Annotated in this window: 62 protein-coding genes (1 of these 62 cut by a window edge); 36 read left to right on the top strand and 26 right to left on the bottom strand. The window is 68.0% G+C overall.

What is annotated here, in order from left to right:
* A protein-coding gene (gene mutS, locus ACE3N9_RS13185) for a DNA mismatch repair protein MutS (RefSeq protein ID WP_374284294.1) crosses the window boundary here: on the bottom strand, nucleotides 1–1,863 show its 5' portion. 738 nt of this gene lie to the left of the window's left edge; only the first 1,863 of its 2,601 coding nucleotides appear in the window; it begins with the start codon at nucleotides 1,861–1,863; its stop codon lies off the left edge, out of view.
* A gap of 111 nt (nucleotides 1,864–1,974) precedes the next feature.
* Between mutS and ACE3N9_RS13180 the strand changes: the two genes are divergently transcribed.
* Both ACE3N9_RS13180 and ACE3N9_RS13175 read left to right on the top strand, forming a co-directional pair.
* Entirely contained in the window at nucleotides 1,975–4,254 is a 2,280-nt protein-coding gene (locus ACE3N9_RS13180) for an NADP-dependent malic enzyme (RefSeq protein ID WP_374284292.1), read from the top strand.
* Between the two features lie 5 nt (nucleotides 4,255–4,259).
* Nucleotides 4,260–5,129 (top strand): CoA ester lyase, encoded by an 870-nt coding sequence (locus ACE3N9_RS13175; protein ID WP_374284289.1) that lies wholly within the window; start codon nucleotides 4,260–4,262, stop codon nucleotides 5,127–5,129.
* Nucleotides 5,130–5,132: 3 nt separating this feature from the next.
* Here the strand turns inward: ACE3N9_RS13175 and ACE3N9_RS13170 are convergent, their stop codons facing one another.
* Both ACE3N9_RS13170 and ACE3N9_RS13165 read right to left on the bottom strand, forming a co-directional pair.
* Nucleotides 5,133–5,897, bottom strand: a complete 765-nt coding sequence (locus tag ACE3N9_RS13170; RefSeq protein WP_374284287.1) for a sulfite exporter TauE/SafE family protein — start codon at nucleotides 5,895–5,897, stop codon at nucleotides 5,133–5,135.
* A 114-nt stretch (nucleotides 5,898–6,011) separates the two neighbouring features.
* Complete coding sequence (locus ACE3N9_RS13165) at nucleotides 6,012–6,728, bottom strand: tRNA (guanosine(46)-N(7))-methyltransferase TrmB (RefSeq protein WP_374284286.1); 717 nt, start codon at nucleotides 6,726–6,728, stop codon at nucleotides 6,012–6,014.
* Between the two features lie 133 nt (nucleotides 6,729–6,861).
* Between ACE3N9_RS13165 and ACE3N9_RS13160 the strand changes: the two genes are divergently transcribed.
* Nucleotides 6,862–7,686: a helix-turn-helix transcriptional regulator gene (locus ACE3N9_RS13160; RefSeq protein ID WP_374284284.1), complete on the top strand. Its 825-nt coding sequence runs from the start codon at nucleotides 6,862–6,864 to the stop codon at nucleotides 7,684–7,686.
* 72 nt (nucleotides 7,687–7,758) lie between these two features.
* Here ACE3N9_RS13160 and ctrA read toward each other — a convergent pair whose 3' ends face one another.
* From ctrA to dksA, 5 genes are all read right to left on the bottom strand, one after another.
* A complete protein-coding gene (gene ctrA, locus ACE3N9_RS13155) occupies nucleotides 7,759–8,454 on the bottom strand; it encodes a response regulator transcription factor CtrA (protein ID WP_374284282.1) in 696 nt (231 codons plus the stop codon).
* Between the two features lie 191 nt (nucleotides 8,455–8,645).
* Nucleotides 8,646–9,035, bottom strand: a complete 390-nt coding sequence (locus tag ACE3N9_RS13150) for a DUF4112 domain-containing protein (protein ID WP_374284280.1) — start codon at nucleotides 9,033–9,035, stop codon at nucleotides 8,646–8,648.
* 71 nt (nucleotides 9,036–9,106) lie between these two features.
* A complete protein-coding gene (locus ACE3N9_RS13145; protein WP_374284278.1) occupies nucleotides 9,107–10,588 on the bottom strand; it encodes an ABC transporter substrate-binding protein in 1,482 nt (493 codons plus the stop codon).
* A gap of 43 nt (nucleotides 10,589–10,631) precedes the next feature.
* Nucleotides 10,632–10,991, bottom strand: a complete 360-nt coding sequence (locus ACE3N9_RS13140) for a PilZ domain-containing protein (protein WP_374284275.1) — start codon at nucleotides 10,989–10,991, stop codon at nucleotides 10,632–10,634.
* A gap of 127 nt (nucleotides 10,992–11,118) precedes the next feature.
* The gene (gene dksA / locus ACE3N9_RS13135) at nucleotides 11,119–11,577 is read right to left on the bottom strand and encodes an RNA polymerase-binding protein DksA (RefSeq protein WP_374284273.1); all 459 of its coding nucleotides are present in this window, start codon (nucleotides 11,575–11,577) and stop codon (nucleotides 11,119–11,121) included.
* 329 nt (nucleotides 11,578–11,906) lie between these two features.
* Here dksA and ACE3N9_RS13130 point away from each other — a divergent pair, with 329 nt between their 5' ends.
* Nucleotides 11,907–12,260 (top strand): hypothetical protein, encoded by a 354-nt coding sequence (locus ACE3N9_RS13130; RefSeq protein WP_374284271.1) that lies wholly within the window; start codon nucleotides 11,907–11,909, stop codon nucleotides 12,258–12,260.
* An 8-nt stretch (nucleotides 12,261–12,268) separates the two neighbouring features.
* Here ACE3N9_RS13130 and ACE3N9_RS13125 read toward each other — a convergent pair whose 3' ends face one another.
* Genes ACE3N9_RS13125 through ACE3N9_RS13105 form a run of 5 tightly spaced genes read right to left on the bottom strand, consistent with a single transcriptional unit; the run spans nucleotide 12,269 to nucleotide 15,516 of the window.
* Nucleotides 12,269–13,408: a GNAT family N-acetyltransferase gene (locus ACE3N9_RS13125; protein ID WP_374284270.1), complete on the bottom strand. Its 1,140-nt coding sequence runs from the start codon at nucleotides 13,406–13,408 to the stop codon at nucleotides 12,269–12,271.
* Nucleotides 13,405–14,169, bottom strand: a complete 765-nt coding sequence (locus ACE3N9_RS13120) for a glycerophosphodiester phosphodiesterase family protein (RefSeq protein WP_374284268.1) — start codon at nucleotides 14,167–14,169, stop codon at nucleotides 13,405–13,407. The genes ACE3N9_RS13125 and ACE3N9_RS13120 overlap by 4 nt, the downstream gene beginning before the upstream one ends.
* Nucleotides 14,150–14,611, bottom strand: a complete 462-nt coding sequence (locus ACE3N9_RS13115; protein WP_374284266.1) for a RidA family protein — start codon at nucleotides 14,609–14,611, stop codon at nucleotides 14,150–14,152. The genes ACE3N9_RS13120 and ACE3N9_RS13115 overlap by 20 nt, the downstream gene beginning before the upstream one ends.
* Nucleotides 14,612–14,620: 9 nt before the next feature.
* Entirely contained in the window at nucleotides 14,621–15,235 is a 615-nt protein-coding gene (locus ACE3N9_RS13110) for an HAD family hydrolase (RefSeq protein WP_374284264.1), read from the bottom strand.
* A gap of 5 nt (nucleotides 15,236–15,240) precedes the next feature.
* A complete protein-coding gene (locus tag ACE3N9_RS13105; protein WP_374284262.1) occupies nucleotides 15,241–15,516 on the bottom strand; it encodes a DUF3572 family protein in 276 nt (91 codons plus the stop codon).
* A gap of 29 nt (nucleotides 15,517–15,545) precedes the next feature.
* On the opposite strand from ACE3N9_RS13105, the gene ACE3N9_RS13100 reads away from it, so the two are divergent.
* From ACE3N9_RS13100 to ACE3N9_RS13080, 5 genes are all read left to right on the top strand, one after another.
* The gene (locus tag ACE3N9_RS13100) at nucleotides 15,546–15,923 is read left to right on the top strand and encodes a response regulator (protein WP_374284260.1); all 378 of its coding nucleotides are present in this window, start codon (nucleotides 15,546–15,548) and stop codon (nucleotides 15,921–15,923) included.
* Between the two features lie 78 nt (nucleotides 15,924–16,001).
* Nucleotides 16,002–16,241, top strand: coding sequence for an acyl carrier protein (locus ACE3N9_RS13095; RefSeq protein ID WP_374284258.1), 240 nt, complete (start codon nucleotides 16,002–16,004; stop codon nucleotides 16,239–16,241).
* 8 nt (nucleotides 16,242–16,249) lie between these two features.
* Complete coding sequence (locus ACE3N9_RS13090) at nucleotides 16,250–17,449, top strand: aminotransferase class I/II-fold pyridoxal phosphate-dependent enzyme (RefSeq protein WP_374284256.1); 1,200 nt, start codon at nucleotides 16,250–16,252, stop codon at nucleotides 17,447–17,449.
* 6 nt (nucleotides 17,450–17,455) lie between these two features.
* The gene (locus tag ACE3N9_RS13085; protein WP_374284254.1) at nucleotides 17,456–18,214 is read left to right on the top strand and encodes a GDSL-type esterase/lipase family protein; all 759 of its coding nucleotides are present in this window, start codon (nucleotides 17,456–17,458) and stop codon (nucleotides 18,212–18,214) included.
* Nucleotides 18,215–18,216: 2 nt separating this feature from the next.
* Entirely contained in the window at nucleotides 18,217–19,005 is a 789-nt protein-coding gene (locus tag ACE3N9_RS13080; protein ID WP_374284252.1) for a GDSL-type esterase/lipase family protein, read from the top strand.
* Here ACE3N9_RS13080 and ACE3N9_RS13075 read toward each other — a convergent pair.
* Nucleotides 18,956–19,789, bottom strand: coding sequence for a sterol desaturase family protein (locus ACE3N9_RS13075; RefSeq protein ID WP_374284250.1), 834 nt, complete (start codon nucleotides 19,787–19,789; stop codon nucleotides 18,956–18,958). The genes ACE3N9_RS13080 and ACE3N9_RS13075 overlap by 50 nt on opposite strands.
* Before the next feature lie 75 nt (nucleotides 19,790–19,864).
* On the opposite strand from ACE3N9_RS13075, the gene ACE3N9_RS13070 reads away from it, so the two are divergent.
* Nucleotides 19,865–20,545 carry a Crp/Fnr family transcriptional regulator gene (locus ACE3N9_RS13070; RefSeq protein ID WP_374284248.1) on the top strand — a complete coding sequence of 227 codons (681 nt, stop codon included), beginning with the start codon at nucleotides 19,865–19,867 and terminating at the stop codon, nucleotides 20,543–20,545.
* On the opposite strand, the gene ACE3N9_RS13065 is transcribed toward ACE3N9_RS13070, so the two are convergent.
* Together ACE3N9_RS13065 and ACE3N9_RS13060 are read right to left on the bottom strand one after the other, a co-directional pair.
* The gene (locus ACE3N9_RS13065; RefSeq protein WP_374284246.1) at nucleotides 20,542–21,174 is read right to left on the bottom strand and encodes a glutathione S-transferase family protein; all 633 of its coding nucleotides are present in this window, start codon (nucleotides 21,172–21,174) and stop codon (nucleotides 20,542–20,544) included. The genes ACE3N9_RS13070 and ACE3N9_RS13065 overlap by 4 nt on opposite strands.
* A 5-nt stretch (nucleotides 21,175–21,179) precedes the next feature.
* Entirely contained in the window at nucleotides 21,180–21,824 is a 645-nt protein-coding gene (locus ACE3N9_RS13060) for a YqaA family protein (protein WP_374284243.1), read from the bottom strand.
* A gap of 243 nt (nucleotides 21,825–22,067) precedes the next feature.
* On the opposite strand from ACE3N9_RS13060, the gene ACE3N9_RS13055 reads away from it, so the two are divergent.
* The 20 genes from ACE3N9_RS13055 to ACE3N9_RS12960 all read left to right on the top strand — a co-directional run bounded on the left by ACE3N9_RS13055 (nucleotide 22,068) and on the right by ACE3N9_RS12960 (nucleotide 37,892).
* Nucleotides 22,068–22,598 (top strand): hypothetical protein, encoded by a 531-nt coding sequence (locus ACE3N9_RS13055; RefSeq protein ID WP_374284241.1) that lies wholly within the window; start codon nucleotides 22,068–22,070, stop codon nucleotides 22,596–22,598.
* Entirely contained in the window at nucleotides 22,585–23,907 is a 1,323-nt protein-coding gene (locus tag ACE3N9_RS13050; RefSeq protein ID WP_374284239.1) for a DNA-packaging protein, read from the top strand. Before ACE3N9_RS13055 ends, ACE3N9_RS13050 begins: the two co-directional genes overlap by 14 nt.
* A gap of 43 nt (nucleotides 23,908–23,950) precedes the next feature.
* Complete coding sequence (locus ACE3N9_RS13045) at nucleotides 23,951–25,099, top strand: phage portal protein (RefSeq protein WP_374284237.1); 1,149 nt, start codon at nucleotides 23,951–23,953, stop codon at nucleotides 25,097–25,099.
* Nucleotides 25,096–25,404, top strand: a complete 309-nt coding sequence (locus tag ACE3N9_RS13040) for a DUF6127 family protein (protein WP_374284235.1) — start codon at nucleotides 25,096–25,098, stop codon at nucleotides 25,402–25,404. The genes ACE3N9_RS13045 and ACE3N9_RS13040 overlap by 4 nt, the downstream gene beginning before the upstream one ends.
* A complete protein-coding gene (locus ACE3N9_RS13035; protein WP_374284233.1) occupies nucleotides 25,401–25,811 on the top strand; it encodes an HK97 family phage prohead protease in 411 nt (136 codons plus the stop codon). Before ACE3N9_RS13040 ends, ACE3N9_RS13035 begins: the two co-directional genes overlap by 4 nt.
* Before the next feature lie 54 nt (nucleotides 25,812–25,865).
* Nucleotides 25,866–27,002, top strand: a complete 1,137-nt coding sequence (locus ACE3N9_RS13030; RefSeq protein WP_374284231.1) for a phage major capsid protein — start codon at nucleotides 25,866–25,868, stop codon at nucleotides 27,000–27,002.
* Nucleotides 27,003–27,109: 107 nt separating this feature from the next.
* Complete coding sequence (locus ACE3N9_RS13025; RefSeq protein ID WP_374284229.1) at nucleotides 27,110–27,661, top strand: hypothetical protein; 552 nt, start codon at nucleotides 27,110–27,112, stop codon at nucleotides 27,659–27,661.
* Nucleotides 27,658–27,804, top strand: coding sequence for a hypothetical protein (locus tag ACE3N9_RS13020; protein WP_374284226.1), 147 nt, complete (start codon nucleotides 27,658–27,660; stop codon nucleotides 27,802–27,804). The genes ACE3N9_RS13025 and ACE3N9_RS13020 overlap by 4 nt, the downstream gene beginning before the upstream one ends.
* 4 nt (nucleotides 27,805–27,808) lie before the next feature.
* Nucleotides 27,809–28,198: a DUF3168 domain-containing protein gene (locus tag ACE3N9_RS13015; RefSeq protein WP_374284223.1), complete on the top strand. Its 390-nt coding sequence runs from the start codon at nucleotides 27,809–27,811 to the stop codon at nucleotides 28,196–28,198.
* Nucleotides 28,199–28,221: 23 nt separating this feature from the next.
* Nucleotides 28,222–28,629 carry a phage major tail protein, TP901-1 family gene (locus ACE3N9_RS13010; RefSeq protein ID WP_374284221.1) on the top strand — a complete coding sequence of 136 codons (408 nt, stop codon included), beginning with the start codon at nucleotides 28,222–28,224 and terminating at the stop codon, nucleotides 28,627–28,629.
* Nucleotides 28,626–28,958, top strand: coding sequence for a gene transfer agent family protein (locus ACE3N9_RS13005; RefSeq protein ID WP_374284219.1), 333 nt, complete (start codon nucleotides 28,626–28,628; stop codon nucleotides 28,956–28,958). Before ACE3N9_RS13010 ends, ACE3N9_RS13005 begins: the two co-directional genes overlap by 4 nt.
* Nucleotides 28,955–29,158 (top strand): phage tail assembly chaperone, encoded by a 204-nt coding sequence (locus ACE3N9_RS13000; RefSeq protein WP_374284217.1) that lies wholly within the window; start codon nucleotides 28,955–28,957, stop codon nucleotides 29,156–29,158. Before ACE3N9_RS13005 ends, ACE3N9_RS13000 begins: the two co-directional genes overlap by 4 nt.
* Nucleotides 29,142–29,714, top strand: coding sequence for a tail tape measure protein (locus tag ACE3N9_RS12995; protein ID WP_374284215.1), 573 nt, complete (start codon nucleotides 29,142–29,144; stop codon nucleotides 29,712–29,714). Before ACE3N9_RS13000 ends, ACE3N9_RS12995 begins: the two co-directional genes overlap by 17 nt.
* 15 nt (nucleotides 29,715–29,729) lie before the next feature.
* Nucleotides 29,730–32,063: a TIGR02217 family protein gene (locus ACE3N9_RS12990; protein ID WP_374284213.1), complete on the top strand. Its 2,334-nt coding sequence runs from the start codon at nucleotides 29,730–29,732 to the stop codon at nucleotides 32,061–32,063.
* Nucleotides 32,060–32,881, top strand: coding sequence for a DUF2163 domain-containing protein (locus ACE3N9_RS12985; protein WP_374284211.1), 822 nt, complete (start codon nucleotides 32,060–32,062; stop codon nucleotides 32,879–32,881). The genes ACE3N9_RS12990 and ACE3N9_RS12985 overlap by 4 nt, the downstream gene beginning before the upstream one ends.
* The gene (locus ACE3N9_RS12980) at nucleotides 32,878–33,285 is read left to right on the top strand and encodes a hypothetical protein (protein ID WP_374284209.1); all 408 of its coding nucleotides are present in this window, start codon (nucleotides 32,878–32,880) and stop codon (nucleotides 33,283–33,285) included. Before ACE3N9_RS12985 ends, ACE3N9_RS12980 begins: the two co-directional genes overlap by 4 nt.
* 9 nt (nucleotides 33,286–33,294) lie before the next feature.
* Nucleotides 33,295–35,478 carry a phage tail protein gene (locus ACE3N9_RS12975; protein WP_374284207.1) on the top strand — a complete coding sequence of 728 codons (2,184 nt, stop codon included), beginning with the start codon at nucleotides 33,295–33,297 and terminating at the stop codon, nucleotides 35,476–35,478.
* Nucleotides 35,479–35,517: 39 nt separating this feature from the next.
* Nucleotides 35,518–35,973, top strand: a complete 456-nt coding sequence (locus tag ACE3N9_RS12970) for a DUF2793 domain-containing protein (RefSeq protein WP_374284205.1) — start codon at nucleotides 35,518–35,520, stop codon at nucleotides 35,971–35,973.
* Nucleotides 35,974–36,174: 201 nt separating this feature from the next.
* Nucleotides 36,175–37,263: an OmpA family protein gene (locus tag ACE3N9_RS12965; RefSeq protein WP_374284203.1), complete on the top strand. Its 1,089-nt coding sequence runs from the start codon at nucleotides 36,175–36,177 to the stop codon at nucleotides 37,261–37,263.
* Nucleotides 37,264–37,364: 101 nt separating this feature from the next.
* Nucleotides 37,365–37,892: a superoxide dismutase family protein gene (locus ACE3N9_RS12960; protein ID WP_374284201.1), complete on the top strand. Its 528-nt coding sequence runs from the start codon at nucleotides 37,365–37,367 to the stop codon at nucleotides 37,890–37,892.
* Between the two features lie 9 nt (nucleotides 37,893–37,901).
* Here ACE3N9_RS12960 and ACE3N9_RS12955 read toward each other — a convergent pair whose 3' ends face one another.
* The 7 genes from ACE3N9_RS12955 to ACE3N9_RS12925 form a co-directional block, all read right to left on the bottom strand.
* Nucleotides 37,902–39,482, bottom strand: coding sequence for an MFS transporter (locus tag ACE3N9_RS12955; protein WP_374284199.1), 1,581 nt, complete (start codon nucleotides 39,480–39,482; stop codon nucleotides 37,902–37,904).
* 24 nt (nucleotides 39,483–39,506) lie between these two features.
* Nucleotides 39,507–40,202: a 7-cyano-7-deazaguanine synthase QueC gene (queC, locus tag ACE3N9_RS12950; RefSeq protein ID WP_374284361.1), complete on the bottom strand. Its 696-nt coding sequence runs from the start codon at nucleotides 40,200–40,202 to the stop codon at nucleotides 39,507–39,509.
* 40 nt (nucleotides 40,203–40,242) lie between these two features.
* On the bottom strand, nucleotides 40,243–40,653 hold the full coding sequence (locus tag ACE3N9_RS12945; RefSeq protein WP_374284197.1) for a DUF3617 domain-containing protein: 411 nt from the start codon (nucleotides 40,651–40,653) through the stop codon (nucleotides 40,243–40,245).
* 118 nt (nucleotides 40,654–40,771) lie between these two features.
* Nucleotides 40,772–41,680: an Hsp33 family molecular chaperone HslO gene (locus tag ACE3N9_RS12940; RefSeq protein ID WP_374284195.1), complete on the bottom strand. Its 909-nt coding sequence runs from the start codon at nucleotides 41,678–41,680 to the stop codon at nucleotides 40,772–40,774.
* Complete coding sequence (gene argF, locus ACE3N9_RS12935) at nucleotides 41,677–42,603, bottom strand: ornithine carbamoyltransferase (protein ID WP_374284193.1); 927 nt, start codon at nucleotides 42,601–42,603, stop codon at nucleotides 41,677–41,679. The genes ACE3N9_RS12940 and argF overlap by 4 nt, the downstream gene beginning before the upstream one ends.
* Nucleotides 42,603–43,793, bottom strand: coding sequence for an aspartate aminotransferase family protein (locus tag ACE3N9_RS12930; RefSeq protein ID WP_374284191.1), 1,191 nt, complete (start codon nucleotides 43,791–43,793; stop codon nucleotides 42,603–42,605). Before ACE3N9_RS12930 ends, argF begins: the two co-directional genes overlap by 1 nt.
* Before the next feature lie 128 nt (nucleotides 43,794–43,921).
* Nucleotides 43,922–44,686 (bottom strand): cold-shock protein, encoded by a 765-nt coding sequence (locus ACE3N9_RS12925; RefSeq protein WP_374284189.1) that lies wholly within the window; start codon nucleotides 44,684–44,686, stop codon nucleotides 43,922–43,924.
* A 305-nt stretch (nucleotides 44,687–44,991) separates the two neighbouring features.
* Between ACE3N9_RS12925 and ACE3N9_RS12920 the strand changes: the two genes are divergently transcribed.
* From ACE3N9_RS12920 to ACE3N9_RS12900, 5 genes are read left to right on the top strand one after another with little or no spacing between them, the layout of a single operon-like run.
* Nucleotides 44,992–45,783 (top strand): TerC family protein, encoded by a 792-nt coding sequence (locus ACE3N9_RS12920; RefSeq protein WP_374284187.1) that lies wholly within the window; start codon nucleotides 44,992–44,994, stop codon nucleotides 45,781–45,783.
* A gap of 6 nt (nucleotides 45,784–45,789) precedes the next feature.
* A complete protein-coding gene (locus ACE3N9_RS12915; RefSeq protein WP_374284185.1) occupies nucleotides 45,790–46,218 on the top strand; it encodes a TIGR01244 family sulfur transferase in 429 nt (142 codons plus the stop codon).
* A gap of 10 nt (nucleotides 46,219–46,228) precedes the next feature.
* A complete protein-coding gene (locus ACE3N9_RS12910) occupies nucleotides 46,229–46,645 on the top strand; it encodes a hypothetical protein (protein WP_374284183.1) in 417 nt (138 codons plus the stop codon).
* 4 nt (nucleotides 46,646–46,649) lie between these two features.
* A complete protein-coding gene (locus ACE3N9_RS12905) occupies nucleotides 46,650–47,534 on the top strand; it encodes a sterol desaturase family protein (RefSeq protein WP_374284181.1) in 885 nt (294 codons plus the stop codon).
* A gap of 59 nt (nucleotides 47,535–47,593) precedes the next feature.
* Nucleotides 47,594–49,183 carry a GMC family oxidoreductase gene (locus ACE3N9_RS12900; protein WP_374284179.1) on the top strand — a complete coding sequence of 530 codons (1,590 nt, stop codon included), beginning with the start codon at nucleotides 47,594–47,596 and terminating at the stop codon, nucleotides 49,181–49,183.
* 270 nt (nucleotides 49,184–49,453) lie between these two features.
* Here the strand turns inward: ACE3N9_RS12900 and hisN are convergent, their stop codons facing one another.
* The 3 genes from hisN to glpX all read right to left on the bottom strand — a co-directional run bounded on the left by hisN (nucleotide 49,454) and on the right by glpX (nucleotide 52,251).
* Nucleotides 49,454–50,236 (bottom strand): histidinol-phosphatase, encoded by a 783-nt coding sequence (gene hisN / locus ACE3N9_RS12895; protein ID WP_374284177.1) that lies wholly within the window; start codon nucleotides 50,234–50,236, stop codon nucleotides 49,454–49,456.
* Nucleotides 50,236–51,171, bottom strand: a complete 936-nt coding sequence (locus tag ACE3N9_RS12890; protein WP_374284174.1) for a ribose-phosphate pyrophosphokinase — start codon at nucleotides 51,169–51,171, stop codon at nucleotides 50,236–50,238. The genes hisN and ACE3N9_RS12890 overlap by 1 nt, the downstream gene beginning before the upstream one ends.
* Before the next feature lie 90 nt (nucleotides 51,172–51,261).
* Nucleotides 51,262–52,251 carry a class II fructose-bisphosphatase gene (glpX, locus tag ACE3N9_RS12885; RefSeq protein WP_374284172.1) on the bottom strand — a complete coding sequence of 330 codons (990 nt, stop codon included), beginning with the start codon at nucleotides 52,249–52,251 and terminating at the stop codon, nucleotides 51,262–51,264.
* A 171-nt stretch (nucleotides 52,252–52,422) separates the two neighbouring features.
* Between glpX and ACE3N9_RS12880 the strand changes: the two genes are divergently transcribed.
* The gene (locus ACE3N9_RS12880; protein WP_374284169.1) at nucleotides 52,423–52,878 is read left to right on the top strand and encodes a hypothetical protein; all 456 of its coding nucleotides are present in this window, start codon (nucleotides 52,423–52,425) and stop codon (nucleotides 52,876–52,878) included.
* Nucleotides 52,879–52,999 lie beyond the last annotated feature (121 nt).

The following is a 52,999-nucleotide window of genomic DNA, read 5'->3' as shown; positions in this document are numbered from 1 at the left end:
CGGCCCGCCGACCAGCCACAGCCGGTCATGGCTGGCGAGACGGCAGTCGTTGGCGACAAAGCGCTCGCCCTTCGCCGCCAGCGCCGCTTCAACCACGGGATGGCGGCCCTGTTCGATCTCCAGCGCCAGCCCCGCGCTGATCGCGGGCCGGGACCAGCCGCTCTCCGCCGCGCGTTCGGCCTGCCCGGCGGCCACGTCGATCCGGGCGAGCGCCTGGGCCGTGGCGGCGATGGCGTGGCGGGCGGCAATCGCCTCGGCCACCAGCTGCTCAAAATGGGCTTCTTCCGCTGCCAGGGCATGCCCACCGGCCTGGGCGATGCGGCTCGCTTCCTCGTGCAGGGCAACGGCATTGAACCGCACTGCCCCGGCCATGGTCTGGCGGTGGGTGAAGCCGCTATCGGGCGCCATCAGCGCATCCGCACGGCCAGCCGGCACCTCGATGAAATAGCCCAGCACGCCGTTGTGGCGGATCTTCAGCGCAACGATCCCGGTCTGGTCGCGGTATTTCGTCTCCAGCGCGGCAATGGCGCGTCGGGCATCGCCCGAAATGCGGCGCAGCTCATCCAGCGCGGCGTCATAGTCTTCGGCAATGTAGCCGCCCTGCCCACGCTCGGTCGGCGGACTGGGCACCAGCGCGCGGGCAAAATGGTCGCACAGCGCGCCGTGCCCCGCCAGACTGGGCAGCAGCGTGCGCAGCAGTTCCGGCAGATCGGTGCGCGGCAGCAGGAAATCGTGGATTCGGCGCGCCTCGGTCAATCCGTCGCGCAGCTGTCCCAGGTCGCGCGGGCTGCCGCGCCCAGCGACCACCCGGCCCAGCGCCCGGCCCAGGTCTGGCAACGCGCGCAGCACAGTGCGCAGGTCCGCGCGCAGCAGCGGATCATCGTGCAACCACTGCACCAATTCCAGCCGCGCCTCGATCAGCGTCAGATCGGTCAACGGAGCGGACAGGTCTTCGGCCAGCAGCCGCGCCCCCGCGCCGGTGACGCAGCGATCGAGCGCATCGACCAGGCTGCCCTTGCGGCTGCCCTGGCTGGTGACGAGGATTTCGAGACTGGCGCGAGTCGCTTCATCCATGGCGAGGTGCGCATCGCCGCTGCGCGCCACCGGGGGCAGCAGCAGCGGCAGCTTGCCGCGCCCGACATGATCGAGATAGGCGATCAGCCCGCCCGCCGCCGCCAGCATCGCCCGGCTGAACATGCCGAACCCATCGAGCGTGGCCACGCCGTGCACCGCCTTGAGCCGCGCTTCCCCCTGGTCAGAGCCGAATTCGCGCGCCGGGCGGGGCATCGCGGCCGCCGGGGCCAGATCCCACTGTTCGGGCGCGACGAGTTCGCTTGCTCCCAGCCGCGCCAGGGCCGCACTCAGCCGATCGGGCGCGCATTCCTCCAGCTCCATCCGCCCGGTCGAAATGTCGCAGGCGGCAATCCCGCACTGCCCGCGCACTTCGCACACGGCGGCCAGCACGTTGGCCCGGCGCGGTTCGAGCAGGGCTTCCTCCGTCAGGGTGCCGGCGGTGACGAAGCGGACGATGTCGCGCGCGACCAGCGCCTTGGAACCGCCGCGCCGCTTGGCCTCTTCGGGCGTTTCGATCTGTTCGGCAATCGCCACGCGGCAGCCGGCCTTGATCAGGCGGGCCAGATAGCCTTCCGCCGAATGGACTGGCACGCCGCACATCGGGATCGGCAGGCCCATGTGTTCGCCCCGGCTGGTCAGCGCGATGTCCAGCACCTGCGCGGCCAGCCGGGCATCGTCGAAGAACAGTTCGAAGAAATCGCCCATGCGGTAGAACAGCAGGCAATCCTCCGCCTGCTCCTTGAGCGCGAGGTACTGGACCATCATGGGGCTGGCGCTGCTGCCTGACATGTCGTCCGGCCTAGCGGTTGTAGCGGCGATTCGGAACGCTTGGACCCCACGCTTTCCCCTATCGCGTGGCCCAAGCATCCGTTAGGGCAAGGCCGAAACCGGAGATCGCACGTGTCAGAAGAACTTTCCCAGCAGAACGAAAGCAACGTCCGCTTCACCGAGCGCGAGGCGCTGTTCTATCACAGCACCATCCGCCCAGGTAAGATCGAGATCATCGCGTCGAAGCCGATGGCGACCCAGCGCGACCTGAGCCTGGCCTATTCGCCGGGCGTGGCCGTGCCGGTGCAGGCCATCGCCGACGATCCCACCGCCGCCTATGAATATACCGCGCGCGGCAACCTGGTGGCGGTGATTTCGAACGGCACCGCGATCCTGGGCATGGGCAACCTGGGTGCGCTGGCATCCAAGCCGGTAATGGAAGGCAAGGCAGTGCTGTTCAAGCGCTTTGCCGACGTCGATTCGATCGACATCGAACTGGCGACCGAGGATCCCGAAAAGTTCATCGAGGCCGTGGCGCTGATGGAGCCCAGCTTCGGCGGGATCAACCTGGAAGACATCAAGGCCCCGGAATGCTTCGTGATCGAGCAGGCACTGCGCGAACGCATGAAGATCCCGGTGATGCACGATGACCAGCACGGCACCGCGATCATCGCCGCCGCCGGCCTGGTCAACGCCTGCTACCTGACCGGGCGCGATTTCAAGGACGTGAAGATGGTGGTCAACGGCGCTGGCGCATCGGCGCTGGCCTGCACCGCGCTGATCAAGTCGATGGGCGTGCGCCACGAAAACGTCACCGTCTGCGATACCAAGGGCGTGATCTATGTCGGGCGCGAAGGCGTGGATCAGTTCAAGAGCGCGCATGCGATCCACACCGATAAGCGCACGCTGAAGGAAGCGCTGGTCGGCGCGGACATCTTCCTGGGCTTGTCGGCTGCCGGCGCGGTGACGCAGGACATGGTCAAGGACATGGCCGCGCAGCCGATCATCTTCGCCATGGCCAACCCGGACCCGGAAATCACCCCGCCCGATGTCAAGGCCGTGCGCCCCGACGCGATCGTCGCAACCGGCCGGTCGGACTATCCCAACCAGGTCAACAACGTGCTGGGCTTCCCCTTCATCTTCCGCGGCGCGCTGGACGTCCAGGCGACCGCGATCAACGAGGAGATGAAGATCGCCGCCGCCCGCGCCATTGCCGAACTGGCGCGCGAAACCGTGCCCGAGGAAGTGGCGGCGGCCTATGGCCAGAAATACCAGTTCGGGCCGGAATACATCATCCCCGCCCCGTTCGATCCGCGGCTGATGGAAGTGGTGTCTTCCGCCGTCGCCAAGGCGGCGATGGATACCGGGGTGGCGCAGAAGCCCATTGAGGATTTCGACGCTTATCGCCACAGCTTGAAGGCCCGGCTCAACCCGACCACTTCGGTGCTGACCCAGGTCTATGAAACGGTCAAGGCCAACCCCAAGCGGATGATCTTTGCCGAGGCCGAGAACGAGATCGTGCTGCGCGCGGCGATCCAGTACCGTGATTTCGGCTATGGCGAGCCGGTGCTGGTCGGGCGGACAGAGGCGGTCAAGGCAAAGCTGGCCGAGCTCGGTGTTGGCAATCCCGACAGCTACCAGATCGAGAACTCGGCAGTCAGCGAGCATATCCCGGCGATGGTCGACATGCTGTATTCCCGCCTGCAACGCCGCGGTTTCCTGGAACGCGACGTGCGCCGCATGGTCAACCAGGATCGCAACGTCTTCGCTTCGTGCCTGCTCAAGCTGGGGGTGGGCGATGCGATGGTCACCGGGATCACCCGCACTTTTGGCCAGACAATGCGCGAAGTGCGCCATGTGCTCGATCCGCAGGAGGGCCGCCTGCCCTTTGGCATCCACCTGATGATCGGCAAGAACTATACCGTGTTCCTGGCCGACACGACGGTCAACGAACGGCCGAGCAGCGCCGATCTGGCGGTGATCGCCAAGGAAACCGCCGCTGTTGCCCGCCGCCTGGGCCACGAACCGCGCGTCGCCTTCCTGTCCTATTCGACCTTTGGCAACCCGCCGGGCCGCTGGCTTGAGCCGATCCGCGAGGCGGTGGCGATCCTCGATGCCGAAAACCCCGGCTTCGAATACGAGGGCGAAATGGCCCCCGACGCCGCGCTGAACCCGACGGTGATGCAGAACTATCCGTTCAGCCGGCTGTCGGCTCCGGCCAACGTGCTGGTCATGCCCGGGCTGCAATCGGCCAACATCTCGGCCAAGCTGCTGCGCGAGCTGGCAGGCAACGCCACGATCGGGCCGATGCTGATCGGCATGGAAAAGCCGGTCCAGATCATCCCGATGACCGCGATCGCGCCCGATGTGCTGACCCTGGCCGTGCTGGCCGCGGCCGGCATCGCGGGGTAAGCGTGATGACCGCCGCCTCTGCCCGCCCGCGCCGCAGCGCGCTCTACCTGCCGGCTTCGAACGCCAAGGCCCTGGCCAAGGCGAGGACCCTGCCGGTCGATACCGTCATCCTCGATCTTGAGGATTCGGTCGCGCCTGATGGCAAGGTAGAGGCCCGCGCCATGGCCGTGGCGGCGGTGGGCGAAGGCGGGTTCGGCCGGCGCGAGGTAGTAGTGCGGGCAAATGGCCTGAATACCCCCTGGGGCGCTCACGACCTGGCCGCGATTGCCGCGAGTGGGCCGGATGCGGTGCTGGTGCCCAAGATCGAGGGCGTGGAGGACATTCGCGCCTACAATGCCGCGCTGGCGGCAGCCCCGGCACAGACCCGGCTGTGGGTGATGATCGAAACCTGCGCCGTGCTGCCTCGCCTGCACGATGTGGCGGCCTGCGCGGCAGACAGCCGGCTCGCGGGCTTCGTGCTGGGCACCAATGACCTGGCCAAGGAAATGCGCGCCCAGTTGCTACCTGGCCGAGTGCCATTCCAGCCGGTGCTGACCATGGCGGTTGCCGCCGCGCGGGCGCACGGGCTGGTGGTGCTGGACGGGGTGTGCAACGAATTTCGCGATCTGGCCGCATTCACGGCAGAGGCGCAGCAGGGCCTGCTGTTCGGCTTCGATGGCAAGACACTGATCCATCCCGACCAGATCGAACCGTGCAACGCGGTGTTTTCGCCCAGCGCGGCGGAACTGGACTGGGCCGAGCGGGTGGTCGCCGCCTTTGCCGCGCCGGAACATGCCGGCAAGGGCGTGATCAAGCTGGACGGAAAGATGGTGGAGCTGCTCCACCTTGACCAGGCCCGCCGCCTACTGGCAATTGCCGAGCAGATCGCAGCCTGAAGCTCAGCCCCAGGCTTTCCACACCCCGAAGCCGCTGGTCAGGATCAGCACGGTCCCGACCAGGATCAGCATCTGCTTGGGCGGGAAATGCTTGGCCGCCCAGGCCCCGATCGGCGCGGCCAGCAAGCCGCCGATCAGCAAGCCCAGCGTCGCTCCGGCCAGATCGGCAAAGCCCAGGTGCCAGATGAAGGTGGCCGAGACAGTCAGCGTCAGGAAGAATTCGACTGCGTTGACCGTGCCCACCACCTTGCGCGGATCGGCCCCCTGGATCAGCAGGTTGCTGGTGACCACCGGCCCCCAGCCGCCGCCGCCCGCCGCATCGAGGAACCCGCCAACCAGCCCGAGCGGAGCAATCAGCCGCGCTTCCTTGAGCTTGGGCGGATAGAACAGCCCGCGCGCCAGGATATAGAGGCCGATGCCGGTCAGGTAGAGCAGCACGAACGGCTTGACCACGCTGGCGTCCAGGCTGGTCAAAAGATAGGCACCCAGCACCCCGCCAGCCACGCCCGGCAGCAGCAGCCGCAGGAACAGCTGCTTGTCGATATTGCCGTGCAGCAGATGGCTGATACCCGAGGTGGCGGTGGTGAAACATTCGACCACGTGGACCCGCTGCGAGGCGAGCGCGGGCGGGACCCCCATTACCGCGACCAGCAGGGTATTGGAAATCACGCCAAAGGCCATGCCCAGCGCGCCATCCACCAACTGCGCGGCAAACCCCACCAAAATGAAGGGCAGCAACGCCTCGATGCTCAGCAGCGACAGGTCCATGGCAGGCGACTCCCCAGGTGGCTTTGTCAACCGAACTGGTGGAGTTTATATGGGGACTGCGCCACAAAGAAAAAGTTCGTTAGCGCCGAGCCGTCCTATCCGCGCGCCAAAGCGCTATTTGCGGCGATAGCGGAAGTACCAGACCTCGTGCCCATAGACGGTGCGGGCCTTGTGTTCATAGCGGGTTTCCGGCCAGCCGCCGGGGCGCCTCTGGAAATCGCCCGGCTTGTCGATCAACCATTCGAACTGGTCGGTGTGGCGGCGCATCACCATCAGCGCGTGGCGGACATAGACCGCGTGATCGGTGCCGAAGCGGAATTCGCCGCCGGGGCGCAGCTTGGCCGCGAACAGGTTGACCGGGCCGTCGTTCATCATCCGCCGCTTGGCGTGGCGGGCCTTGGGCCAGGGATCGGGATGGAGCAGGTAAAGGAAGCTGAGCGACCCGTCCGGGATGCGCCGCAGCACTTCCAGCGCATCGCCGTGATGGATCCGAACGTTGCCGAGCGGCGGGTGCGCGCCATTATCGCCGCTGACATGGGTCAGCGCCTGGGCCACGCCGTTGAGGAACGGTTCCGCGCCGATGAAGCCATGGTCAGGCAGCATGTCGGCACGCGCCGCCATATGCTCGCCCCCGCCAAAGCCGATCTCGAAATGCAGTGGGCAGGGCTGGCCGAACAGCCGCTCCGCCGTAACTTCGCCTTCGTCGGGCACGGCAATCTGCGGCAGCAGGTGATCGACCAGCGCCTGCTGGCCCTTGCGCAGCGGCTTGCCCATCGAGCGGCCATAGAGGCGGTTGAGCGTGGTCGGGTCACCGGATTTGTGGGCGGTCATGGTCGGGGCGTTTGGCAGCCGGTCCGGCGGGGGTCAAGCTCAGCCGCAGTCGCCCCATGCCTGGCGGCAGCGGCTGACCGGGGCCAAAATATTTGGGATGGACGCTGCCAGGCGCTTGTGGTCAGCACGGCGCATGTCGGCCATGGATCATCCCACCAGCGCGCTTGCAGCCCTGAATGACAAGGAACTGGAGGTGCTGCGCCTGCTGGCTGCCGGACACACGGTCAAGTCGATCGCCGCCAGTCTCGATCGGTCCGAAGGCTCGATCAACGAACGGCTGCGCGATGCGCGCCGCAAGACCGGGATCGGCAGTAGCCGGGAACTGGCGCGGCTGCTGGATGCCCAGAAATTCTGGGACAGGAATATCGATCTTCCCGCGCCCGGTTCCTCGACCGAGGAAGCGCTGCGCCCCGCACCTGCCGGGCGCATCAGGTCGAAAGGAACGATTGCCATGCTTGTCACACTCTCCCTGGCCAGTGCCGGCCTTGCCATGATGGCCGCCGATCCGGCCCCGGAACCCGCGCCCGCGCATGCGGTTCATGCCGCCGCGACGGGGCCTGCGCCGCTGGCCGGACGCTGGGCGCTGGATGTCCAGCGCATTCCGGCCGAGGAGCGGCCGCAGCGGGTCACCATCTCGTTCCGCGTCTCGCCCGACCGGAAATGGACCAGCGTGGTGGATATGGTCGCACCGGATGGCACTGCCAGCCGCGCCGAATCGACCGCCGCGCTCGACGGCGTGCCCGTGCCGATCACCGGCAACATGGGCTTCATCGACACGGTCGCGCTGCGCCAGCCCGCCCCCGGCACCCTGGTGATGACCCTGGGTAAAGCGGGCGTCCCGGTATCGACGCGGGTCTACACCGCAGCCAGGGATGGCAAGGCGATGACGGAAACCATCGTCTGGGCCGGGACTTCGCTGCCGAAGCTGGAAACGACCTACTTCAACCGGATCGACTGAACCGGCGGCCGTACCAACGCAAACGGCCCGCCTTGGGGGCGGGCCGTTCTCGCAACAAACGGGAAATGGGGGTCAGGCGGCCTGTGCCTCTTCGCCCGGATCGCGCAGCACATAGCCGCGGCCCCAGACGGTTTCGATGTAGTTTTCACCGCCGCAGGCATGGGCCAGCTTCTTGCGCAGCTTGCAGATGAACACGTCGATGATCTTGAGTTCGGGTTCGTCCATCCCGCCGTACAGGTGGTTGAGGAACATTTCCTTGGTCAAGGTGGTGCCCTTGCGCAGCGAGAGCAGTTCCAGCATCGCGTATTCCTTGCCGGTCAGGTGAACGCGGGCGCCATCAACCTCGACGGTCTTGGCATCCAGGTTGACCGCCAGCTTGCCGGTGCGGATGACCGACTGCGAATGCCCCTTGGAACGGCGCACAACGGCGTGGATGCGGGCGACCAGTTCCTCGCGGTGGAACGGCTTGGTCACGTAATCGTCGGCCCCGAAGCCGAACGAGCGCACCTTGGAATCCATTTCGCTGATGCCCGAAAGGATCAGCACCGGGGTCTGCACCTTGGCGACGCGGAGCTTCTTGAGCACGTCGTAGCCGTGCATGTCCGGCAGGTTCAGGTCGAGCAGGATGATGTCGTAATCATACAGCTTGCCGAGATCCAAGCCTTCCTCGCCGAGGTCGGTCGAGTAGACGTTGAAGCCCTCACTGGTCAGCATCAGTTCGATGGCCCGGGCCGTGGTCGGCTCGTCCTCGATCAGCAGTACGCGCATGGGATATCCCCCTTTGCCCCGAAAGTCCTGGCAGCAACCGCTTGGTAACGGTCATTGCCCTTCATTAACCATATGACCAATGAAGATGAAAGGTTAATTTCTCGTAAACAGCGGAACTGCGCGAGTCGAGGCGTGTGGCGTCGGCGCGGCCCTGGTCCGGGCGCGGGTTCATGCGCCTGGCGGGAAGCCGGCTAGCCTTCGATCACCACCGATCCGGGATGGTGCCGGTCAAGGTGCTTGCGGATGATCCTGAGGTTGCGGCTGTTCGAACGATAGAGCAGGTCCACCAGGTCGCCCGCCAGCGGCACCACGCCCAGCAATGCGTCCAGCCCGACGTTGCCGGCCATGCGCCACAGCTGCCAGCGCGGCATGCCAAGGTTGCGGGCCTCCCATACGAGATAGAGCCCCATCATGCCGGTGATCACGTCGCCGACGCCCGGAACCAGGCCAAGCACGGCATCCAGGCCAACCTTGCGTCCGACTAGTGGCACGGTGATCAGGCCATCCAGCAGCCGCTCCAGCCCCTCGACCCGGCAGCGTACCGACTGGGCGTCGGTGCCCAGCGGCAAATCCGCGGTCATCCGCCGCAAGCCTTGATCCTGCATTACGCGCAACCCCTTGGACAATGCGGGCCGGACCTGACCCGCCCCTGTTACTTGGGGCGCAGCGCCATCGGCATCAAGGGGTGCAGTCCCCGCCGGTTGGCGACGAAGCCCGTGGCATTGCCCGCCACGATCGACCAGCGGATCGGCGCGCCGAACGGGATATAGCCGTTGGCCATGGTCAATTGCGCTTCAGCCTGAGCGTAAAGATCGGCGCGTTTGACCGCATCCGGTTCGGCCAGCGCCGCATCCACCAGGCGGTCGGCGGCAGGACTGCACGCGGCCGACTGGCTGGCGCAACTCAACTGGTTCAGGAACCAGCCGATCCGGGCATAGCGGGCGACCTTGTCGATCAGCACCAGGTCGGCCGGGTCACCCGGCCGGGTGCGCACCACCGCCAGGCCGATCGCCGTATAGTCAGCCGCAAGCTGCCGGAACAGCAGGTCGGCCCCCTGCCCGGCGGGCAGCGCGATGCGCAGCGGGGCCAGCTTGCGCGCGGCCTTCCACCGGGCAACGCGGGTGGAAGCCTCGCTGCGCCGCTCGGCCAGCGAACGGGTCGACCAGCGCTCCCCAACGCTGCTGTTGTCGTCGGCGCTCCCGGGATTGACGATCCGCGTCGTGGTCAGCCAGCCGCCGACGCCCAGGGCATTGGCCAGGCTGTCGCGATCGATGGCCATGGCCAGCACTTCGCGGTTCTCGGGCTCCCCTAGGAAGCCGTCGTTATGGGTCACCGCCAGTCCGAACAGGCCCAGCACCGGATCCAGCCGGATCGCGCCGCGCGCCACCCCGCTGGCATCGAGCCGGGGAAAGTCCTGGAACTGCCCGCCCAGCACGAAATCAGCCTCGCCGGCGTTGAACCGGGCAATCGCCTGGTCGGCCGGCAGAGCCACCAGCCGCAGCTTGCGGCGGCGCTCCTGCCAGTCTTCCTGCTGGGGCAAGCCGCGATCCTCGGGCGGGATCGGGGTCAGCACCGCCACCCGCTTCTGCCGGTCAAGCTTCATCGGCCCGGCGCCGCGGCCGCGCCACACCAGCCCCAGTTCGGGCTGGGCCAGCAATTGCAGCAGATCGGGCGCCTGCTCTTTCAGGCGCAGCTCGATCACTCGCCCGGCCATCGCCCGCACCTCGTCGATCGAGGCCAGGTCTTCGCCCAGCGGCCGCCCGCGCAAAGCGGCGATCGCCTGGACGAGCGCCGTCCGGGCGGTCTCGCCGCTGATCGGCGTGCCATCGGCCCAGGTGCCATCGCGCAGGCGGAAGATGTAGGACAGGCCATCGTCGGTCACGATCCAGCGATCCGCAACGGCGGGAATTACTCGCCCCTGCTCGTCCAGCCCGACCAGCCCTTCGGCGGTGGCGGCCCGCACCAGTTCGGCGGCATAGGGCAGCCGCCCCGAGGTAACGAACGGCGCGCCCGGATCACCGACCACGGCGACATCGACCGCATTGTCATCGTCGCTGCCGCAGGCGGCAAGCGGAAGCAGGGCCAGGCTGGCCAGCAGTGCGGAAATGGCACGCAAGGGCGGGAGGATCGACACGCCCTCGGGTTCTTAAGGGATTTGCCCCCGCAGTGACAACCGGTCAGATCTTGCGCAGCGCGCCGTATTCGACCTGCGCCATCGGCGGACGCACGAAGCGCGGGGTGCCTTCGCCGGCATTGACCGGGGTGCGCACCACCTGCGGGTCGATCTCTTCGCGGAACGCGACGCCGAAGCGGGTATCCTGCACCCAGGCCACCGAGCCTTCGACCCAGCCGACATTGCGGATGTTGATCCAGACCATCTGGCCGCGCTGGACGCGAAAGGTCCCTTCGGCCATCAGCCCGCCCGATGAAAGGTTGCGCACGCGCACGCGGCGCTCGCCCTCGACCCCGTCGAGGCGCAGTTCAGCCATCACGAACAGGCTGTCGCGCGCAATCTGCCGATGCTCGTTCTCGCCCATGGCCGGTCTCAAAGCTCCCACATTCAGGCCCATGTGTGCCCAACTGATGGCGCGACCTTTAGGAAGGCCACCATCGCCGAATGCTAAAGCAAGGTGGCAAAGAACCGGTTAACGCGGCCTATGCGCTTCAATCGTCGCGAGAAATTTTCTCACGCCGTTCGTGCGCTTCCTGCGCTTCGACCGTCATGGTCGCGATCGGGCGGGCGGACAGGCGGCCCAGACCGATCGGTTCGCCGGTAACCTCGCAATAGCCGTATTCGCCTTCCTCGATCCGGCGCAGCGCCGAATCGATCTTGGCGATCAGCTTGCGCTGCCGGTCGCGGGTGCGCAGTTCGATGCCCCAGTCCGTCTCGCTCGAGGCGCGATCGTTAAGATCGGGCTCGCGGATCGGACCGTCCTGCAGCTGCTGCAGGGTGTCCTGCGCCGCCGAAAGGATCAGCTTCTTCCATTCCAGCAGCAGGCGCCGGTAATAGTCGAGCTGCGCTTCGCACATGTAGGGTTCGCTCTCGCCCGGGGCATATTCGCCCGCGATCGCGCGTTTCGCCTTGGCAAGGACGTCAATTTCATCGCCCAGAACCGTCGCCATAAACTCTCCACACCAGACCAGCCGGGCCCGCGGGTCCCTGCGGTTTCGGGCTTTCCCGTAAACCACCCTGCGCCGGATCGAGCGCGCCTATAGAACTGCGCAGAATCCCGCACAAGCTGCAAAGCTGGTGGAGACCAGATTCATCGACATTCTGCACAGCCCGAGCAGGCATGATGCGCCATTCCCTCCCCACCGGAGTCAGGCATCCAGACCCGGGTTGTCACAGGGTGGGACAATTTGTCGTGGGCGTTAATCATTTGTTGACCATGTTCGGGAAATCTTGGCTCATCGGCGGTTCCCAGCGGACCGCGCAAAGGGGGTATCGGGACATGAGCACTACCTGGGTCCATGACGGAAATTTCGCCGGCCGCTTTTCGGGTCCGGTGTCGATCGCGGATGAAACGAGCGAGGAACTGCTGATCGCCAGCTGCCTGGCCGCCGCCGCAGGGGGCGACATCAGCGCCTATTTCGACCTGGGGGTGGCCTATTCCACCGGCAGCCACGGGGTCGAATGCGATCTGATCGAGGCGCACAAGTGGTTCAACCTGGCGGCCGTGGCCGGCCACGGCGAAGCCCAGCTGTGCCGCGCCGACATTTCCGACGAGATGACCGCCCGCGAGATTGCCGAAGCCCAGCGCCGCGCGCGCGAATGGCTGTCGGCCTCGGCCCGCCGCGCGGCGTAAACGGGGTTTCAGTCCGCGCCGCGCCGGAACGGCATGCGTTCTTCAAGATACAGGCGGTCCGCCGCCACGCCTGCCCGCTCGCGTTCAAGGAAATCCGCGACCGCGCTGCGGAAACCGGGATGGGCGATGTAATGCGCCGACCAGGTCTGGACCGGTTCATAGCCCCGCGCCAGCTTGTGGCCGCCCTGGGCGCCCGCTTCCACGCGTGACAGGCCCAGCGCAATCGCCGCATCGATCGCCTGGTAATAGCACAGCTCGAAATGCAGGAAGGGCTTGTCGATGACAGCCCCCCAATAGCGGCCGTAGAGCGCATCCGGCCCGATGAAGTTGAGCGCCCCGGCAATCGCCCGCCCTTCGGCAAAGGCCATGACCAGCAGGATCCGGTCGCCCATCCGCTGACCCAGCAGATCGAACGCAGACCGGGTCAGATAGGGCCGGCCCCATTTGCGAGCGCCGGTATCCTGGTAGAACTGCCAGAAGGCATCCCAGTGCTCGCCCCGGATTTCCGCGCCGCGCAACTGGCGAATCGTCACCCCTTGCTGGGCGGCGGCGCGCTCCTTGCGCAGGTCCTTGCGCTTGCGCGAGGACAGCTGGGCCAGAAAATCATCGAAACTGGCATAGCCGCGATTGGTCCAGTGGAACTGGATGTCGCTGCGCAGCAACCAGCCGGCGGCCTCGAACCAAGGCAACTGCGCGGGCTCGATGAAAGTCGCATGGGCGGATGACAGGCCGTTGTCGGCGCAGACGTGCTCGGCCCCGCGCAGCAGCAACGCGGCTTTCAGCGGATCGTCCGTCAACAGGCGCGGGCCGGTCGCGGGCGTGAACGGCACCGCGATCTGCAACTTGGGGTAATAGCTGCCCCCGGCGCGGTGCCAGGCATCGGCCCAGCTATGGTCGAACACATATTCGCCCTGACTGTGGTCCTTGAGATAGGCCGGCAGGGCTGCTTCCAGCCGTTCGCCTTCTCCCTCGATCACCATCGGCGCGGGGCTCCACCCCGTGCCCGGTCCGACCGAGGCCGAATCCTCCAGCGCGGTCAGGAACGCGTGGCTGAGAAAGGGATTGCCACCGGCCAGCGCGTCCCATTCGGCGGCGGGCAGCTGGCCCACCCCGGCGGCGATCCGCACACTGACGCTCTGCCCGCTCACGCGATCCCGGCGCCCTCCGCGATGGGCGCGTCGGCGTGACGGGCGGCGCGTTCGACGTGATCCGCTTCGCGCACGGTCCAGGTCAGCACCGGGAAACCGCGCTTGCGCTGGGCTGCGGGAAAGCGGCTCGGCAGGTCGCGGATGTCATAGGCCAGGAATTGCGGCCGCGCATGCCAGAAGGCCAGACGGCGGCGCAGCCGGCCGGGCAGGGCCTTGGCCCGCTCCTCGGTCACCACCAGGCCGCGCAGGGTCAGCGGCGAAAAGTCGGCAAACCAGCGCACCACCTGGGGATCGAAGCTCATCACCGCATGTGGGCCTAGATACCCTTCCAGTGCACGCCGCACCGGCGTGCACAGCGCCACGGTGCGGGTGTCGATCCGCGACTTGATCTCGATCAGCAGCGGCACTTTGCCCTGCACCTGGTCCAACACCTGGCGCAGGGTGGGGATGCAATCCTCGCCCCCGGTCAGGGTGATCCGCCCGAGCTGCGCCGCGCTGCACCGCGCCACAGGGCCGGTTTCGCCGGTCAGCCGGTCCAGCGTGGCATCATGAAACACCATCGCCACGTCATCCTGCGAGCGCTGGATATCGCATTCGATCCCCAGCCCTCGCGCCAAGGCACCTGCGAATGCGGCCGGAGAGTTTTCCGGCACGCCCGGGCCGTGCAGCCCGCGGTGGGCATAGCGCCAGTCGCCCAGCCAGCCGACCCGCTCCGCATCCGGAGCGGGCGCCAGCCAGCGATCAAGCAGGCCGAACAGCAACGACCGCGTCCACTTCCACCGCCACGCCCAGCGGCAGCGAAGGCACGCCGACGGCGCTGCGGGCATGCTTGCCAGCCTCACCGAACACCGCGACCATCAGTTCCGAGGCGCCATTGGCAACCTTGGGCTGGTCTGTGAAATCAGGCGTCGAATTGACGAAGGCGCCGAGCTTGACCACCTGCTCCACCCGATCGAGCGAGCCGAGCGCGGCCTTGAGCTGGGCCAGGATCATCAACCCGCAGGCGCGCGCACCCGCCACGCCCTGTTCCAGCGTCAGGTCTTCGCCCAGGCGGCCATTGAGGCGCTTGCCATCGATGATCGAGACCTGGCCCGAGACGTAGGCCAGGCCGCCAGCGATGACCACCGGGACATAAGCCGCAACCGGGGCGGCGGGTTCGGGAAGGGTGATGCCGAGTTCGGCCAGCTTTGCTTCAATGCTCATGTTTCTATCCTACAGCCGCGACAGCAGCCACGGCAAGGCATGTTCCCAGGTGTCGATGCGGGCATGGGCGTGCCCGGCCTCGAACCCGCAGGTGATGTGCGGGGCCAGCGTCGGCTCACCACATAGGTGAAGTCGATCGATATGAGGAACCATTTCAGCTGCCGAGCCATGGTGCTGGGCCAGATCGTCGATGAATACCGCCTTCGACGGCTTGTATTCATCCAGGATCGCCTGCAGCGCCGGGCCCTTCGGCCCCTGGTTGGTGAAGACGCGGAAATTGATGCCGTGTTCGGCCAGCTGCCGGCGCCGCGCCTCGTTGTGCTTGTCGTGCAGGTTGGTCAGGATCACCACGTCGGCATGTTCGGCCAGGGTGTTGATCGCGCCCACCGCACCCACGATCGGGCTTTGCCGGTGCATCTCGCCATCGAAGAACAGGTTGAGCAGGCGCCAGATCTCGGCCGGCTCGACCGGCTGGTCGGTATCCTTGCGGCGGATCGCCTTGCCGAAATCGTTGCCGATCAGCTTGAACGAGACGTCCTGCGTCTCGTTCAGCCATTCGCCGAAGGGCACGATCATGTGCAGCAGCACTTCATCGCAATCGCTGATGATCAGCGGCTTGGCCATATGTCTCACAACCTCTTGCGGGCAGAGACCAGCTCTGCCGGTTCAACATCCAGCGCCGCAGCCGCGGCCAGCAGGTCAGGCTCGTGGCTGGCCAGGAAATCCAGCACCGCGCCCAGTGTGGCCGGGCTACCCAGCCCGGCGCGCAGTGCATCGGGGGTAAGTCCCGTCAGCGCCAGCAGGCGCTCCGCCCGATCATGATCCGCCAGCACCCAGCCCAGCGCGCCCAGCGCCAGGGTGGCGGCATCGTGGCCAGTGGATTGCGGCTCGCGGATAATTGTCACTCTCCCCGATCGGGCGTAGGGGCCTTGCCATGGCAAAGCGTATCCTTGTTGTCGAGGACAACGACCTCAACCGCAAGCTGTTCTGCGATGTCCTGCGCAGCCAGGGCTATGCGGTGGAACCCTGCGCCGACGGGCTGGAAGCGCTGGACAAGGCGCGCCAGTTCGTCCCCAACCTGATCATCATGGATATTCAGCTGCCCAACGTTTCGGGACTGGACCTGATTGAGGCGACCAAGGCCGACGCAACGCTGCGCGCCATTCCGGTGCTGGCCGTCACCGCCTATGCCGGCAAGGGCGACGAGGAGCGGATCCGCGACGCAGGTGCAGAGGGATACCTCGCCAAGCCGGTGTCGATCGGCCCGTTCATGGCGGCGGTGAAGGCCCTGGTGGAAAAGGCCGCAACTTGACATTTGGCCAACTTGGCCGCTTTTCCGCCCCATTCATCGGCCAGAGGGCCGGCTAACACCTTCGGGAGCAATGACACAATGGATCGCGCCGCTACCGCCGAAAAGATCGCCGCCCTGATCGAGCCGTTCAACAAGAAGGGTGTCGCAATCAGCGATGCCACGACCTTTGCCGGCGACCTGGAATTCGACAGCCTGACCGTGATGGACTTCGTCGCCGCGATCGAGGACGATTTCGACATCATCATCAGCATGAACCAGCAGGCCGAGATCGAGAATTACGGCCAACTGGTCGACGCGGTGGTCAAGCTGCAGGGGTGAATAGCGCCATGACCGACCTGTTTTCCAAGTTCGACCCGCTGATCGAACAGCGCCGTGCGCTGCTGGCCACCGGGGTGACCGATCCGTTCAACCTGGTGATGGAAAAGGTGATCTCACCCACTGTCGCGCTGTGCAACGGGCGCGAGACGATCCTGCTGGGCACCTACAATTACATGGGGATGACCTTCGATCCCGACGTGATTGCCGCCGGAAAGCAGGCGCTGGACGATTTCGGCGCCGGCACCACCGGCAGCCGCGTGCTCAACGGCACTTATGCCGGGCACCGCGCGGTGGAAGAGGCGCTGAAAGAATTCTACGCCATGGATCACGCCATGGTGTTCTCCACCGGCTACCAGGCCAACCTCGGAATCATCTCCACCATCGCCGGCAAGGGCGATTACATCGTCCTCGACATCGATAGCCACGCCTCGATCTGGGACGGCTGCAAGATGGGCGATGCCGAGGTCGTGCCGTTCAAGCACAACGACATCGTCGCGATGGAAAAGCGGCTCAAGCGCATTCCCGAGGGCGCGGGCAAGCTGGTGGTGCTGGAAGGCGTCTATTCGATGCTGGGCGACATTGCCCCGCTGAAGGAGATGATCAAGGTCGCCAAGGACAACGGCGCGATGGTGCTGGTCGACGAGGCGCACTCGATGGGCTTCATCGGCCCCAACGGGCGCGGCGTGGCCGAGGAACAGGGCGTGCTCGACCAGGTCGACTTCGTGATCGGCACGTTTTCCAAGTCGGTCGGCACGGTCGGCGGGTTCTGCGTGTCGAACCACCCCAAGTTCGAAATCATGCGGCTGGTCTGCCGGCCCTACGTGTTCACTGCCAGCCTGCCGCCCAGCGTGGTGGCGACCGCCTGCACCTCGATCCGCAAACTGATGCATGCGGGCGACAAGCGCGCCCACTTGTGGGAAAATTCGCGCACCCTGCACAAGGGACTGCGCGACGCGGGCTTCCAGCTCGGCACCGCCGAACCGCAAAGCGCGATCATTTCGGTGATCATGCCCGATCTGGAGCGCGGCGCGATGATGTGGGAAGCGCTGCTGCACGAAGGGCTGTACGTCAACCTCGCCCGCCCGCCGGCAACCCCGGCCGGGATGACGCTGCTGCGCTGCTCGCTGTGCGCGGAACACAGCGCCGAACAGGTCCAGACGATCATCGGCATGTTCGAGCGGGCCGGAAAGACGGCCGGGATCATCTGACCCGCCATGGCGCGGACATGGCGCGCGGCCTTGCTGGCGGCAGCATTGCTGGCGCTGCTCGCCGCGCACCACTGGCGCGGCTGGTGGGCGCCGGCGCTGCAACGCCAGATGCAGGACCAGCCCTGCCCCGCCGACCCCGCGGCTGACCCCCGGCTGGTTCCGGGCGACGAGGGCGGCCTGTGCGCCCACCGCGCCGACAATGCCCGCCGCCTGACTGCCGACACGCGGACCGAACTGGTCCTGCTGGGCGATTCGATCGTCGCCGGCTGGCAGCAGGTCGAACCCGCCCGCTTCACCGGCGCCTGGGCCAATCGCGGGGTCGACGGCCAGGCCAGCGCCCACCTGCTCGCCCGGATGCGCCAGGACGTGATCGCGCTGCGCCCCCGCGCGGTGCTGATCGCGGCGGGGCTGAACGACATCATCGCCCGGCGCGGCGTGATCAGCCCGGCGGACTATGTGGCCAACATCGAATCGCTGGTCGATCTGGCACAGGCGCACGGCATAACGGTAATCCTGGCCACCCTGCCCCCAGCCGAACGCTTTCCCACCCGCCCGCGCATCGCCCCGCAGCCGCGCATCGACCAGCTGAACGCCCAGCTGCGCGCACTGGCCCGGCGGCGCGGCCTGGTGCTGGCCGATTTCCACGCCGCCCTGGCCGCGCCGGGCCTGCGCATCGATGGCCTGCACCCCAATGCCGAAGGCTATCGCCGCCTCGCCCCGGTCGTCGAACAGGCGCTCGCCCAGACCCGCAAGGAACCAGACTGACCATGCCCCGCCTGCTCCTCCCCGCCGCCCTGCTCGCCCTTATTGCCGCCCCCGCGCTCGCCCAGACCCCCGCTCCCGCCCCGGAGACCAACATGCTCGACGAAAGTTGCACCCCGCAGGCTGCCACCAGCTATGATCCGCAGCGCGACTGGGCCTGGCTGTGCCGCTACCGCATGGCCAACCAGGCCCTGCCCGGCCAGCGCGCCGACATCGTGTTCATCGGCGATTCGATCACCGAGGGGTGGAGCCGCTTTGCCCCGGCGCTGTTCACCGGCGGGATCGTCAATCGCGGCATTTCCGGGCAGACCAGCCCGCAGCTGCTGCTGCGCTTCATGGCCGATGTGGTCGCGCTGCAGCCGCGCGTGGTCCACCTGATGATCGGCACCAACGACGTGGCCGGCAACACCGGGCCGACCACACCGCAGGCCTACCATGACAATGTCCGCGCCATGGTGACGCTGGCCAAGGCCAACGGCATCAAGGTGGTGCTGGGCTCGATCCCGCCCGCCGACCACATGAGCTGGCGGCCTGAGCTGCGCCCCGCCGCGCGCATTGCCGAGCTGAACCGCTGGCTGAAGGACTTTGCCGCCCGGCAGCAGCTGACCTTTGCCGATTACCACGCCGTCCTGTCCGGCCCGAGCGGCGAACTGCGCCCCGAATTCGGCCGCGACGGGGTCCACCCCGAAGCCGCCGGCTATGCCGTGATGGAACCGGTTACCCGCGCCGCGCTCGCCGCCGCGCTCAGTCAGCCGGCGCCAGCCCCCGTTCCGGCTGCGCCTGCGCCGCGCTGACCAGCGGCCAGGCCAGCTGTTCCCCGAACGAGGCGGGCGGCAGCCCTTCCACGCCGTAGCTGCGCGGATAGGTGCGGGTGATCCGCGCCGTACCGAACAGCACGTCCCAGAAGAACAGCAGGTTGCCGTAATTGCCCTTGTACAGCACCGCCGGATCATCGGCATGGCGGCCGTGGTGCGCGTGATGGGTGGCCGGAGTGGAAATGGTCCGTTCGACCAGCCACATCAGGGGCGCCAGCGCCTTGATCCGGTAGAGCGGCCGGTCCCAGGCGACGTCGCTGTGCGCGGCGATGATCACGGTCAACTTGACCACGACATAGCCGGCATAGACCCAGCCGAGCCCGAGGTAGATCAGCACGCCCGACAGCCAGATCCCCGGCATCATCGCGTAATAGAACAGGTTGTTGCGGTAGACGAGCCGGATGCTCATGTACCGGCCGTCATGGTGGGCGCGGTGCAGGTGGTAAAGCCACGGCACCGAATGCGAGGTACGGTGCCACCAGTACTGGGTCATGTCATCGAAGACCAGGAACAGCGCGATCGCGGCGAGGACGTTGAGCCCTGACAGCGCACCGCGCAGGTCCGGCAGGAAATGGCCCAGCAGCAGGTCCGTGGCCAGGATGATCCCCGGCTGGGTCAGGCCCAGCAGGATCAGGGTGCTGACCACTTCGACAATGGCATCGTCGCGCGTTTGCTCGGGCTTGGCGAACAGGCGGGTGCGCAGCAGTTCGGCAAAAGCGAACGCAAGGTAGATGCCGATCACGGCAAGGGTGGAGGCGGGCACCGGCAATTCTCCCACAGGCTTGTTATGGCTCCGTTGTAGCCCTATCCACGGCCAAGAATGTCAAATGATTTACATTTGAGCGCGAGCGGCGAGGCCCGCTCGGTGCCGGGGCCGACCCTGTTCAGCGGACTCGACCCGGTCCAGCAACAGACCCTGCGCGCGGCCGGGCGGCGGCGGCGCTTTGCCGACGGGCAGATGATCCAGCTGCGCGGCGACGAAGCGCGCGGCTTCTGGCTGATCGAGGTGGGCGAAGTGCGGATCGGGCAGTTCGACGCCCACGGCCACTTCAACGCGATTGCCCAGCTGCGCAGCGGCGACAGCCACGGCGAGCTGGCCATGCTGGCGGACCGCCCGCGGGTGGTCGATGCGCTGGCGGCCGGGCCGGTCGAGGCGCTGTGGATCCCGGCCACCGCGCTGGAAGCGCTGCTGGCGGCCGATCCCGGCGCCGCGCGGCGGCTGATCGCGGGCCTGGCCCGTCAGGTCCAGGACATGATCGACGTGGTCGCCCTGATCCGCCGTTCGCGCGGGGCTGACCGGATCGCCCAGGTGCTTGCCATACTCGCCGCCGATCAGCCCGAACACCGCCGCATCGCGATCACCCAGCAGGCGCTGGCCGACCTGACAGGAACTTCGCGGATGACGGTGAACCAGGTGCTGGGCACGCTGGAAGGCCAGGGAATGATACGGCGCGGCTATGGCGCGATCGCAGTGCTCGACCTGCCAGGTCTGCGCGATCTGGGCGGCGCGGAGGCCTAACCCAGCACGCCGCCGGGGCCCTGCGCGGTCTTGGCGCGCTGGAAGGCTGCGCGCTGGCTCAGGCGGTCGAGATAGGCGGCCATGCCGGGGGTGACCTGGTCTTCCAGGCCGATCGACAGCGCCAGCATCACCGCATAGCCCACGGAAATGTCGGCCATGGTAAAGCGCCCGGCGGCGACGTGTTCGCCCTGCATCAGCGCTTCGGCATTGCGCAGGCGCGAGCCGAACCACTGGGCATAGTCTTCCGCCGCCTGGGCCAGGCGGCGTTCGGGCGGCTCCAGCCGGGTATAGCGCAGATGGATCGTCTGCGGGAAAGTCAGCGTCGCCTCGCCCATGAACAGGAAGTTGAGGTAGGCGCCGTAGCCCGGCTCGTCCGGGGCCACGGCCAGGTCCGAGGGGCCGAACCGGGTGGCGAGGTAATGCGGGATCGCGCTGCTTTCGGTCAGCAGTTCGCCATCGACCACCATCGCCGGAACCGTGCCGAGCGGGTTGATGTCGCGGTAGCCTTCGACCCGCGCGCGCGGCGGGAACGGCATCAGTTCCAGCCTATAGGGCAGGCCCAGCTCCTCCAGCGCCCACAGCGCCCGGAACGAGCGCGCATCGCGGCAGTGGTAGAGCGTGATCTCCATCGCGCTCAGGCCGCGGTCTGGACCTGCGCGGCGGCGGCAGCGCACTTGGCGTCGGTCTGCTTCGAGCCGCCACCCAGGAAGGCGATCGCCAGGAAGCCCGCCACCACCAGCAGGGCAAAGCCCGCCGTGGCCAGGCCCAGGTACTTGTCGATGAAGGCCTTGATCGGCGCGCCGAACAGGCGGAACAGCACGCCCACGATCATGAAGCTGATCGCGCGGCTGACCAGGCTGGCGCCGATGAACACCAGCAGCGACATGCCGATGAACCCGGCGGTGATCGTCAGCAGCTTGAACGGGATCGGGGTGGCGCCCTTGATCATGATGATTTCGGCGCCGTATTCACGCAGGTAGCAGGCGGCGCGCGGGAAGCTTTCGGTCAGCCCCAGCACGGCCAGCAGCTGGGTGCCGATGGTATCGTACAGGAAGTGCCCGATGGCATAGCCGAGCATCCCCCCCGCGACCGAGGCGAGCGTGGCGATCAGGGCAAAGCGGATCGCCTTTTTCGGTTCGGCCAGGCACATCAGCCCCAGCAGGGGGTGCGGCGGGATCGGGAAGAAGCTGGCTTCGACGAAGGAGAAGGCGGCCAGCCACCATTCGGCGTGCGGGTGGGCGGCCTTGGCCATGGTCCAATCGTACAGGCGGCGCAGCATGCAAACTCCCCGAGGGTAAATTAGTTCGCGCCTGCTTAAGCGGCGGCGTGCGGGGCGGCAAGCCGAACCTGCGGCGTTCGGCGCGGTTGCCCGCCTTTGCATTTATAACCACATTGGTTCAAAATGCTTGACAACGTCACGCTGTTTGGGTACATATCAGGAACATCGCGATAGTCCGATTCGCCGCCACGGGGCGGGTTCGCTGCTTCGCCATGGCCCCTTTGCCAAATTCAGGAGAACCGGATGAGCACGGCCCACAAGGCGCCGGATGCGGCGCAGCGCGCCCGCCGGGCCCCGCGCAAGAAGCGCAGCATCACGATCCCGCCGCGCCTGCGCGAAGCGGAAGCGGGCAAGAAGCTCGACAAGCATTGGCGGACCTATTTCCTCGCCGCGCTGATCGAAACGTCCAACGTCACCCGCGCGGCCGAAGCGGCGGGGATTTCCGCCAGCCGCGCCTACCGCGTGCGGATGGAGGACGCCGATTTTCACCGCCAGTGGCTGGTTGCCCTGGCCGAAGGCTATCGCAACCTGGAAATGGAAGTGCTGGGCTACCTGCGCGATCCGGCCCCCGGCCACAAGATGGACGTCGCCAACGCGATCCGCGTGCTGACCCTGCACCGCCAGACCGTGGCCCACCAGCGCGCCCAGGATGACGACATGAGCGAACAGGACGTGCTCGAATCGATCAACGCCATGATCGACGAGATGCGCGACCGCGCCAGCGCCAATGCGGCGCTGCTGGCCGCGCCCGAGAGCGGCGATGCGCGCGACTGAGCGGGGGCGCAGCTTTGACGCCCTGTCGCGCCAGGCCAGCCGCGCGCTGCTCGCCCGGATGAGCCAGCGCCAGCGCCATGCCCTGCGCACCCATTGGGAACTGTGGGCGCACGATGGGCAGATCGCGCCGGATGGCGATTGGCAGACCTGGCTGATCCTGGCCGGGCGCGGGTTTGGCAAGACCCGCGCCGGGGCCGAATGGGTGCGCCAGGTGGCCGAAAGTGACCCCGCCGCGCGGATCGCGCTGGTCGGCGCCTCGCTGGGCGAGGTGCGGGCGGTGATGGTCCAGGGCGACAGCGGTCTGCAGGCGATTGCCCCGCGCGGCCTACGCCCGCGCTTTGCCCCGTCGACGCGGACGCTGACCTGGCCCAACGGAGCGCAGGCCATGCTCTATTCCGCAGGCGAACCGGAAAGCCTGCGCGGCCCCCAGCACAGCCACGCCTGGTGCGACGAGCTGGCCAAGTGGGACATGGTCGGCAGCCGCGCCGCGATGGCCTGGGACAACCTGCAGCTGGGCCTGCGGCTGGGCCGCGACCCGCGCGTGGTGGTGACCACCACCCCGCGCGCGGTGCCGCTGCTCCAGCGCCTGCTGGCTAGCGAAGGCGTGCGCGTGACGCGCGGATCGACTTACGAGAACAAGGCCAACCTGCCCCCGGCCTTCCTGCGCAGCGTGCGCCGCGAATACGGCCAGTCGCTGCTGGGGCGGCAGGAACTGGACGGCGAAATGATTGCAGACCTGCCCGGCGCGCTGTGGACCCGCGCCCTGCTGGAGGCCTGCCGCGAGCCGTCCGCCGCCAGCGCGCCGGTGCGCACCGTGGTCGGGGTAGATCCCCCGGCCTCGGCCCACGGCGATGCCTGCGGGATCGTGGTCTGCGCCCTTGGCGAGGACGGCATCGGCCGGGTCCTGGCCGATTGCAGCGTCGAGCGCGCCAGCCCCGAACAGTGGGCCCGCGCCGTCGCCCGCGCCGCCCGCGCCTGGCAGGCCGACCGGGTGGTGGCCGAAGCCAACCAGGGCGGGGCGATGGTCGCCAGCGTGCTGCGCGCCGCTGATGTCGCTTTGCCGCTGCGGCTGGTCCACGCCAGCCGGGGCAAAGTGGCCCGCGCCGAACCGGTCGCCGCGCTCTATGAAGCCGGGCGGATCCGCCACGCGGGGCCGTTTGCCCGGCTGGAAGATGAACTGTGCGGCCTGCTGCCCGGCGGCGAATACCACGGCCCCGGGCGCTCGCCCGACCGCGCCGACGCCCTGGTCTGGGCGATGACCGAACTAATGCTGGACCGACCAATCACGCCGCGCGTGTCGCTGGCCTGAACCGCCCTGCCCGATCCGAATTTCCGCTGCGAAAGGCCCCCTCATGTCCTTTTTCCAGACGCTTGCCGCCGCCTTCAAGGGCGGGGGTTCCCGCGTGCCGCTGGCGCGCAATTTCACTTCGCCCTGGTTCTTTGCCGAGGGCAGCGCGCGCGCGCCGTTCGAATACAATGGCGCGGTCAGGCGGGCCTATCTTGATAACCCGGTGGCGCAGCGCGCGGTGCGGCTGGTGGCCGAAGGGATCGGCGGCGCGCCGCTGAAAGTGGCAGAGCCGCGCCTGCTGGCCCTGGTCAAGGCGACCAGCGGCGGGCAGGGCCTGCTTGAAACGCTGGCCAGCCACCTGCTGCTGCACGGCAACGCCTATGTTCAGGTGATCAAGGACGCCGCCGGCGCGCCGGTGGAACTCTACGCGCTGCGCCCCGAACGGATCAGCGTGATCGCCGGGGGCGATGGCTGGCCCGCCGCCTATGCCTACAAGGTGGGGGACAATACGCTGACCATCCCGGTGCTGGACGAGGATGCATCGCCGAACCTGATCCATGTGAAGCACTTCCACCCGGCGGACGACCACTATGGCGCGGGCTGCCTGTCCGCCGCCGACCAGGCGGTGGCCACCCACAACGCCGCCGCCGACTGGAACCGCCGCCTGCTGGAAAACGCCGCACGGCCCAGCGGCGCGCTGGTCTATGATCCCGGCGACAGCGCGGGGCTGAGCACCGACCAGTTCGACCGGCTGAAGGACGAGCTGGCCCGCGCCTATTCCGGCATGGCCAATGCCGGGCGGCCGCTGCTGCTGGAAGGCGGGCTGAAGTGGCAGGCGCTCAGCCTGTCGCCCGCCGAAATGGACTTTGCCGAGCTCAAGGCCGCCGCCGCGCGCGACATCGCGCTGGCCTTTGGCGTGCCGCCGATGCTGCTGGGGCTGCCGGGCGATGCGACCTATGCCAACTACCGCGAGGCCAACCGCGCGCTGTGGCGGCTGACCCTGCTGCCCATGGCGGCCAAGCTGCTGGGCGCGATCACCGAAGGGCTGGACACCTGGTTTCCGGGCGCGGAACTGGCGGTCGATCCCGACCGGGTGCCTGCCCTCGCCGAAGACCGTGAACGGCTGTGGAGCCAGGTCAACGCCGCCGAGTTCCTGTCCGATGCCGAAAAGCGCGCCCTGCTGGGGCTGGCTCCTGCGGAGAACAAAGCATGAACCGTGACGAGATGCTGGCCCGCCTGCTGGTCCAGGCGGAAGACCAGGGCGCGGCAGTCGTGACGCTGCGCGCCGTGGTGGAGGAAGCGAGCGAACTGGGCGCCGAACGCGCCCTGTCGCGCATGGGGCTGGACGATCCGCACGCCCATATCGATCTGTCGGAGCTGCGCCAGCTGCTGCAGGCCTGGCGCGATGCCAAGACCAGCGCGTGGAAAGCCGCGATCGGCTGGGTGGTGCGCGGCGCGCTCGCCCTCCTGCTGATGGGCATGGCCTGGCGGCTGGGCCTGCCGGAGCTGCTGAAGTGAGCGGCGCCGAGCCCGCGCTGCGCTTTGCCGGCTATGCCGCCCTGTTCGGCCAGCGCGATGCCGGCCACGACACGATCCGCCCCGGCGCTTTCGCCCGGACCCTGGCCGAACGCCGCGATCCGATCCCGCTGTTCTGGCAGCACCGCCCGGACCTGCGCATCGGCTGGGTCGAGCAGCTTGGCGAGGATGCGCGCGGGCTGCGCGTGATCGCCACCATCGACAACCCGCAGGGCGGGGCCGCCGCGGCGCTGAAACGCGGCGCGGTGACCGGCCTGTCGTTCGGCTACCGCGCGCGGCAGTTCGTGCGCGATGCCCAGGGGCGCGAGCTGCGCGACATCGAGCTGTTCGAGGTCAGCCTCGTCACCCACCCGATGCAGCACGGCGCGCGGGTCCACCTGGTTTCCTGATTTCCCGATTCCCCCTTCCGCCAGCGCGCGGATTTTCACGTGAAAGGCATGTTCATGGACAATGCAGTACCGGTTGAGGCGCTGGACGCCTCGTTCGATCTTGTCGCCCGGCAGGATGCGGCCGAGCAGGCGCTCGGCGCGCTGCGCTCGGACGTCGAGGAAGTGAAGTCGCGGCTGGAAAAGGTCAGCCGCGCCGCCGCCCGCCCGGCGCTGGGCGGTTCGGCCCAGCCCAGCCCCGAACTCAAGGGCTTTGTGCAGGGCTACCTGCGCCAGGGCCGCGAGACCGAGCTCAAGTCGGTTTCGGGCGCGGTGCTGGCCGATGGCGGCTATGCCGTCCCGCGCGAAATCGACGCGCTGATTTCCGCCCAGCTCAAGGCCATCAGCCCGATCCGCGCGATCGCCCAGGTGGTCCAGACCGGCAGCGCTGGCTATCGCAAGCTGGTCACCTCGGGCGGGACCGCCTCGGGCTGGGTCAGCGAAGTGGCCGCGCGCCCGGAAACCAGCACCGGCAAGTTCAACGAAATCGTCCCGCCGATGGGCGAACTCTATGCCAACCCGGCGGCCAGCCAGACCATGCTGGACGATGCCGACTTCGACCTGGAAGGCTGGCTGGCGAACGAAGTGGCCGCCGAATTCGCCCGTGCCGAAGGCGCCGCGTTCGTGAACGGCACCGGCACCAACCAGCCCAAGGGCTTCCTGGCCGCGCCGACCAGCAACCTGGCCGATGCGACCCGCCCGTTCGGCACGCTGCAGTTCGCGGTGTCGGGCAATGCCACCGGCTTCGATACGGCGCCCGAACTCAAGCTGATCGACCTGGTCCATGCGCTGCGCAGCGGGCACCGCCAGGGCGCGGTCTGGGTGATGAACAGCAAGACGCTGGCCGCTGTGCGCAAGTTCAAGGCGGCGGACGGTTCGTTCCTGTGGCAGCCCGGCGTGATGGAAGGCGTTCCGGCCCGCCTGCTGGGCTATCCGGTGATCGAGGCCGAGGACATGCCCGATGTCGGCGCCGGGGCCTTCCCGATCGCTTTCGGCAACTTCCGCAACGGCTACCTGATCGCCGAGCGCCGCACGACCTCGATCCTGCGCGATCCGTTCACCAACAAGCCCTTCGTCAACTTCTACGCGACCAAGCGCGTTGGCGGGCAGGTGCTGGATAGCGACGCGATCAAGCTGCTCAAGATCTCGACCTAAGCGGTTCGCGGCCGGGTCCTCCCCTCCCCGGCCTGCCGCCCCCGCGCCGCTGCCCACGGCGGCGCGGGGGATTCGCTTGTTCCATTCCCCCGGACACGGAGACCGCCATGAAGCGGGCAATCGTTACGCCAGCCGCGCTCGCGCCGGCGGCCCTCGCCGAGCTGAAGGACTGGCTTGGCATCACCACCAGCGCCGACGACGCGCAGCTGGGCGCGCTGCTGCGCGCCAGTCTGGACCTGTGCGAACAGTTCACCGGCCTGATGCCGCTGCAACAGGCCTGCGAGGAAGTGCTTCTTGCCAGTGCCGACTGGCAGCGCCTCGCCGCCCGGCCCGTCCAGGCCATTACCCAGGTCAGCGGCATTCCCGCCGAGGGCGCGCGCTTTGCCCTGCCGGTGGGCGACTATGCGATCGACCTCGACGCCGATGGCCACGGGCTGGTCCGCGTGCTCAACCCCGGCAGCGCCGGGCGGGTGGCCGTGACCTTCACCGCCGGGCTGGCCCCGGACTGGGCCAGCCTGCCCGAAGCGCTGCGCCACGGCGTGATCCGGCTGGCCGCGCACCAGTACCGCGCCCGCGAGGATGGCGGGGCTGGCGCTGCCATTCCTCCCGCCGCGGTCGCCGCGCTGTGGCGCCCGTGGCGCGCGCTGCGGCTGGCATGACCGGCCCGTTCGACCAGCTGGTCGCCCGGCTGACCAAGCAGGCCGCGCGGCTGGCCGAAGCGCGCCTGCGCCAGCATGCCATCCCGCCCGAGCTGGGCTGGCGCCGCCCCGCCCTGCTCTGGCCCCTGTTCACGAAAGGATAGCGCGATGGAAATCGCCCTGCGCGCCGCGCTGATCGACTGGCTGAAGGCCGATGCCACGCTGGCCGCCGCCCTCAACGCGATCGTCGAGGAAGCGCCCACCCGCACCGCCCTGCCGTGGCTGGCGATCGCCGCCAGCGCCAGCGCCGACTGGAGCGCCAAGGACCGCCAGGGCCGCGAAGTGCGCCTGGCCCTGGAACTGCACTGCCGGGGCGACGATCCCGCCACGGCCGGCACGCTGGTGGCCACGCTCGAAGCGCGTCTGGCCGCGCTGCCCGCCGTGCAGCCCGGCTTTCAGGTGGTGACCAGCCAGTTCCTGCGCGCCCGCGCCGAACAGCGCCCCGCCAACACCCGCGCCGTGCTGGTCGAATACCGTTTCCGCCTGCTGGCGGACTGACCCCATCCACAAGGAGAACGCCCATGACCGCCCAGAAAGGCAGCGCCTTCCTGCTCAAGATTTCCGATGGCGCGCCGACGCCGACCTATCGCACCGTTGCGGGCCTGCGCACCACCCAGATGTCGATCACCGGCGATCCGGTGGTGATCACCACCAAGGAAAGCGGCGGCTGGCGTGAAATGCTCTCGGGCGCAGGCGTGCGCCACGTCTCGGTCAGCGCAGCGGGGATCTTCCTCGGCAGCGCCGCCGAAGCCCAGATCCGCGCCAATGCCATGGCCGGGACGCTCGACGATTACGAGCTGAGCTTCGAAGGCGGCGAAAAGCTGCGTGGGCGTTTCCTGGTCCAGAAGCTCGACTATGCCGGGGATTTCAACGGCGAACGCAATTACACCCTGTCGCTCGAAAGCTCGGGCGAGGTGGTGCCGGCGTGACGCCCGACGATAGCGCCCCCGCCAATCCGCACCGGGGCGAGGCCAGCCTGGACCTCGCCGGTGTCCCCCGCCTGCTGCGCCCCAGCTTCACCGCGCTGGTCGCCGCCGAGGAGGAACTGGGCCCGCTGTTCGCCCTGGTCGAACGCGCGGGCGCGGGGCAACTGCGCCTCGCTGAAATGGTCGCGCTGTTCTGGCACTGCCTGGCCAGCCGCGACGGATTGAGCCGCGACACCGTGGGCCAGGCCGTGACCGAACTCGGCCTCGCCCGCGCCAGCGCGCCGCTGCGCGTGCTGCTCGGCCAGATCCTGCAGGGCGATGCCCGCGCATGAGCGATGCGCGGTTCGCCCCCGGCGCCGTGCGGCTGGCAGGGCTGGCCGCGCGGCTGCTGGGCTGGCGGCCGGCCGAATTCTGGGCCGCGACCCCGGCCGAACTGGCCTGCGTGCTGGCCCCGCCCGCGGCTGACGGCTCTCCCCTCTCCCGCAGTGACCTGAACCGCATGATGGAGCGCGAAAATGACCGACCCGGTTGATAGCCTGCTGATCGACGTGCGCGCCAATACCCAGGGCTTCGCGCAGGATCTGGCCGCGATGCGCGGCACTTTCGACAACACCCTGGTGGACGGCTTCGACAAGGCCGGCAACGTGCTGGAACGCGGCCTGCTCTCGGCCATCCGCAAGGGCAGCCTGGGCTTCGACGATCTGAAGCGCGTGGCCTTCAACGTGATCGACCAGATCACCGCCCAGGCCGTGAGCGGCCTGTTTTCCGGCGGCTCCGGCGGTGCGGGCGGCCTCCTCGGTGGGGCGCTCAACCTCGGCGGCTTGCTCGGCGCGGCGCTCGGCCTGCCGGGGCGCGCCACCGGCGGGCCGGTCAGCCCCAACCGGCCGTTCCTGGTCGGCGAGCGCGGACCGGAACTGTTCGTGCCGACCAGCGCCGGGCGGATCGAGCCGGGCCTTGGCACCAAACCGCGCGACGTGCGGGTGTCGATCAACATCTCCGCCCCGTCCGGCGCGAGCGCCCCGCAGGCGCTGCAACGCTCCAGCCGCCAGGTAGCCAGCGCGGTGCGCCGCGCCCTGGGCGAGCTTTGAGGAAAGGAAAATCCCATGGCCTTCTGGCTCGCCAAGCGGCGCGAAGGGCAGGACAGCGACTGGATCCAGCGCTTCGACCCGCGCTTCTGGACCGTCGATTTCCCGCGCCCGATGCTGGCCGCGCTGACCACCACCGCGCCTGACGCCTTGCGGATCGACGCCACTTTCCTGCGCGAAGGCGATCTGGCCGGGCTGATCTGGGCGAGCGAGGACAAGCTCGATCACCCGCTGCTCGCCTATGCCACCGACCGCGACTATTCGCGCACCACACTGGCGTTCCGCTGGCGCTCGGCGGGCGTGTTGCCGCTCGATGCGGTCAACGGCCCGACCCTGACGATCGAGGGCCAGGACGCCAGCGGCGCGGCGCATGTCTGGTACGTGCGGCTGTGGAACTATGCCCAGGGCACGCCCGATGACGCGCTGGTCACCCTGCCCTTTTCCGCGCTGACCGGCGGCTGGACCGTGGCCGGGGGCGATCCGGTGCACCCGGCGCGGATCGACCGGATGTTCATTTCGCTGGTCGCGCCCGGCTATGTCGCCGGATCGACCGCGCCGCTCGCCATGGCCGCAAACGGCTGGGTGGAACTGACCCAGATCCGCTGCACCGGCCACCGCGCCATGCTGGAACTGGGCGACGTGATCGTCCCGCCGCACGGCCTGGCCATGGCCACCGCCTATGACGATTGCTGCAACCAGGCCCCAGCCCGGCTGATCCGCAATGTCCTGCAACTGGGCTATCGCGGCAGTCTGCTGCACTATGTCGGGATGAGCCACTACATGCGGCTCGGCGCGGTGAGCGGGGCCTTCCTGGCCCAGGCCAGCGGCGATCCGCTGGCCGGCCCGGCGCGGGCCTGGCATGCGCAGTTCTTTGCCCTGGCCCAGGCGGCGGGCTTCGCGCCCATCGCCTCGCTGTCTTACGAATTGCTGGCCCAGCACTGCCCCGATGCCTGGCAGCAGCGTGCCGCCAATGGCGATCCGGCCCGGACCGGGTGGGACCCGCCGTCAGCCCTGCTCAGCCCGGCGCACAGCGGGGCGATGGCCTGGCTGCAATCGGTCGGCGCAGCCTTCGCGCAGTTGCTCCGCGATGCCGGGGCGGCGGTGCGGTTCCAGATCGGCGAGCCGTGGTGGTGGATCATGGCCGATGGCCGCCCGTGCATCTACGATGCCGCAAGCGTGGCCGCGCTGGGCGGCAGCCCGGTGGCTATCCCCGATCTGCGCCAGCCGCTGAACGCTGCGCAAAAGGCGCTGCTCGACGCCGCCGGCGCGCTGCTGGCCGGATCGACCGCCGCGCTGCGCGATGCGGTGCGCGCATCCGTCAGCCCGGCGAGCACCGAAGTGCTGCTGCTGGTCTTCACGCCCACCGTGCTCGACCCGGCGATGCCGGACATGCTGCGCGCCAACCTGCCCGTGGGCTGGGCCAGCCCGGCCTATGACCGCCTGCAGGTGGAGGATTACGACTGGCTGACCGCCGGCGCCGATGCCTGGCGCCGCGCGGCCTATGCCACGGTCAACGCCCGGCTGGGATATCCGCCCGGCGAGCAGGACTACCTGGGCGGCTTCGTGCTGCTGCCCGGCGATACCGCCCTGTGGGAACGGATCGACGCCGGGCTGGACCAGGCCGGCCAGCGCGGCGCGCATGAGCGCTTTGTCTGGGCGCTGCCGCAGGTTTGCCGCGACGGCTTCGTCCGCCTGCCCCCCACTGCCGAGGAGAGCGAGATGCTGCCCTTCGATGATCTGCCCTATCCGCTCGCCTTGGGCCGCGACGCCACGGTAACGCCGGAATTCTCCACCTCGGTCGCGGTCACCGCGTCCGGGTTCGAACGCCGCAACAGCCTGTGGTCGAACGCGCGGCTGCGCTTCGATGTTGGGCCCGGGATCCGCTCGGAAACGGAACTGGGCACGCTGATCGCCTTCTTCCGCGCCCGGCGCGGCGCGGCGCGCGGCTTTCGCCTGCGCGACCCGTCGGACCACAGCTCGAACGGGATGACCGGAACGCCCGGTATGACCGACCAGCTGCTGGGCATGGGCGATGGCACCGTCAGCAGCTTCCCCCTGGTCAAGCGCTATGGCGCGGGCGAGGCTGAACAGGTCCGCCGCATCACCCGCCCCCATGCCGACAGCGTGACCGTCAGCGTGGACGGGGTGAGCGCCAGCGGCTGGACGCTGGAGCCGGGCGGCGTGATCGCCTTTGCCGCGCCGCCCCCGGTCGGCAAGGCGGTGCGCGCCGGCTTCACTTTCGACGTGCCGGTGCGCTTTGCCGAAGACCGGCTCGACGTGTCCGGCGCCGCCTTTGCCGCGGGCGAGGCGCCCAGCGTGCCGGTGATCGAGATCCGCGAGGCCGAGCTGTGACCCGCGTCTGGTTCGACACGCCGCTGGAAACGGTCGCCACCTTCTGGCGGGTGCTGCGCCGCGACGGGGTGACGCTGGGCTTCACCACCCACGACCGCGACCTGCGCTTCGACGGGGTCAACCACCGCGCCACGCCGGGCATGGTGCCCAGCGCGATCCGCCGTTCGGCCGATCTGGAACCCGACAGCGCCGAAGTGCAAGGCGCGCTGAGCCACGATTCGATCTCCGCCGCCGATCTGGCGCTGGGCCGGTTTGACCAGGCCCGTGTGCTGATCGGGCTGGTCGACTGGGAAAGCCTGGACAGCCACGTGCTTTATCGCGGTGCGATCGGCACGGTCGCGGAACAGGCGGGGGAATTCACTGCCACGCTGCAATCGCGCAAGACGGAGCTGCTGCGCGATCCGGTGCCGCGCACCAGCCCCAGCTGCCGCGCCGCATTCTGCGGCCCGGGCTGCGCGCTGCCGGGCGCGCGGTTCGATCATCACGGGGTCGTGGCCACCTGCGATCTCGCCGCCAACAGCGTCAGCGTGACCACTGCGGCCCATCCGGCTTTGCTGGTGGGCGGGCAGCTGCGCTGGCTCGACGGTCCGCTGGCGGGGCTGGCCATGGGCATCGCCGCGCTCGATGGCACCGCCCTGGTGCTGGACCAGCCGCTTGACCTGGTGCCCCCGGCCGGTGCCCGCGTGCTGCTGCGCGAAGGCTGCGACCGCACGCTGGACACCTGCGCCACCCGGTTCGGCAATGCCGTCAACTTCCAGGGCGAACCCTTCCTGCCGGGCAACGACCTCGTCACCCGCTACCCCTCGCCCGTGCAATGACCGGGGCAGACCTGGCGGAGGCCGCGCAGGCACTTGTCGGCACCCGGTTCCGGCTGGGCGGGCGCGATCCGGCCACCGGGCTGGACTGCATCGGCCTGCTCGAAGCCGCACTGCACCGCTGCGGCCATCAGGTGCGCCTGCCCAATGGCTATGCCCTGCGCCTGCGCGACGCCGCTGCCTGGCTGCCCAGCCCGGCCGAGGCGGGCTTCGTCATCGCCGCCCCGCCGTTTGCCCCAGGCGATGCGGTGCTGCTGCGGGTCGGTCCGGCGCAGTTCCATCTCGCGGTCCATGGCCTCGCTGGCGACTGGATCCATGCCCATGCCGGGCTGCGCCGCGTGGTGCGGCACAGCGTGATGCCCACCGGCGAAGTCATCCATCACTGGCGCCCCGCGCCCTGCAATTGAGGTCCGATCATGGCCACCCTGCTGTTCACCACTCTTGGCACGATGCTTGGCGGCCCGCTGGGCGGCGTGATCGGCGCGCTGGCCGGGCGCCAGGTCGATAGCCTCGTGTTTCGCCCCGGCCCCCGCGAAGGCCCCCGCCTGGCCGAACTGTCGGCTTCCACCTCCAGCTATGGCCTAGCCATCCCGCGCCAGTTCGGCCGCATGCGGGTGGCCGGACAGATCATCTGGGCAACCGACCTGGTCGAGCACCGCGAAAAGCAGGGCGGCGGCAAGGGCAAGCCATCGACCACCACTTACAGCTACACCGCCTCGTTCGCGGTCGCGCTGTCGAGCCGCAAGGTCCTGTCGGTCGGGCGGATCTGGGCCGATGGCAAACTGCTGCGCGGCGCGGCGGGCGATCTCAAGACCGGCGGGACCATGCGCCTTTACACCGGCGAGGGCGATCAGGCCCCCGATCCCCTGATCGAGGCCGCCGAAGGGACCGACCGCTGCCCCGCCTGGCGCGGTCTGGCCTATGCTGTGTTCGAGGACCTGCAACTGGCCGATTTCGGCAACCGCATCCCCGCGCTGACTTTCGAAGTGGTGGCCGATGAGGCCGCGCTGTCCGTGGCCGAGTTGCTCGACGGCGTGATCGAACACTGTGACGCAGAGCTGGAACTGACCGGGCTGGCAGGCCTGTCCGCCGACGGTCCGATTGCCGATCTGCTCAGCGCGCTCGACCCGCTCTACCCGCTCGATTGCGATGCCTGCGACGATGCCCTGGCCATCCGGCCCGAGCGCTTGCAGGCCGCCGCCCTTCCCCTGCCCGAAGCCGCGACATCGGCGTCGCAGGACGATTTCGGCGGCAACGCTGGCTTCGCCCGCAAGCGCGCGCCGGGCGAGGAGCAGCCGCTCGCGATCCTGCGCTATTACGATGTCGACCGCGATTTCCAGCCGGGCGCGCAGCGCGCCTCGGGCCGGCCGCTACCGGGCCAGCCGCGCGCCATCGAGTTACCCGCCGCGATGAGCGCCGGCACCGCGCGCGCGCTGGTCGAATCCGCCGCGCATCGCCAGAACTGGGGCCGCCAGACCATCGCCTGGCGCGTGACCCAGATCGATCCGGCGGTGCGCCCCGGCGCCCTGGTCACGCTGCCCGACCACCCCGGACGCTGGAAAGTGCGCGAATGGGAATGGCGCGAGCACGGCGTCGATCTGGCGCTGGTTCGTGCCGCACCGAACAGTCCCTCCGCCACCGGGGCCGATCCCGGCCGCCCGGCGCTGGCACCGGACCTGACGGCCGGCACGACCAGCCTGATCGCCTGCGAATTGCCGTGGGACGGCAATCCCGGCACCCCGGTGCCGTTGCTGCTTGCCGCTGCCAGTTCGCCCGGCGCGAGTTGGGCGGGCGCAAGCCTCTATCTCGACCAGGGGGACGGCGCGCTGCTGCCGCTTGGCGTTACCGGGCGCGACCGCGCCGTTCTGGGTCACGCAGAGACCGCGCTGCCTTTCGCCTCGCCCTTGCTGTTCGACCGGCATGGCTCGGTCGATGTGCAACTGGACGCGCCGGACCTGTCCCTGCCCGGGGCTAGCCAGCGCCAACTGGCACTGGGCGCGAACCGGGTCCTGCTCGGCCAGGAGATCATCCAGTTCGCCGATGCGGCGCCGCTTGGCGGCGGGCGGTGGCGCCTGTCCGGGCTGTGGCGCGGGCGCGGCGGCACCGAAACCGCGCTGGGCCTACATGCTGCCGGAGAGCCGTTCCTGCTGCTCGACGGGACCGGCACGATGCTCGATCCGGCGGTGGTCGGCACCGTTCCGGGCACCCGGATCGCGGCCATCGGCATGGGCGACGGCGCGCCGGTATCCAGCACCATTGCCCTTGCCGGGATCGGCCTGCGCCCGCTCTCGCCCGTGCATGGTAAAGCCAACCTGCTGGCCGGCGGCGACTTGGCGATCGACTGGGTGCGGCGCGCGCGCGGCGGCTGGCGCTGGGACGACGGGATCGACACGCCGCTCAACGAACAGGCCGAGATTTACCACGTCGCGTTCGGCCCGCCATCCGCGCCGCTGGCAACCTGGACAACCACCAGTCCGGCGCTGGTCATCCCGGCGGCAACCCTGGCCGAATTGACCGCGCTGGCGCCATCCGGCCCCCTCTCGATCCGGCAATTGGGCGACCACGGCCAGTCCGACGCACTGGTCCTGACGCTGCCCTGACATGAACAAAGCCTTCGCATCATATCAAGGACTTGAACGATGACCGATCCGATTTTCGAAACCAGCAGCCCGCGCTTTGCCTTGCCACTGCTGTTCGCCGGACAGGCCCAGAAAGAAGGTCACGTCAACGAGGCCCTGGCGCGGCTCGACGCGCTGCTGCACCTGGTGCTTGAAGGGCAGCTGACCGCCCCGCCCGGCAGTCCGCAAGACGGTCAATGCTGGCTGGTCGGCAGCGGGGCAACCGGCGCGTGGACCGGCAAGGCGGGCCAGCTCGCCTGCTTCTGTTCGGGGAACTGGCTGTTCGCCCAGCCGCGGGACGGGATGATCGCGCTGGACCGCCAGGCCGGGCAGATCGTGCGCTTTGCCGGCGGCTGGCACCAGGCAAGTCGGCCTGCCGTTCCCAGCGGCGGCGCAACAGTCGACTCACAGGCGCGGTCCGCCATTGCCGAAGTTGTTGCAGCGCTGACCACCGCAGGAGTTCTACCCCCTGCCTGACCCGCGGCAATCCAACGCATTTCGATTGCCCGCAGTGCTGCTCGCTCTGACCGTATTTTCCAGTCGTTTCATGGAATTCCGCCTCGAAATCGCGGCATAATTGCAACACTTGTGCTGTTTGAACGCTTGCACCGGGAATTGTAAGCCGTTAGAAAAACGCGCACTCGGTGGTTCAATCCTGTTAAAAAGGGGAAAACGATAATGCGGAAACTGGTCATTGGGATGGCGCTGGCCACCACGGCCATCGCGACGCCTGCCCTGGCTCGTGACAATTCCTGGTACGTCGAAGGTGATGCCGGCGGCACCATCGTCGAAGACATCCAGAACATGACGGGTCAGAGCAACCTCGGCATTCTTGAAACCAAGGCCGGCTACGACTTCGGTGGCATCGTCGGTTACGACTTCGGCGCGTTCCGCCTCGAAGCCGAAGCGAGCTATCGTCGCGCCGAGGAAAAGCGCTACCGCAGCCCGACCCTGAACTACGACGACACCAAGACCGGTGGCGGTGCCGAAGCGCTCAGCTTCATGCTCAACGGCCTGGTTGATTTCGGCCCGGATGACAGCCTGCAGGGCTTCGTCGGTGGCGGCGTCGGCGTAGGCCGCGTGAAGAACTCGCTGCTGGTCACCAAGCCGAACACCCTTGACGTTGTCGATTCGGACACCGGCTTTGCGTGGCAGGCCCTGGCCGGCGTGCGCATGCCCGTCACCAGCAATGTCGACCTAGGTCTGAAGTATCGCTTCTACAACCAGTTCGGCAACGATCTGGTCAACGTCGCGGGCAAGAACATCCGTACCCGCTTCCGTTCGCACTCGCTGATGCTGACGCTGGGCTACAACTTCGGTGGCGCTCCGGAACCGGTGGCTCCGCCGCCGCCCCCGCCGCCCCCGCCGCCCCCGCCGCCCCCGCCGCCCCCGCCGCCTCCGCCGCCGGTGGTCGTGTGCAACAAGGGTCCGTACATCGTGTTCTTCGACTGGGATAAGTCGGACATCACGCCGGAAGCCGCTTCGATCCTCGACAGCGCGATCACCGCGTACGGCAACTGCAACAACGTGCCGATCATGCTGGCCGGCTATGCCGACCGTTCGGGCAAGCCCGCCTACAACCAGGGCCTGTCGGAACGTCGCAACGCTTCGGTCCGCGGCTATCTGACCACGCACGGCGTGGCCGATGGCGCGATCAGCAGCCAGGGCTTCGGTGAAAACAACCCGCGCGTCCCGACTGCCGACGGCGTGCGTGAACTCCAGAACCGCCGGGTGGAAATCACCTACGGTCCGGGTTCGGGCATGTAAGCAGCCGCAAGGCGCAGAAAGATTGGGGGGCCGGAGCGATCCGGCCCCCTTTTCTTTGTGATGGTCGCCGTGGCATCACGTCCCCAATCAAGGAGACGACGATGCGCATTACCCTCCCCCTTTGCCTCTCTGCCCTCGCACTGCTCGGCGGCTGCTCGACCGTGGGCCAGGTCCCCACGGCCCGGCTCGGTGCAGCCAGCCTGAGTTCCGCCAACGGCCTGCCGGCCGGCACGTTGCAATTGCTGGCAGCCGGGGATCAGGTCACGCTCGCTGTGGCCATCGCCGGGCTGCCGCAAGGTCCGCATGGCCTGCACCTGCACGCTGTCGGCAAATGCGCCGCGCCAGACTTCACGTCAGCCGGACCGCACCTCAATCCGGGCGGGCATCAGCATGGCGCGGACAATCCCGCCGGCAGCCATCTGGGCGATCTGCCCAACATCACCGCTGGAACAGCCGGCGCGGGCAGTGTCACTGTCCAGCTCAAGGGCACCCGGGCCGAGATCGAGCAACACCTGTTCGACGCGGATGGCACGGCGATCGTGGTCCACGCCGATGCGGACGACTATCGCACCGACCCTAGCGGCAACAGCGGCAAGCGGATCGCCTGCGGCGTGCTGCAGCGCCGTTGAATCGGTAGATCAGGCGCTTTCCCCGGCCCGCTCGGCCAAGGTCGCTTCGGCGCCGGGGACAGCGCGATAGGCGAAAATCAGCAGGACGACCGCGATGGGCGCAACCCCGATCAGCGCCAGGATCCCTGTCCGCAGATCGCCGACCAGTCTGCCGTCGACCATGGTGCCGGCCAGATCGGAAATCTGGCCGACCATGTAGGGACCAAAGCACAGGCCAACCAAGGTCGTGCCCAGGAAGAAGGCCGCCGTGGCCGTGCCCCGCATCCGCGGCAGGACCAGGTCCTGCGTAGTTGCCGCTGCGGCTCCCAATGCGGCGGCGCCAAACAGCCCTGCCAGGAAATTCATCACATAGAACATGGTGGGATCGGGTGTGGTGTAACCAATCCAGATCGGCAGGGCCGGCGCAATCACCCCGAACAAGATCATCAGGATGCGCCCCGATGGGTGGCGCGCGCGCAGCGCATCGGCCAACCGCCCGCCGATGATTACGCCCAGGAAGCCACTGAGTGCGCCGTTGGCACCCAGGATGAAGGCCAGCTCCGACTTGGGCAGCTTCAGCACCTGTTCGGCATAGGGCGCAGACCAGAACGACAGCCCATAGGCCGCGAGCGAGACCATGCTGTAGCCCAGCGTGGTGCAGATGAAGGCCGGCGTCCCCCAGATCAGCCTGAATGTAGCCGGATCCTTCTGCCGCAGGACGCAGGCCCACGAGAACACCGCGTAATAGCCCACGCCGACCGCCAGCCACTGCGCCAGAGCCCCGGTCAGCTGGATCATCCACCAGGCGAATGCCGACAGCCCCGCAGCGACGACAAGGTTGATGGCCAGCGCCGCCGGCCCCCGCCGCGCCGCACCGATCAGGGTAAAGGGCGGGACGATCGACGAAAGGTCGAACAGGAACTGGCCGAAGGGATTGGGCTCGGCCCGGGTCGGCGTGCCATCCATCGCACCGCGTATCGGCTCGCGCAGGCTGGCCACCCACAGCGCAACCAAGAGACCGGGAATGCCGACCGCCAGGAAGGCGGCCTGCCAGCCGACCAGGCCCAGCGGACCACCTCCGGGATAGGCCGCGTTCCACGTCTGGCCGATCTTCGCCCCAATCAGCAACGAAACCCCGCCGCCCAGGTACAGGCCCGAGGAATAGATCGCCAGCGCGGTCGCCCGTTGGCGCTTGGGAAAATAATCCGAAATCAGCGAATAGGCGGTTGGACTCGCGGTCGCCTCACCAATGCCCACGCCCATGCGCGCCAGGGTCAGCTGCAACTGGTTCTGCGCGAACCCTGACAGCGCGGTCATCGCCGACCACAGCGACAAACCCAGGCTGAGCAGCCGCACCCGGCTCCAGTTGTCGGCCAGCCGTCCCAGCGGAATCCCGAACAGCGCATAGAACACGGCAAAGGCCGCCCCGCCCAGGAAGCCCATGTCGCTATCGGTCAGGCCCAGGTCATGCTTGATGTCGAGCGCGAGGATCGAGATGATCTGGCGGTCGATGAAATTCAGCACGTAGACCACCACCAGCACACCCAGCACGTACCAGCTGTATGGTGTGGCCTGGTTCGATGCGGAATCGGCTTGCAGCTGGTCGTCCATGCGGAAACTCTCCCCGTTTGTGGATCAGGCGGCGTAATTGGTGTTGTCAGTCAGCCCCGCCCGGGCAAAGCCATCCTTGCGCAATCGGCAGCTGTCGCACAGCCCGCAGGCCCGGCCATCGGGCAAGGGATCATAGCACGACCAGCTCATCGCTGGATCAAGCCCCAGCCGGATCGCCTCGCGGGCGATGTCGTCCTTGCCGAGGAACTGCAGCGGTGCATGGATGGTGAAATCACCGCCTTCGGCCCCGGCCTTGGTCGCCAGTCGCGCCAGGTCCTGGAAGGCGGCGATGAATTCCGGGCGGCAATCGGGATAGCCCGAATAATCGAGCGCATTGACCCCGATGAAAAGGTCGCGCGCGCCGATCGCTTCGGCCCAGGCCAGGGTCAGCGAGAGAAACACCAGGTTGCGCGCCGGGACGTAAGTGACCGGAATGTCCGCCCCGACGCCGTCCTTGGGCACCGCGATGTCGTCGGTCAGCGCCGATCCGCCAAACTGGCGAAGGTCGAGCGGCAGAACGACGTGGCGCACCGCGCCAAGTTCGGCAGCAATGTCTCGCGCAGCGTCGATCTCGCGGCGGTGGCGCTGGTTGTAGTCGATTGTCAGGGCATTGAGGCGATAGCCCGCTTCGCGCGCGAGGGCCGCAGAGACCATGGAATCGAGGCCGCCTGACAGCAGCACCACCGCATCACGACCCTTTGCCTCATCACCAAGCTGCATCATGCCGGGCTAGCCTGCGCGCGCAGGCAAGGCAATGGGATCAGGCGCCGCAGTCCCCCACGCGTCTCGCTTCGGCGTTGAATTCGAACGGCAAGCCGTTGGCGATGCCCTGGCTGTCGATCTGGACCAGCCGGTTGGTTTCCTTGCGAATGTGGGTGCGGCCATAGCCCCGGCCGCGGCAGGTATACTGCACTGTCACTTCGCTGGGGCTGTCCTGCACCACCACCCGGTCGCAGCTGGCATCGGGATGACGCAGCTGGATCAGGCGGCGGCCCGTAGCCACACACAAGGCTTCGGTCGGGGCACCGGGCTCGCGCATGCGCAGAACCCAGCGGCCGCCGTCCAGCTGGTCAAGCATGGCGAGCTGCGGCCCCTGTCCGGCCACGGGCGCGGCCGCGGCGAACAGCACCGCAGCGGCAATCCCGACATTGCGCAGAAACTTCTTCCCCACTGGTCGTGCCCTTTTGGCCACCTGTTGTCGTCGCCAAGATGGCCTGGCGATGTGGAATCGCTTGTAGCATGGCGACGCCGTGCGGTCAGCCGTGCACGATTAACGATGAACGGAGCGTTTACGCGGCGATTTCAAACAACTTCGAGCAGAACGCGCAGTCGACCACGATCTTGCCGGCTTCGTCACGCATTTCGGCCAGCTGTTCTTCGCCGAACTTGGCCAGCACCGAACGATAGTATTCGGCGCTGCACCGGCAGCCGCGCGACAGCGGCGCGCCCGACAGCACCCGCACTTCGCTTTCCTCGTGGAACAGGCGCCAGAGCAGCGTTTCCATCGACAGCGCGGGATCGACCAACTCGTCATGGCGCAGCGAACCGGCCAGTGCCTTGACGTGCTCCCAGTGCGGATGATCGTGCTGCACGTGCAGCCGCTCGCGCCCTTCCTCGCCTTCGGGCAGGTGCTGCACCAGCAGCCCGCCGCCCACGCAGCCCTGCTTGTCCGAACGGATCGCGACGCGGATCATGGTCGGGACCTGTTCGGACTGGGCGAAGTAGCTTTCGCAGGCCTGGGCCAGCGAATCCCCTTCGAGCGGGACGATCCCCTGGTAACGTTCGCCAGCGCTGGCGAGGTCGAACGTGATCGCCAAATACCCTTCGCCGAACAGCGCCTTCAGCGTCGGGTTCGCGCCCAGCGCGGCCAGCCGTTCGGCATCATGGCGGACATAGCCGCGCACTTCCCCCCCACGATAGTCGCAGACCAGCAGGTCGACGATCCCGGCCTGGGTCTGGGCCTGCATGGTCAACTGGCCCTGCTCGTCCTTGAGCAGCGAGCCGATCAGCGCGGTCAGCACCAGGGCTTCGGCCAGCAGGTGGCGGATCGGCGGCGGATAGTCGTGCGCCGACAGCACCGTATCAAGCACCGGGCCAAGCCGCACCACCCGGCCGCGCGCATCGCGCTCCGGGATGGTGAAGCCCAGCACCCGGTCGAACCCGGTTTCAGCGGCGGGCGGGGTCAAGGCTTCGCTCACAGCTGGCCGAACACCCAGCGCAGCACGCTTTTCTGGGCGTGGATGCGGTTTTCCGCCTCGTCCCAGACCACCGAATGCGGCCCGTCGATCACCGCGTCGGTCACTTCCTCGCCGCGGTGCGCGGGCAGGCAGTGCAGGAACAGCGCGTCGTCCCTGGCCCCGGCCATCAGCGCATCATTGACCTGGTAGGGCATCATCGCCGCGATCTTGGCATCGCCCCCGGCCTGGCCCATCGACACCCAGGTGTCGGTGACCACCACGTCCGCCCCGGCCACGGCTTCCTGCGCGCTGCGGGTGATCGTGATACGCGCGCCGCGCTCACGCGCCGCGGCGATATAGGCCGGATCGGAATCGTAGCCTTCCGGCACGCCGATCCGTACGTTGAAGCCGAGCAGCCCGGCCGCCTCGACGATCGAGTTGAGCACGTTGTTGCCATCACCCAGCCAGGCCACTTCCAGCCCGGGCAGCGCCTTGCCGTGTTCGATCAGCGTCTGCAGATCGGCCATGATCTGGCACGGGTGCGACCGGTCGGTCAGCCCGTTGATCACCGGCACGCCGGCGTAATGGGCCAGTTCCTCGATCTTGGCGTGATCGTCGGTGCGGATCATGATCGCATCAACCATGCGGCTAAGCACCCGCGCGGTATCCGCCACCGTTTCCCCCCGCCCCAATTGCGTGGTCCCGGCATCGAGGATCAGCGCCGATCCGCCGAGCTGGCGCATCGCCATGTCGAACGACACCCGCGTGCGGGTGGAGTTCTTTTCGAAGATCATCGCCAGCACGCGATCCTTGAGCGGCGCATCGGCATCGACCCAGCCTTCGGGACGGCCGCTGCGCGCAGCCTTGCGCGTGGTCGCATCGTTGAGGATCGCGGCGAGGCCATTGCCCCCCGCATCGGACAGTTCAAGGAAATGCTTTACCATCACGCAGCCTCCGGCGGCTGGAAGCTGGCGGCACCGGCCGACAGCTTGTCCATGAATTCATCGATGTGGCTATCGTCAATCACCAGCGGCGGAATGACCCGCACCGTCTGATCGCCGGCCGCCACGGTCAGCAGGTTGTGATTGTCGCGCAGGTGCGCCACAAATTCGCGGGTTTCGAACTTCATCTTGAGCCCGATCATCAACCCGCGCCCGCGCACCAGTTCGAACAGGTTCGGGTAGTTGCCGATGAACTGTTCGATGCGGCTGCGCAGCCGTTCGCCCTTGGCGCGAACCTCGGCCATGAATTCCTCGTTGGCAACGGCATCCAGCACCGCCTCGCCCGCCGCCATGGCCAGCGGGTTGCCGCCATAGGTCGAGCCGTGGGTGCCGATCACCATCCCGCGCGCCGCCTTTTCGGTGGCCAGGCACGCGCCCATCGGGAAACCGCCGCCAATGCCCTTGGCCGTGGCCAGCACATCGGGTTCGATCCCGTACTGTTCATAGGCATAGAGCGTGCCGGCCCGGCCGACCCCGCACTGCACCTCGTCCAGCGCCAGCAGCAGGTCATGCTCGTCGGCCAGCGCGCGCAGGCCGTGCATGAATTCATCCGAGGCCGGACGGATCCCGCCCTCGCCCTGGATCGGTTCGACCAGGAACCCGGCGGTGTTCGGGCCGATTGCCGCCTTCGCGCCGGCCAGATCGTCGAAATCGACATACTTGAAGCCCGGCAGCAGCGGCATGAAGCCCTTGTGCATCTTGTCCTGGTTGCTGGCACTGATCGTCGCCATGGTCCGCCCGTGGAAGGCGTTCTTGAAGGTGATGATCTCGTACTTGTGGCCGTTGCCCGCGCTCTGGTGATAGGCGCGGATCGTCTTGATCGCGCATTCCACCGCCTCGGCGCCCGAATTGGTGAAGAACACCGTGTCGGCAAAGGTCAGGTCGACCAGCCGCTGGGCAAGGTGTTCGCCCTGGGGGCTGCCATAGAGGTTCGAGACGTGCATCAGCGTTGCCGCCTGGCGCTGGATCGCGCCGATCAGCCCGTCATGCGAATGGCCCAGCAGGTTCACCGCGATGCCGCTGGCGAAATCCAGGCATCGGCGGCCGTCCTCCCCGATCAGATGGCAGTGATCACCGCGCACCGGCCGGAAGCCGCAGCGGGGATAGACTGGCATGAGCGGGGTAATCGACATGGGACCTGTCCTTCTTGTTCACATCCGGCGGAGAGGAAAACGACAAATGGCGGCCCGCCGGGAGCCGCCATCTGCGTGTTTCTGGCTGTCAACCGGCCCCGGTTTGCCGGAGCCGCGCCCTGCAGGCCTTAGCCTTGCTTGGGCTGGAGGTTGACCGCCGAATACTTGCCTCGTCGATCGACTTCGATGTCGAACTCGAGCCGGTCGCCCTCGTTGAGGCCCGACATGCCCGAGCGTTCGACCGCGCTGATGTGCACGAAGGCATCGGGCTGGCCGTCATCACGGGTGATGAAACCGAAACCCTTCATCGCGTTGAAGAACTTGACCGTGCCGGTCGCGCGTTCGCCGGTCAGCTCGCGCTGCGGCGCGGCATCGCGCTTTTGCACGGGGATGACGTCGCCCACGGCTTCGAGGTCGCTGGCGGAAATCTTGCCGCCGCGATCGACCAGGTTGAACTTGAGCTGCTGACCTTCGGCCAGGCCATCAAGGCCGGCGCGTTCGACCGCGCTGATGTGGACGAACACGTCCTCACCGCCGCCATCCTGCTGGATGAAGCCGAAGCCCTTGCCCGCGTTGAAGAACTTGACCGTACCGGTGCCCTCGCCAACGACCTGGGCCGGCATACCGCCGCCACCGCCGCCGCCGCGCGGACCGCCGAAGCCGCCACCGCCGCCGCGCGAACCGCCACCGAAGCCGCCGCCGCCGCCGCCGTAACCGCCGCGATCACCGCCGCCGTAGCCGCCACGGCCACCGCCGCCACCGCCAAACCGATCGCCGCCGCCACCGAACCGGTCGCCGCCACCGCCGCCGCCATAGAAGGGATCGAAACCTTCTTCGCCGAAACCGTCCCGCTTGTCGCGGCCCCGCCCACGACGTCCTCTGTCAAAACCCATAAACCCGAACGTACCTTCGCTTCGCCCCAAGAGTCCTGCCCGGTCGCGCGGACGAATCGCGCCAAGCCACAGGGGAAGAAACGTAAAGCCCTCTCCGCTGCAGCGTGCCTATTATCCCATCTTGCGGGCAATGGCGAACGGATTCACGCGAGGGTGGCAATTTCGGCGGGGGCGGAACAAAGTGTGACATTTCTGCCAGCCATGCCGGACCGGACCCGTCGTGCGGGAAAAGCGGATTCGGGATTGTATTTTCAGCGCCAGTGGACAATTTGCGGGCAGGATCGGGGCTTGGCAAAAGAGGTTACATGGACATCGTCAGCTTGCTATCCGATCCTTCGGCCTGGGCGGCCCTGCTCACCCTGATCGCGCTGGAAGTGGTTTTGGGGATCGACAACCTGGTCTTCATCGCGATCATTTCGAACAAACTTCCCCCGCATCAACAACAGGTTGCACGCCGAGTCGGGCTGGGCCTGGCGATGGGGCTGCGCATCGCGCTGCTGCTGCTGATCGGCTGGATCGTCACCCTGCAGGCGCCGCTGTTCGACCTGGGCCTGGCCGGCCAGCCCGGCCCGCATGGCGAGCCCGGGTTCGAGACCGCCTTTTCCGGGCGCGACCTGATCCTGATCGCCGGCGGGCTGTTCCTGCTGTGGAAGGCGACCAAGGAAATCCACCACAACATCGACCCCGAAGGCGCCAGCGGCGAACTGCTCGACCATGACAAAGGCATTGCGCAGATCGGTTTTTCCGCCGCGATTGCGCAGATCATCGCGCTTGACCTGGTGTTCTCGGTCGATTCGATCCTGACCGCCGTGGGCATGACCGACGAAATTCCGATCATGATCGCCGCGGTGGTCATCACCGTCGCGCTGATGATGGTTGCGGCCAATCCGCTGGCCCGGTTCATCGAGTTGAACCCGACGCTGATCATGCTGGCCCTGGCCTTCCTGGTGATGATCGGGGTGGTGCTGATCGCCGACGGCTTCGGCGTCCACATCCCCAAGGGCTACATCTATGCCGCCATGGCCTTTTCCGCCGGGGTCGAGACGCTCAACATCATCACCCGCAATCGCCGCCTCCGGCGCGCCCAGCAAGGATAGCCCGCCATGTTCCGCCAGCTCACCCCGCGCCTGTTCGCCAGCCCCCAGATCACCCTGGCCGAAGTGGACGCGGCCGCCGCGCAGGGCATCGGCCTGATCGTCAACAACCGCCCCGAAGGCGAAAGCGACGATCAGACCCCCGGAGACGAGATCGCCGCCGCCTGCGCCGCGCATGGCATCGCCTATGTCGCGATTCCGGTGACCCATGCCGGCTTTTCGCAGCCGCAGGTTCAGGCGATGGCCGCCGCGCTGGCGGGCACCGACAAGCCGGTGCTGGCCTATTGCCGGTCGGGCACGCGCAGCACCCTGCTGTGGGCGCTGGCCGAGGCAAGCCGGGGCGAGGACCCGAGCGAGCTGGCGCGGCTGGCCGGCAATGCCGGCTATGACGTATCGCCCGTGCGCGCGCTGATGGACATGCTGGCGGCGGGCAAGTAACGCCCCGGCCATGTCGCTGCCCGTTCCCTTCGTCCTGATCCAGCTGGTGGTATCGGTCGCCGCGATCCTGCTCGTCACTCTGCTCGCAGTGAAGCTGGGCCTGGGCGGCGACGTGCGCCTGCAAGGCGAGGACGAGGCGCGCGAGCTGGCCGCGCTGTCGGTTTCCGGGTTCGAAGCGCGCGAACTGGTGCTCGACCGCGCCGGGATCGGGGCCTTGCTGCGCGACGGCCAGGGCCGGGTGCTGCTGCTGCGCCGCCACGGCACGCAATTTGCCGCGCGACTGCTTGACAGTCACGCCTTTGCCCGGCTCGACCGCAATTTCCTGACCATCGGCACCGGCGAGAAAAGCTTCGGCCAGGTTACGCTGGACCTCGGCGATCAGGCCCAGGTCTGGGCCGCCAGCCTGCGCCGCCTGGGAGGGGCCTGAGACGATGGAAAAGCTTGGCCCGGTCGAATACGCCATCCCGTTCTTCATCCTGCTGATCGTGATCGAGATGGTCTGGGCGCGGCGCAAGGCGCCGACCGCCTATGAACCGCGCGACACGCTGACCAGCCTGGCGCTGGGGGTGGGCAGCACGATGGTCGGCGCACTGACCGCCGGGCTGGTCGCCGCGGCGGCGGTCTGGCTCTATCAGCACCGCATCGCCACCATCGGCTGGGCCTGGTGGGCCTGGGCGGCGTGTTTCGTGCTCGACGATTTCAACTATTACTGGGCGCACCGCACCGGGCACCGGGTGCGCTGGTTCTGGGCGAGCCACGTCAACCACCATTCCAGCCAGCACTACAACCTGTCCACCGCGCTGCGGCAGACCTGGACCGGGTTCTTCGCGCTGTCCTTCGTATTCCGCATCTGGCCAGCGTTCATCGGCTTCGATCCGGTGATGATCGCCACCTGCGGGGCGGTGAACCTGGTCTACCAGTTCTGGATCCACACCGAGGCGATCCGCCGCTTCCCGGCCTGGTTCGAAGCGGTGATGAACACCCCCAGCCACCACCGCGTCCACCATGCGATCAACCCGGTCTACCTGGACCGCAACTATGCCGGGGTGTTCATCGTCTGGGACCGAATGTTCCGGACATTCGAGCCCGAGCGTGACGAGATCGCGATCCGCTATGGCATCGTCCGGCAACTGGGCACCTTCAACCTGCTCCATTCCGTGTTCCACGAATGGGCCGGGATCGCGCGCGACCTGTGGCGCGCGCCGTGGGGGGCAAAGCTGGGCTACCTGCTGCGCGAACCGGGCTGGAGCCACGATGGCAGCCGCGACACTTCGGATGCGATCCGGGCGCGCTGGCTGGAACGCCATCCAGAATAGCGTTGCCCTAATTTAACCGCGCGCTTAACCTGCCTCCCAATACAAGCGGAGAGCGGGTCATGGATCAATTCGATGTCGTGGTGATCGGCGGCGGCAGCGCGGGCAGCACGCTGGCCGGCAAGCTGAGCGAGGACCCGCGCCGCCGGGTCTGCCTGCTCGAAGCGGGCGGAACCAACGACGATTTCCGGATCAAGACCCCGGGGATGCTGGTGGCCCTGCCCAAGCGCGCCAACTGGGCCTTCGAAACCGAACCGATGGACGGCCTGAACGGCCGGCGCGGCTACCAGCCGCGCGGCAAGGGGCTGGGCGGTTCGTCCGCGATCAACGCGATGCTCTATGTCCGGGGCAACGCCTGGGACTATGATAACTGGGCCGCGCTGGGCTGCACCGGCTGGTCCTATGCCGATGTCCTGCCGTGGTTCAGGGCAGTGGAAGACAACGAACGCGGCGCGGATGACTGGCACGGCAGCGGCGGCCCGCTCTCGGTCAGCGACCAGCACTGGCCCAGCCCCGCCAGCCGCGCCTTCGTCGAGGCGGCCGGGCAGCTGCAATTGCCGATCAACCCCGATTTCAACGGCGCGAAGCAGGACGGCTTCGGTCTCTACCAGGTGACCCAGCGCGGCGGCGAGCGCTGGTCGGCCGCGCGCGCCTTTGTCGAACCGGCGCGCAGCCGCCCCAACCTCGACGTACGCACCGGCTGCCTGGTCGAGAAGATCGTGGTCGAAAACGGCCGCGCCACCGGGGTCCAGGTGCGACGCGGCGGACGTAGCGAAGTGGTGCGCGCGCAAGGCGGCGTGGTGCTGTCGGCCGGGGCCTTCGGCAGCCCGCATATCTTGATGCTGTCGGGGATCGGCCCGGCGGCGCACCTGGCGGAAATGGGCGTGCCGGTGGTGGCCGATTGCCCCGCCGTGGGCGCGGACCTGCAGGACCACTGCGACTATATCCTGGCCTACGAGGCGGATTCGCCCGACCTGCTCGGCGGCAGCCTGGCAGGCGCGTGGCGGATGGGGAAATCGCTGCTCGAATATGTCCGGCACCGCACCGGCATGATGACCACCCCCTTTGCCGAGGCGGGCGGGTTCTGGACGCTCGACCCGGCCAGCCCGGCGGCCGACATCCAGTATCACTTCATCCCCGGCATCGTGCAGAACCACGGCCGCGACAAGGTGCGCCAGCACGGCTTTTCGGTCCACGCCTGCGTGCTGCGCCCGGACAGCCGCGGCTGGGTCAGGCTCAAGAGCACCGATCCAGCCCAGGCCCCGGCAATCAATCCCAACTTCCTGGCGGACGATCGCGACATGGCGCTGCTGCGCAAGGCCGCGCGCCTGATGGAGCGGATCTGCGAGGCCCCGGCGCTGGCGGCCTACAGCCCCCGCCCGCGCAACCCGATCGCCGACCTGACCGACGCCCAGCTTGACCAGGCGATCCGCGCCAGCGCGGACACGATCTATCACCCGGTCGGCACCTGCCGGATGGGCGCCGATGCGGCCAGCGTCGTCGATCCCAAGCTGAAGGCGCGCGCGGTGGACGGGCTGTGGGTGGCCGACGCCTCGATCATGCCGCGGTTGGTTTCGGGCAACACCAACGCCCCCTCGATCATGATCGGCGCCCGCGCGGCGGAATTTGTGAAAGAGTCTTTGGCCGGCTGAGAGTTCTTGTTCGGTGCGCTGATCGCCTCCGCGATCAGCTTGGCCTGGCCGGCCCACTCCCCCGGCAGAGTTTCTTTCCGCCTGACGGCGGTGCGGGAAGGCCATCCGGCCTTCCCTTGCAACACCAGCCCGCTCCCCCGGCCCGACCACCCACAGGGTACCTTAAACGGGTGGTCGGGCCGGGGGAGCGGGCTGGTGTTGCAAAGCCCTTTGCGGAGGCAAAGGGCGCACCCTACAAGGAATCTCAGCCAGGCAAGAACCCCACTTGGCTCAATGCTGGCAGGCCAGCGCCTCGACCACGTCGTCCAGCCGGGCCGGATCGCCCACCGCAATGACATGGCCCGAACTGGCCGCGTGCAGCGGCTCGCCGTTCCAGTCGGCCATGGTCCCGCCCGCACCTTCGACCACCGGGACCAGCGCGGCCCAATCGTGCAGCTTGAGGTTGGCTTCGCAGACCACGTCGATGTGGCCCGACGCGAGCATGGCGTAGTTGTAGCAATCCCCGCCCATCACCATGCGACGGTGGTCGGTCTTGGCGGCCAGCGCCATGAAGTGATCGCCGTCGTGCTGGTCGAAATAGTGCGGCCCGGTCGTGGCCAGCGCCGCATCGCCCAGTTCACGGCAGGGACGGGTGCGGACCGGCTGGCCGTTCAGCGTGGTGGTCTGCCCGGTCGCGCCTACCCAGCGCTCCTTCAGCACCGGCTGGTCGATCACGCCCAGCACCGGCCAGCCTTCCACCACCAGCGCGATCAGCGTGCCGAAGATCGGCCGCCCGGCCAGGAACGCCGTGGTCCCGTCGATCGGATCGAGCACCCAGGTCCGGCCCGACGTACCGGTGGTCGCGCCATATTCCTCGCCGTGAACGGCATCGTCCGGCACGGCTTCCTTGAGGATCGCGCGCATTGCCGCTTCGGCAGCGCGGTCAGCCAGGGTCACCGGGGTGGCATCGCCCTTGCGCTCGCTGGTCATGCCGCTGCGGAAATGCGGCAGGATCGCCTCGCGCGCGGCATCCGCCAGGCGGTGGGCCAGCGCGATGTCAGCCGCCAGGTTCATCAGTCGAACAGGCTCGAAACCGAGCTTTCCTCGGCAATGCGATGGATCGCCTCGCCGACCAGCGGGGCGATCGACAGGACGCGGATCTTGTCCGAGGCAAGCGCTGCTTCGGTCGGCTGGATCGAATCGGTGATGACCAGTTCGGTCAGCGCCGAGGCATTGACCCGTTCGACCGCCTTGCCCGACAGCACCCCGTGGGTCAGGTAGGCGCGGACGCTGGATGCGCCCGCTTCGATCAGCGCGCCGGCCGCGTTGCACAGCGTGCCGCCCGAATCGATGATGTCGTCGATCAGGATGCAGTCCTTGCCCTTCACGTCGCCGATGATGTTCATCACTTCGGACACGCCCGGCTTGTCGCGGCGCTTGTCGACGATCGAGAGCGGGGCGTTGTCCAGCCGCTTGGCCAGCGCGCGGGCGCGGACCACCCCGCCGACGTCGGGCGAGACGACCATCAGGTTGGCGCTGCTGCCCTGGCTGAGGATATCCGCCGCCATGACCGGCGCGGCATAGAGGTTGTCGGTCGGAATATCGAAGAAGCCCTGGATCTGCCCGGCGTGCAGGTCCACCGCCAGCACACGGTCGGCCCCGGCGGTGGTGATCAGGTTGGCGACCAGCTTGGCCGAAATCGGGGTACGCGGGCCCGGTTTGCGGTCCTGCCGGGCATAGCCGAAGTAGGGCACCACGGCGGTGATTCGCCGGGCCGATGCGCGGCGCAGCGCATCGATGCAGATCAGCAGTTCCATCAGGTTGTCGTTGCAGGGGAAGCTGGTCGACTGGACCACGAACACGTCTTCGCCGCGGACGTTTTCATGAATTTCGACGAACACTTCCTCGTCGGCGAAGCGGCGCACGCTGGCATCGGTCAGCGGCAGTTCGAGGTAACCGGCGATGGCCCGTGCCAGCGGCAGGTTGCTGTTGCCCGAGACGATCTTCATGCGCTTACCCTTCCTAACGCAAAACGGCCCGTGCCGGGCCATAGCCAAGCACGGGCCGAATGCAACATCCGGTAAAATTGCGGGTGTGGATCAGCGCCCCTTGCGGTGTTCGCCCTTGACCCAGCGGACCGTGCCCGAGCTGGCGCGCATCACCACGGTGTGGGTGGTCATGGTGCCGTCCTTGCGGCGCTTCACCCCGTCGAGCAGCGAACCGTCGGTTACCCCGGTGGCGGCGAAGATGCAGTCGCCCTTGGCCAGTTCGTCGCGGGTGTAGATCTTGTCGAGATCGGTGATCCCCCACTTGCGGGCGCGGCCGCGTTCGTCATCGTTGCGGAACAGCAGGCGGCCATTGAACTGCCCGCCAACGCAGCGCAGCGCGGCGGCGGCCAGCACGCCTTCCGGCGCCCCGCCCGAACCCATGTACAGGTCGATGTTGGTGTCCTCGTTGGTCACCGCGATCACCCCGGCCACGTCGCCGTCGCCGATCAGCACCACGCCGCAGCCCAGGCCGCGCAGTTCGGCGATCAGGTCGGCATGGCGCGGGCGGTCCAGCACGCAGACGTTGATTTCGTTGGGCTCCACGCCCTTCGCGGCGGCCACGGCCTTGACGTTCTCGGTCGGGCTCTTGGCCAGGTCGATGATCCCTTCGGGATAGCCCGGGCCGACCGCCAGCTTGTCCATGTACACGTCCGGCGCGTTGAGCAGGTTGCCTTCTTCGGCGCAGGCCAGCACGGCCAGCGCGTTGGGGCCGGCCTTGGCGGTGATGGTGGTGCCTTCCAGCGGATCGAGCGCGATGTCGATCTTGGGGCCGGTGCCGATCGCGCCGCCGACCTTTTCGCCGATGAACAGCATCGGCGCTTCGTCGCGCTCGCCCTCGCCGATCACCACGGTGCCGTCGATCGCCAGCTCGTCGAACGCCTTGCGCATGGCTTCGACCGCGGCATGGTCAGCCGCCTTCTCGTCGCCGCGCCCGACCAGCGTCGATGCGGCAATCGCCGCGGCTTCGGTGACGCGCACCATTTCCAGCACGAGGACACGGTCGAGGACGTCGCTGGCGGGGGTCGAAGGCGTATTGCTCATCGGGTTGGCGCTTCCTTTGAATACGTATGTGGAATGGATCAGCCTGCGCGCTTAGACAGGCGCGGCGCGCTTGTCCATGGGGTCGCGGCCGGACCGGACGCGCGCGCCGGTTCAGCACGGATTAACCGCCCGGCCGCTTTGGCAGGGCAGTCCGCTCACGGCAGGTGATCCATGCGCCAGTTTCCCGTCCTGCTTTGCGCCGCCATGCTGCTGACGGCGCGGCCCGCCTGGGCACAGCAGGCGGGGCCGGAGGCGGATCCGATCGACCAGCGAATCGGCGTGATGATCGACCGGGCGCGCCAGATCTATGGCGTGCGCGATCCGCGCGATCGCTGCCGGCGGCGCGAAGGGCAGGAAATCGTGGTCTGCGTCGATCGCGGCGAAGACCTGCGGGTGCCCTCCACGGCAGAAAGCGACCCCAACTCGCGCGAGGCGCGGCGCTACCTCGACAACGGCGTACCCCGCGCACCCCAGCTCGATCGCGGCTCGTGCAAGGGCCAGCCCGGCTGTGTCGTCGGCGGCTGGGCCCCGCCGCCGATCTACGAGGTGGACGTCAGCCAGCTGCCCCAGGCCCCGGAAGGCTCCGAAGCGGACCTGGTCGCAAAGGGCGAACTCGCGCCGAGGTGATGGAGTGGGGTGAGTCCTTGTCCGCCTGACGGCGGTGCGGAAAAGCCATCCGGCTTTTCCTGGCCTGGCCGGCCCACTCCCCCGGCCCAACCACCCGCTTAAGGGTACCCTATGGGTGGTT

The organism is Novosphingobium sp. (assembly GCF_041905565.1).
Classification (GTDB): domain Bacteria; phylum Pseudomonadota; class Alphaproteobacteria; order Sphingomonadales; family Sphingomonadaceae; genus Novosphingobium.
Note: the sequence above shows the minus strand (reverse complement) of the source record. Positions and strands in the feature narration are given on the sequence as shown.

Bases quoted from the DNA above. Each gene is read 5' to 3' on its own strand.
- ACE3N9_RS13175 (WP_374284289.1), top strand. From the start codon at position 4,260: ATGACCGCCGCCTCTGCCCGCCCGCGCCGCAGCGCGCTCTACCTGCCG.
- ACE3N9_RS13170 (WP_374284287.1), bottom strand. From the start codon at position 5,897: ATGGACCTGTCGCTGCTGAGCATCGAGGCGTTGCTGCCCTTCATTTTG.
- ACE3N9_RS13165 (WP_374284286.1), bottom strand. From the start codon at position 6,728: ATGACCGCCCACAAATCCGGTGACCCGACCACGCTCAACCGCCTCTAT.
- ACE3N9_RS13160 (WP_374284284.1), top strand. From the start codon at position 6,862: ATGTCGGCCATGGATCATCCCACCAGCGCGCTTGCAGCCCTGAATGAC.
- ctrA (WP_374284282.1), bottom strand. From the start codon at position 8,454: ATGCGCGTACTGCTGATCGAGGACGAGCCGACCACGGCCCGGGCCATC.
- ACE3N9_RS13150 (WP_374284280.1), bottom strand. From the start codon at position 9,035: ATGACCGCGGATTTGCCGCTGGGCACCGACGCCCAGTCGGTACGCTGC.
- ACE3N9_RS13140 (WP_374284275.1), bottom strand. From the start codon at position 10,991: ATGGGCGAGAACGAGCATCGGCAGATTGCGCGCGACAGCCTGTTCGTG.
- dksA (WP_374284273.1), bottom strand. From the start codon at position 11,577: ATGGCGACGGTTCTGGGCGATGAAATTGACGTCCTTGCCAAGGCGAAA.
- ACE3N9_RS13130 (WP_374284271.1), top strand. From the start codon at position 11,907: ATGAGCACTACCTGGGTCCATGACGGAAATTTCGCCGGCCGCTTTTCG.
- ACE3N9_RS13115 (WP_374284266.1), bottom strand. From the start codon at position 14,611: ATGAGCATTGAAGCAAAGCTGGCCGAACTCGGCATCACCCTTCCCGAA.
- ACE3N9_RS13110 (WP_374284264.1), bottom strand. From the start codon at position 15,235: ATGGCCAAGCCGCTGATCATCAGCGATTGCGATGAAGTGCTGCTGCAC.
- ACE3N9_RS13100 (WP_374284260.1), top strand. From the start codon at position 15,546: ATGGCAAAGCGTATCCTTGTTGTCGAGGACAACGACCTCAACCGCAAG.
- ACE3N9_RS13095 (WP_374284258.1), top strand. From the start codon at position 16,002: ATGGATCGCGCCGCTACCGCCGAAAAGATCGCCGCCCTGATCGAGCCG.
- ACE3N9_RS13090 (WP_374284256.1), top strand. From the start codon at position 16,250: ATGACCGACCTGTTTTCCAAGTTCGACCCGCTGATCGAACAGCGCCGT.
- ACE3N9_RS13085 (WP_374284254.1), top strand. From the start codon at position 17,456: ATGGCGCGGACATGGCGCGCGGCCTTGCTGGCGGCAGCATTGCTGGCG.
- ACE3N9_RS13080 (WP_374284252.1), top strand. From the start codon at position 18,217: ATGCCCCGCCTGCTCCTCCCCGCCGCCCTGCTCGCCCTTATTGCCGCC.
- ACE3N9_RS13065 (WP_374284246.1), bottom strand. From the start codon at position 21,174: ATGGAGATCACGCTCTACCACTGCCGCGATGCGCGCTCGTTCCGGGCG.
- ACE3N9_RS13060 (WP_374284243.1), bottom strand. From the start codon at position 21,824: ATGCTGCGCCGCCTGTACGATTGGACCATGGCCAAGGCCGCCCACCCG.
- ACE3N9_RS13055 (WP_374284241.1), top strand. From the start codon at position 22,068: ATGAGCACGGCCCACAAGGCGCCGGATGCGGCGCAGCGCGCCCGCCGG.
- ACE3N9_RS13050 (WP_374284239.1), top strand. From the start codon at position 22,585: ATGCGCGCGACTGAGCGGGGGCGCAGCTTTGACGCCCTGTCGCGCCAG.
- ACE3N9_RS13045 (WP_374284237.1), top strand. From the start codon at position 23,951: ATGTCCTTTTTCCAGACGCTTGCCGCCGCCTTCAAGGGCGGGGGTTCC.
- ACE3N9_RS13040 (WP_374284235.1), top strand. From the start codon at position 25,096: ATGAACCGTGACGAGATGCTGGCCCGCCTGCTGGTCCAGGCGGAAGAC.
- ACE3N9_RS13030 (WP_374284231.1), top strand. From the start codon at position 25,866: ATGGACAATGCAGTACCGGTTGAGGCGCTGGACGCCTCGTTCGATCTT.
- ACE3N9_RS13025 (WP_374284229.1), top strand. From the start codon at position 27,110: ATGAAGCGGGCAATCGTTACGCCAGCCGCGCTCGCGCCGGCGGCCCTC.
- ACE3N9_RS13020 (WP_374284226.1), top strand. From the start codon at position 27,658: ATGACCGGCCCGTTCGACCAGCTGGTCGCCCGGCTGACCAAGCAGGCC.
- ACE3N9_RS13015 (WP_374284223.1), top strand. From the start codon at position 27,809: ATGGAAATCGCCCTGCGCGCCGCGCTGATCGACTGGCTGAAGGCCGAT.
- ACE3N9_RS13010 (WP_374284221.1), top strand. From the start codon at position 28,222: ATGACCGCCCAGAAAGGCAGCGCCTTCCTGCTCAAGATTTCCGATGGC.
- ACE3N9_RS13000 (WP_374284217.1), top strand. From the start codon at position 28,955: ATGAGCGATGCGCGGTTCGCCCCCGGCGCCGTGCGGCTGGCAGGGCTG.
- ACE3N9_RS12995 (WP_374284215.1), top strand. From the start codon at position 29,142: ATGACCGACCCGGTTGATAGCCTGCTGATCGACGTGCGCGCCAATACC.
- ACE3N9_RS12990 (WP_374284213.1), top strand. From the start codon at position 29,730: ATGGCCTTCTGGCTCGCCAAGCGGCGCGAAGGGCAGGACAGCGACTGG.
- ACE3N9_RS12980 (WP_374284209.1), top strand. From the start codon at position 32,878: ATGACCGGGGCAGACCTGGCGGAGGCCGCGCAGGCACTTGTCGGCACC.
- ACE3N9_RS12975 (WP_374284207.1), top strand. From the start codon at position 33,295: ATGGCCACCCTGCTGTTCACCACTCTTGGCACGATGCTTGGCGGCCCG.
- ACE3N9_RS12970 (WP_374284205.1), top strand. From the start codon at position 35,518: ATGACCGATCCGATTTTCGAAACCAGCAGCCCGCGCTTTGCCTTGCCA.
- ACE3N9_RS12965 (WP_374284203.1), top strand. From the start codon at position 36,175: ATGCGGAAACTGGTCATTGGGATGGCGCTGGCCACCACGGCCATCGCG.
- ACE3N9_RS12960 (WP_374284201.1), top strand. From the start codon at position 37,365: ATGCGCATTACCCTCCCCCTTTGCCTCTCTGCCCTCGCACTGCTCGGC.
- ACE3N9_RS12955 (WP_374284199.1), bottom strand. From the start codon at position 39,482: ATGGACGACCAGCTGCAAGCCGATTCCGCATCGAACCAGGCCACACCA.
- queC (WP_374284361.1), bottom strand. From the start codon at position 40,202: ATGCAGCTTGGTGATGAGGCAAAGGGTCGTGATGCGGTGGTGCTGCTG.
- argF (WP_374284193.1), bottom strand. From the start codon at position 42,603: ATGGTAAAGCATTTCCTTGAACTGTCCGATGCGGGGGGCAATGGCCTC.
- ACE3N9_RS12930 (WP_374284191.1), bottom strand. From the start codon at position 43,793: ATGTCGATTACCCCGCTCATGCCAGTCTATCCCCGCTGCGGCTTCCGG.
- ACE3N9_RS12925 (WP_374284189.1), bottom strand. From the start codon at position 44,686: ATGGGTTTTGACAGAGGACGTCGTGGGCGGGGCCGCGACAAGCGGGAC.
- ACE3N9_RS12920 (WP_374284187.1), top strand. From the start codon at position 44,992: ATGGACATCGTCAGCTTGCTATCCGATCCTTCGGCCTGGGCGGCCCTG.
- ACE3N9_RS12915 (WP_374284185.1), top strand. From the start codon at position 45,790: ATGTTCCGCCAGCTCACCCCGCGCCTGTTCGCCAGCCCCCAGATCACC.
- ACE3N9_RS12910 (WP_374284183.1), top strand. From the start codon at position 46,229: ATGTCGCTGCCCGTTCCCTTCGTCCTGATCCAGCTGGTGGTATCGGTC.
- ACE3N9_RS12905 (WP_374284181.1), top strand. From the start codon at position 46,650: ATGGAAAAGCTTGGCCCGGTCGAATACGCCATCCCGTTCTTCATCCTG.
- ACE3N9_RS12900 (WP_374284179.1), top strand. From the start codon at position 47,594: ATGGATCAATTCGATGTCGTGGTGATCGGCGGCGGCAGCGCGGGCAGC.
- hisN (WP_374284177.1), bottom strand. From the start codon at position 50,236: ATGAACCTGGCGGCTGACATCGCGCTGGCCCACCGCCTGGCGGATGCC.
- ACE3N9_RS12890 (WP_374284174.1), bottom strand. From the start codon at position 51,171: ATGAAGATCGTCTCGGGCAACAGCAACCTGCCGCTGGCACGGGCCATC.
- glpX (WP_374284172.1), bottom strand. From the start codon at position 52,251: ATGAGCAATACGCCTTCGACCCCCGCCAGCGACGTCCTCGACCGTGTC.
- ACE3N9_RS12880 (WP_374284169.1), top strand. From the start codon at position 52,423: ATGCGCCAGTTTCCCGTCCTGCTTTGCGCCGCCATGCTGCTGACGGCG.